At 70.9% G+C, this 55,664-nt stretch carries 55 protein-coding genes and 4 tRNA genes; 37 read left to right on the plus strand and 22 right to left on the minus strand.

Annotation, left to right across the window (positions count from 1 at the left end; translation table 11 throughout):
- Positions 1-77 precede the first annotated feature (77 nt).
- From ACFXPL_RS17310 to ACFXPL_RS17325, 4 genes are all read right to left on the minus strand, one after another.
- On the minus strand, positions 78-701 hold the full coding sequence (locus ACFXPL_RS17310) for a Uma2 family endonuclease (RefSeq protein WP_384919414.1): 624 nt from the start codon (positions 699-701) through the stop codon (positions 78-80).
- A 134-nt stretch (positions 702-835) separates the two neighbouring features.
- Entirely contained in the window at positions 836-2,062 is a 1,227-nt protein-coding gene (fahA, locus tag ACFXPL_RS17315; RefSeq protein ID WP_384919416.1) for a fumarylacetoacetase, read from the minus strand.
- A gap of 150 nt (positions 2,063-2,212) precedes the next feature.
- Positions 2,213-4,273 carry a CocE/NonD family hydrolase gene (locus ACFXPL_RS17320; RefSeq protein WP_384919419.1) on the minus strand — a complete coding sequence of 687 codons (2,061 nt, stop codon included), beginning with the start codon at positions 4,271-4,273 and terminating at the stop codon, positions 2,213-2,215.
- Positions 4,274-4,370: 97 nt separating this feature from the next.
- A complete protein-coding gene (locus ACFXPL_RS17325) occupies positions 4,371-5,861 on the minus strand; it encodes a peptide MFS transporter (RefSeq protein ID WP_384919422.1) in 1,491 nt (496 codons plus the stop codon).
- Positions 5,862-6,043: 182 nt separating this feature from the next.
- On the opposite strand from ACFXPL_RS17325, the gene ACFXPL_RS17330 reads away from it, so the two are divergent.
- The 4 genes from ACFXPL_RS17330 (at position 6,044) to ACFXPL_RS17345 (ending at position 10,869) form a co-directional block, all read left to right on the plus strand.
- Positions 6,044-7,054 (plus strand): polyprenyl synthetase family protein, encoded by a 1,011-nt coding sequence (locus tag ACFXPL_RS17330; RefSeq protein WP_384919425.1) that lies wholly within the window; start codon positions 6,044-6,046, stop codon positions 7,052-7,054.
- Between the two features lie 407 nt (positions 7,055-7,461).
- Positions 7,462-8,754, plus strand: a complete 1,293-nt coding sequence (locus ACFXPL_RS17335; protein WP_384919428.1) for an outer membrane lipoprotein carrier protein LolA — start codon at positions 7,462-7,464, stop codon at positions 8,752-8,754.
- A gap of 167 nt (positions 8,755-8,921) precedes the next feature.
- Positions 8,922-9,905, plus strand: coding sequence for an ATP-binding cassette domain-containing protein (locus tag ACFXPL_RS17340; RefSeq protein WP_384919431.1), 984 nt, complete (start codon positions 8,922-8,924; stop codon positions 9,903-9,905).
- Entirely contained in the window at positions 9,892-10,869 is a 978-nt protein-coding gene (locus ACFXPL_RS17345) for an ABC transporter permease (RefSeq protein ID WP_384919434.1), read from the plus strand. The genes ACFXPL_RS17340 and ACFXPL_RS17345 overlap by 14 nt, the downstream gene beginning before the upstream one ends.
- Positions 10,870-10,978: 109 nt before the next feature.
- On the opposite strand, the gene ACFXPL_RS17350 is transcribed toward ACFXPL_RS17345, so the two are convergent.
- Positions 10,979-12,010 carry a M28 family metallopeptidase gene (locus tag ACFXPL_RS17350; protein ID WP_384919437.1) on the minus strand — a complete coding sequence of 344 codons (1,032 nt, stop codon included), beginning with the start codon at positions 12,008-12,010 and terminating at the stop codon, positions 10,979-10,981.
- Between the two features lie 293 nt (positions 12,011-12,303).
- Complete coding sequence (locus ACFXPL_RS17355; protein WP_384919440.1) at positions 12,304-13,302, minus strand: helix-turn-helix transcriptional regulator; 999 nt, start codon at positions 13,300-13,302, stop codon at positions 12,304-12,306.
- A gap of 156 nt (positions 13,303-13,458) precedes the next feature.
- Between ACFXPL_RS17355 and ACFXPL_RS17360 the strand changes: the two genes are divergently transcribed.
- The 3 genes from ACFXPL_RS17360 (at position 13,459) to ACFXPL_RS17370 (ending at position 15,359) form a co-directional block, all read left to right on the plus strand.
- Positions 13,459-13,881 (plus strand): VOC family protein, encoded by a 423-nt coding sequence (locus ACFXPL_RS17360; protein ID WP_384919443.1) that lies wholly within the window; start codon positions 13,459-13,461, stop codon positions 13,879-13,881.
- A gap of 196 nt (positions 13,882-14,077) precedes the next feature.
- Complete coding sequence (locus ACFXPL_RS17365; RefSeq protein ID WP_384919445.1) at positions 14,078-14,251, plus strand: hypothetical protein; 174 nt, start codon at positions 14,078-14,080, stop codon at positions 14,249-14,251.
- A 7-nt stretch (positions 14,252-14,258) separates the two neighbouring features.
- Positions 14,259-15,359 (plus strand): winged helix DNA-binding domain-containing protein, encoded by a 1,101-nt coding sequence (locus ACFXPL_RS17370; protein WP_384919448.1) that lies wholly within the window; start codon positions 14,259-14,261, stop codon positions 15,357-15,359.
- 9 nt (positions 15,360-15,368) lie between these two features.
- Here the strand turns inward: ACFXPL_RS17370 and ACFXPL_RS17375 are convergent, their stop codons facing one another.
- A complete protein-coding gene (locus tag ACFXPL_RS17375) occupies positions 15,369-15,578 on the minus strand; it encodes a DUF397 domain-containing protein (protein ID WP_384919451.1) in 210 nt (69 codons plus the stop codon).
- Positions 15,575-16,405: a Scr1 family TA system antitoxin-like transcriptional regulator gene (locus ACFXPL_RS17380; RefSeq protein WP_384919454.1), complete on the minus strand. Its 831-nt coding sequence runs from the start codon at positions 16,403-16,405 to the stop codon at positions 15,575-15,577. Before ACFXPL_RS17380 ends, ACFXPL_RS17375 begins: the two co-directional genes overlap by 4 nt.
- Positions 16,406-17,020: 615 nt before the next feature.
- Here ACFXPL_RS17380 and ACFXPL_RS17385 point away from each other — a divergent pair.
- Complete coding sequence (locus tag ACFXPL_RS17385) at positions 17,021-17,479, plus strand: hypothetical protein (protein ID WP_384919457.1); 459 nt, start codon at positions 17,021-17,023, stop codon at positions 17,477-17,479.
- An 87-nt stretch (positions 17,480-17,566) separates the two neighbouring features.
- Here the strand turns inward: ACFXPL_RS17385 and rarD are convergent, their stop codons facing one another.
- Together rarD and ACFXPL_RS17395 are read right to left on the minus strand one after the other, a co-directional pair.
- Positions 17,567-18,589, minus strand: coding sequence for an EamA family transporter RarD (gene rarD / locus ACFXPL_RS17390; protein ID WP_384919460.1), 1,023 nt, complete (start codon positions 18,587-18,589; stop codon positions 17,567-17,569).
- Between the two features lie 145 nt (positions 18,590-18,734).
- A complete protein-coding gene (locus tag ACFXPL_RS17395; RefSeq protein WP_384919463.1) occupies positions 18,735-19,595 on the minus strand; it encodes an SDR family oxidoreductase in 861 nt (286 codons plus the stop codon).
- 144 nt (positions 19,596-19,739) lie between these two features.
- On the opposite strand from ACFXPL_RS17395, the gene ACFXPL_RS17400 reads away from it, so the two are divergent.
- Complete coding sequence (locus tag ACFXPL_RS17400) at positions 19,740-20,114, plus strand: winged helix-turn-helix transcriptional regulator (protein WP_384919466.1); 375 nt, start codon at positions 19,740-19,742, stop codon at positions 20,112-20,114.
- Between the two features lie 39 nt (positions 20,115-20,153).
- Here ACFXPL_RS17400 and ACFXPL_RS17405 read toward each other — a convergent pair whose 3' ends face one another.
- The 5 genes from ACFXPL_RS17405 to ACFXPL_RS17425 all read right to left on the minus strand — a co-directional run bounded on the left by ACFXPL_RS17405 (position 20,154) and on the right by ACFXPL_RS17425 (position 27,611).
- Entirely contained in the window at positions 20,154-21,155 is a 1,002-nt protein-coding gene (locus tag ACFXPL_RS17405; RefSeq protein ID WP_384919638.1) for a 2-oxoacid:ferredoxin oxidoreductase subunit beta, read from the minus strand.
- Between the two features lie 145 nt (positions 21,156-21,300).
- Positions 21,301-23,367 carry a 2-oxoacid:acceptor oxidoreductase subunit alpha gene (locus ACFXPL_RS17410; protein WP_384919469.1) on the minus strand — a complete coding sequence of 689 codons (2,067 nt, stop codon included), beginning with the start codon at positions 23,365-23,367 and terminating at the stop codon, positions 21,301-21,303.
- A gap of 363 nt (positions 23,368-23,730) precedes the next feature.
- Positions 23,731-24,390 (minus strand): response regulator, encoded by a 660-nt coding sequence (locus ACFXPL_RS17415; protein WP_384919641.1) that lies wholly within the window; start codon positions 24,388-24,390, stop codon positions 23,731-23,733.
- A 315-nt stretch (positions 24,391-24,705) separates the two neighbouring features.
- A complete protein-coding gene (locus tag ACFXPL_RS17420; protein WP_384919472.1) occupies positions 24,706-26,019 on the minus strand; it encodes a sensor histidine kinase in 1,314 nt (437 codons plus the stop codon).
- Between the two features lie 350 nt (positions 26,020-26,369).
- Entirely contained in the window at positions 26,370-27,611 is a 1,242-nt protein-coding gene (locus tag ACFXPL_RS17425; protein ID WP_384919475.1) for a sensor histidine kinase, read from the minus strand.
- 187 nt (positions 27,612-27,798) lie between these two features.
- Here ACFXPL_RS17425 and ACFXPL_RS17430 point away from each other — a divergent pair, with 187 nt between their 5' ends.
- The 13 genes from ACFXPL_RS17430 to ACFXPL_RS17490 all read left to right on the plus strand — a co-directional run bounded on the left by ACFXPL_RS17430 (position 27,799) and on the right by ACFXPL_RS17490 (position 39,849).
- Positions 27,799-28,191: an NADH-quinone oxidoreductase subunit A gene (locus ACFXPL_RS17430; protein ID WP_384919478.1), complete on the plus strand. Its 393-nt coding sequence runs from the start codon at positions 27,799-27,801 to the stop codon at positions 28,189-28,191.
- Positions 28,182-28,919, plus strand: coding sequence for an NADH-quinone oxidoreductase subunit B (locus tag ACFXPL_RS17435; RefSeq protein ID WP_384919480.1), 738 nt, complete (start codon positions 28,182-28,184; stop codon positions 28,917-28,919). The genes ACFXPL_RS17430 and ACFXPL_RS17435 overlap by 10 nt, the downstream gene beginning before the upstream one ends.
- Positions 28,916-30,004 carry an NADH-quinone oxidoreductase subunit C gene (locus ACFXPL_RS17440; protein WP_384919483.1) on the plus strand — a complete coding sequence of 363 codons (1,089 nt, stop codon included), beginning with the start codon at positions 28,916-28,918 and terminating at the stop codon, positions 30,002-30,004. Before ACFXPL_RS17435 ends, ACFXPL_RS17440 begins: the two co-directional genes overlap by 4 nt.
- Positions 30,001-30,969 carry an NADH-quinone oxidoreductase subunit H gene (locus ACFXPL_RS17445; protein WP_384919486.1) on the plus strand — a complete coding sequence of 323 codons (969 nt, stop codon included), beginning with the start codon at positions 30,001-30,003 and terminating at the stop codon, positions 30,967-30,969. The genes ACFXPL_RS17440 and ACFXPL_RS17445 overlap by 4 nt, the downstream gene beginning before the upstream one ends.
- Positions 30,970-30,971: 2 nt before the next feature.
- Complete coding sequence (locus ACFXPL_RS17450) at positions 30,972-31,523, plus strand: NuoI/complex I 23 kDa subunit family protein (protein ID WP_384919489.1); 552 nt, start codon at positions 30,972-30,974, stop codon at positions 31,521-31,523.
- Between the two features lie 29 nt (positions 31,524-31,552).
- A complete protein-coding gene (locus ACFXPL_RS17455; protein ID WP_384919643.1) occupies positions 31,553-32,176 on the plus strand; it encodes an NADH-quinone oxidoreductase subunit J in 624 nt (207 codons plus the stop codon).
- Complete coding sequence (nuoK, locus tag ACFXPL_RS17460; RefSeq protein ID WP_384919492.1) at positions 32,176-32,544, plus strand: NADH-quinone oxidoreductase subunit NuoK; 369 nt, start codon at positions 32,176-32,178, stop codon at positions 32,542-32,544. The genes ACFXPL_RS17455 and nuoK overlap by 1 nt, the downstream gene beginning before the upstream one ends.
- Complete coding sequence (locus ACFXPL_RS17465) at positions 32,541-34,544, plus strand: NADH-quinone oxidoreductase subunit L (RefSeq protein WP_384919493.1); 2,004 nt, start codon at positions 32,541-32,543, stop codon at positions 34,542-34,544. The genes nuoK and ACFXPL_RS17465 overlap by 4 nt, the downstream gene beginning before the upstream one ends.
- A gap of 27 nt (positions 34,545-34,571) precedes the next feature.
- Entirely contained in the window at positions 34,572-36,200 is a 1,629-nt protein-coding gene (locus tag ACFXPL_RS17470; protein WP_384919646.1) for a NuoM family protein, read from the plus strand.
- The gene (locus ACFXPL_RS17475; RefSeq protein WP_384919496.1) at positions 36,197-37,786 is read left to right on the plus strand and encodes an NADH-quinone oxidoreductase subunit N; all 1,590 of its coding nucleotides are present in this window, start codon (positions 36,197-36,199) and stop codon (positions 37,784-37,786) included. The genes ACFXPL_RS17470 and ACFXPL_RS17475 overlap by 4 nt, the downstream gene beginning before the upstream one ends.
- Before the next feature lie 253 nt (positions 37,787-38,039).
- Positions 38,040-38,903: a zinc metalloprotease HtpX gene (gene htpX / locus ACFXPL_RS17480; protein ID WP_384919499.1), complete on the plus strand. Its 864-nt coding sequence runs from the start codon at positions 38,040-38,042 to the stop codon at positions 38,901-38,903.
- Positions 38,900-39,292, plus strand: a complete 393-nt coding sequence (locus ACFXPL_RS17485) for a YccF domain-containing protein (RefSeq protein WP_384919502.1) — start codon at positions 38,900-38,902, stop codon at positions 39,290-39,292. The genes htpX and ACFXPL_RS17485 overlap by 4 nt, the downstream gene beginning before the upstream one ends.
- Positions 39,293-39,579: 287 nt before the next feature.
- Positions 39,580-39,849 (plus strand): GlsB/YeaQ/YmgE family stress response membrane protein, encoded by a 270-nt coding sequence (locus ACFXPL_RS17490; RefSeq protein WP_384919505.1) that lies wholly within the window; start codon positions 39,580-39,582, stop codon positions 39,847-39,849.
- A gap of 30 nt (positions 39,850-39,879) precedes the next feature.
- Here ACFXPL_RS17490 and ACFXPL_RS17495 read toward each other — a convergent pair whose 3' ends face one another.
- The 3 genes from ACFXPL_RS17495 to ACFXPL_RS17505 form a co-directional block, all read right to left on the minus strand.
- Positions 39,880-40,638 (minus strand): alpha-ketoglutarate-dependent dioxygenase AlkB family protein, encoded by a 759-nt coding sequence (locus ACFXPL_RS17495; protein WP_384919507.1) that lies wholly within the window; start codon positions 40,636-40,638, stop codon positions 39,880-39,882.
- Complete coding sequence (locus ACFXPL_RS17500; protein WP_384919510.1) at positions 40,635-41,204, minus strand: methylated-DNA--[protein]-cysteine S-methyltransferase; 570 nt, start codon at positions 41,202-41,204, stop codon at positions 40,635-40,637. Before ACFXPL_RS17500 ends, ACFXPL_RS17495 begins: the two co-directional genes overlap by 4 nt.
- A gap of 142 nt (positions 41,205-41,346) precedes the next feature.
- Entirely contained in the window at positions 41,347-41,835 is a 489-nt protein-coding gene (locus ACFXPL_RS17505; RefSeq protein WP_384919513.1) for a YajQ family cyclic di-GMP-binding protein, read from the minus strand.
- A gap of 243 nt (positions 41,836-42,078) precedes the next feature.
- Here ACFXPL_RS17505 and ACFXPL_RS17510 point away from each other — a divergent pair.
- A tRNA-Tyr gene (locus tag ACFXPL_RS17510) sits at positions 42,079-42,160 on the plus strand.
- A 67-nt stretch (positions 42,161-42,227) separates the two neighbouring features.
- Here the strand turns inward: ACFXPL_RS17510 and ACFXPL_RS17515 are convergent.
- Positions 42,228-42,887 carry an SDR family oxidoreductase gene (locus ACFXPL_RS17515; protein ID WP_384919516.1) on the minus strand — a complete coding sequence of 220 codons (660 nt, stop codon included), beginning with the start codon at positions 42,885-42,887 and terminating at the stop codon, positions 42,228-42,230.
- Positions 42,888-42,994: 107 nt separating this feature from the next.
- Positions 42,995-44,266 (minus strand): amidohydrolase family protein, encoded by a 1,272-nt coding sequence (locus ACFXPL_RS17520; RefSeq protein WP_384919519.1) that lies wholly within the window; start codon positions 44,264-44,266, stop codon positions 42,995-42,997.
- Positions 44,267-44,606: 340 nt separating this feature from the next.
- On the opposite strand from ACFXPL_RS17520, the gene ACFXPL_RS17525 reads away from it, so the two are divergent.
- From ACFXPL_RS17525 to ACFXPL_RS17550, 6 genes are all read left to right on the plus strand, one after another.
- A tRNA-Thr gene (locus tag ACFXPL_RS17525) sits at positions 44,607-44,679 on the plus strand.
- Positions 44,680-44,726: 47 nt separating this feature from the next.
- Positions 44,727-44,799, plus strand: a tRNA-Met gene (locus ACFXPL_RS17530).
- A 96-nt stretch (positions 44,800-44,895) separates the two neighbouring features.
- A complete protein-coding gene (rpmG, locus tag ACFXPL_RS17535; protein WP_003956487.1) occupies positions 44,896-45,060 on the plus strand; it encodes a 50S ribosomal protein L33 in 165 nt (54 codons plus the stop codon).
- A gap of 104 nt (positions 45,061-45,164) precedes the next feature.
- Positions 45,165-45,617 (plus strand): MaoC family dehydratase N-terminal domain-containing protein, encoded by a 453-nt coding sequence (locus tag ACFXPL_RS17540; protein ID WP_384919522.1) that lies wholly within the window; start codon positions 45,165-45,167, stop codon positions 45,615-45,617.
- Between the two features lie 5 nt (positions 45,618-45,622).
- Positions 45,623-46,051: a MaoC family dehydratase gene (locus tag ACFXPL_RS17545; RefSeq protein WP_384919525.1), complete on the plus strand. Its 429-nt coding sequence runs from the start codon at positions 45,623-45,625 to the stop codon at positions 46,049-46,051.
- Between the two features lie 105 nt (positions 46,052-46,156).
- Positions 46,157-47,212 carry a UDP-N-acetylmuramate dehydrogenase gene (locus tag ACFXPL_RS17550; RefSeq protein ID WP_384919528.1) on the plus strand — a complete coding sequence of 352 codons (1,056 nt, stop codon included), beginning with the start codon at positions 46,157-46,159 and terminating at the stop codon, positions 47,210-47,212.
- 30 nt (positions 47,213-47,242) lie between these two features.
- On the opposite strand, the gene ACFXPL_RS17555 is transcribed toward ACFXPL_RS17550, so the two are convergent.
- Entirely contained in the window at positions 47,243-48,262 is a 1,020-nt protein-coding gene (locus tag ACFXPL_RS17555; RefSeq protein WP_384919531.1) for an adenosine deaminase, read from the minus strand.
- Positions 48,263-48,503: 241 nt separating this feature from the next.
- On the minus strand, positions 48,504-49,730 hold the full coding sequence (locus ACFXPL_RS17560) for a pyridoxal phosphate-dependent aminotransferase (RefSeq protein ID WP_384919534.1): 1,227 nt from the start codon (positions 49,728-49,730) through the stop codon (positions 48,504-48,506).
- 205 nt (positions 49,731-49,935) lie between these two features.
- On the opposite strand from ACFXPL_RS17560, the gene ACFXPL_RS17565 reads away from it, so the two are divergent.
- The 8 genes from ACFXPL_RS17565 to rplL all read left to right on the plus strand — a co-directional run bounded on the left by ACFXPL_RS17565 (position 49,936) and on the right by rplL (position 55,171).
- Positions 49,936-50,008 (plus strand) — tRNA-Trp (locus tag ACFXPL_RS17565).
- 108 nt (positions 50,009-50,116) lie between these two features.
- Positions 50,117-50,401 carry a preprotein translocase subunit SecE gene (gene secE, locus ACFXPL_RS17570; RefSeq protein ID WP_384919537.1) on the plus strand — a complete coding sequence of 95 codons (285 nt, stop codon included), beginning with the start codon at positions 50,117-50,119 and terminating at the stop codon, positions 50,399-50,401.
- Positions 50,402-50,473: 72 nt separating this feature from the next.
- Entirely contained in the window at positions 50,474-51,349 is an 876-nt protein-coding gene (gene nusG, locus ACFXPL_RS17575; RefSeq protein WP_384919540.1) for a transcription termination/antitermination protein NusG, read from the plus strand.
- 166 nt (positions 51,350-51,515) lie between these two features.
- Positions 51,516-51,950: a 50S ribosomal protein L11 gene (rplK, locus tag ACFXPL_RS17580; protein ID WP_023539372.1), complete on the plus strand. Its 435-nt coding sequence runs from the start codon at positions 51,516-51,518 to the stop codon at positions 51,948-51,950.
- 82 nt (positions 51,951-52,032) lie between these two features.
- Positions 52,033-52,755, plus strand: a complete 723-nt coding sequence (gene rplA / locus ACFXPL_RS17585; protein WP_384919544.1) for a 50S ribosomal protein L1 — start codon at positions 52,033-52,035, stop codon at positions 52,753-52,755.
- A 225-nt stretch (positions 52,756-52,980) separates the two neighbouring features.
- On the plus strand, positions 52,981-53,865 hold the full coding sequence (locus ACFXPL_RS17590) for a DUF1396 domain-containing protein (protein ID WP_384919548.1): 885 nt from the start codon (positions 52,981-52,983) through the stop codon (positions 53,863-53,865).
- A 256-nt stretch (positions 53,866-54,121) separates the two neighbouring features.
- Positions 54,122-54,682: a 50S ribosomal protein L10 gene (gene rplJ, locus ACFXPL_RS17595; protein ID WP_384919551.1), complete on the plus strand. Its 561-nt coding sequence runs from the start codon at positions 54,122-54,124 to the stop codon at positions 54,680-54,682.
- Positions 54,683-54,787: 105 nt separating this feature from the next.
- Complete coding sequence (gene rplL / locus ACFXPL_RS17600; RefSeq protein WP_384919554.1) at positions 54,788-55,171, plus strand: 50S ribosomal protein L7/L12; 384 nt, start codon at positions 54,788-54,790, stop codon at positions 55,169-55,171.
- Positions 55,172-55,664 lie beyond the last annotated feature (493 nt).

The raw sequence follows: 55,664 nt of genomic DNA on the forward strand, positions 1-55,664 counted from the left end.
CCCCGCGGGGGGGCGCGGGCGGCTCGGGGTGGCTGGGCGCGCCCCGGCGGCCCCCCCCCCCCCCCCCGCGGCCGCGGCTACGGCTGGTTGAGCGTCCTGCGCCGCGGGGTGATCGCGGTGAGGTCGAGATCCAGAGGGAAGGGGACCGAGACCTTCATCCGGTCGTGGAAGATCCCCGTACAGATGTAGACCCCGGTGGCCGGCTCCAGCTCGAAGACGTAGACCACGGCCCGGCCGTCCTGATTCTCCACCCGCCAGAAATGCGGGATCTTGACCCGCGCGTACTTCACGGGCTTCGTCTCGCGGTCGCGTGAGGTCGACTCGGGGGAGACCACCTCGATGGCGAGCAGGACCGACTCGGCGGGAAAGCGGGTCTGCTTCTCGTCCTGGACGACCTCACCGTCCACGACGATGACATCGGGCTCAGGACGGTTGTACCGGTCGATGTCGATGGTGAACTCGCGGACGACCTCCAGATCGGCGGGGGTCACCGACTGAAGCTGCCAATTGAAGAAATCGACCGCTCGTGAATGGAACGGAGTCTGCGGACTCACGAAAACCAGGCTCCCGTCGATCAGCTCCGTATGCGGAGGCAGGTCCGGAAGCCGGTCCAGGTCGTCAGCAGTCCAGCCGCCCAAGGGCGGGACCGGCCACCTGGACGCGGAGGCATCGGGCTGGGGTGCCTCTGGTTCGACGCTCATTAGTGCTCCCATGGGACGGAGTCTCGCGGGTCCACTCAGCGTAACCGCCGGAAACAAGATCAAGCTCACCCGATTCGGCGGTTTCGTCACGTGGCGATGACGCGTGCGGCGCAGGAGTGGCCATCCGCGTGGGTTCATGCCCCGGGGACGACCCTTCCTGTCACCTCGCCCAGGCCGACCTTCGTGCCGTCCGGGCCCGGGGCCCAGGCGGTCAGCGTCACCTCGTCGCCGTCCTCCAGGAAGGTGCGTTTGCCGCCGGGAAGTTCGACCGGCTCCGTACCGTTCCACGTCAGCTCCAGCAGAGAGCCGCGCTGCTCGCGTGCGGGCCCGCTGACCGTGCCGGACGCGAAGACGTCGCCGGTGCGCAGGGAGGCGCCGTTGACCGTGAGGTGGGCGAGCTGCTGGGCGGCGGTCCAGTACATCGTGGAGAACGGCGGCTCGGAGATCACCTCTCCGTTGAGCGCCACCGAGATCCGCAGGTCGAAGCCGCCGGGCTCCTCGTCCTCCGCGTCATCCAGATAGGGGAGAACGGGGACCGCGCGCTCCGGGGGTGCGATCCGGGCCGCGTCCAGGGCCTCCAGCGGGGTCACCCACGCCGAGACCGACGTGGCGAAGGACTTGCCGAGGAAGGGGCCGAGCGGCACGTACTCCCACGCCTGGATGTCCCGCGCCGACCAGTCGTTGAGGAGCGACAGCCCGAAGACATGGTCGCGGAAGGACGCCAGCTCCACCGGCGCGCCCTGCCGGGACGGCGCCCCGACGACGAAGGCGACCTCCGCCTCGATGTCCAGCTTCGTGGAAGGACCGAAGACCGGCGCCGGGTCGGCGGGCGCCTTGCGCTGGCCCGCCGGGCGCGTCACCTCCGTACCGGAGACGACGACGGTGCCGGCCCGGCCGTGGTAACCGATGGGAATATGCTTCCAGTTGGGGGTCAGTGCCTCGCCGTCGGGGCGGAAGATGTGGCCCACGTTCGTGGCGTGGTGCTCGCTCGCGTAGAAGTCGACGTAATCCGCGACCTCGTACGGCAGGTGCAGGATGACCGAGCCCAGCGGGTGCAGCAGGGGCTCTATGTCGACGCGGTGCGCCGGGACCGTGACCCAGGCGGTGAGCGCCCGGCGGACATCGCGCCAGGTCGTGCGCCCCGCAGCCATCAGCGGGTTGAGGCTGGACCTGGCCAGCAGCGCCGCGTACGGGGAGCCCAGCGCCTGCGCCGCCGCTCCCGCGTCGAGGACGTGATCGCCGATGCGCACCCCGACCCGCCGTCGGTCGGGCTCGTCGGCGGTCGAGAAGACTCCGTACGGCAGGTTGTGCGGGCCGAAGGGGTCGCCCTCGGCAGTTTCGAGCGGGCTCTGCTCGGGCATCGGTGCTGCCTCGCTTTCCGGATCGATACGGGACACGTTACGTCGGTGTTGCCCAGCGGAGGCAGTAATAAAAGGCCCGCATGGAGGGAAAAAGCCGAGGTGGGCGTGGGGATGGGCGCGGGGAGGGGTGGCTCGGCCCGCCGTGCGGGGTCAGCCCGCCGTACGGGGGATTCGTTTCTCCCAGGTCCGGTGGTGGACGATCTCCTCGCCGACGCGGCAGATCACCTCGTCGGTGGCGATGAAGTCGTGCGCGTCGCAGCGGATCTCGGAGCGCGTCTCGACCCGGGTGTCCCAGGCGAGGTCGGGCCGGTGGAGCCGGATAGTCCACCGCGAGAGGGTGTGCGCCGACAGGGGGTCGTGTTCCTGGATGGTGTACGTCTCCCGGGCGTCCTCGGAGAACTCCAGCCCGTCCGGGTAGAAGCGCGAGCCGCCGTAGCGCGGGTCGACCTCCAGCCGCCAGACGCCCTGCGCGACGTCCCGTACCACCAGCCGCTCGGGCCGCTCCTCGTCGAGTGTCGCGGGGAAGGAGACGCCGAGCGGCTCGGCCTGCTCCGGCGGTTCGAAGGAGACGGCTTCCGCCTCCGTGGTCGTACGGACGGGGAGTTCGAGCGAGCTGCCCGCCGGGTCGAGGGTGAACCCCGCCGACCGGGCCTGCGGCCAGATCCACGGCCAGTACGCGGAGGAGACCGCGAGCCGGATGCGGTGGCCGGGCGGGAAGGCGTGGCCGATGCCGTTCAGCTCGAAGGTGACGTCCTCGGTCGCGCCTTCGGGCCACGGGTCGATCCGGTCGCGGCCGTGGCGGGCCGAGAGGTTGAGGACGCCGCGTGTGACCAGTGTGGAGGAGCCGTCCGGCGCGACGTCGCAGAGCCGGGCGATCACCTGGCCGGCCGGGGCGTCCATCCGGAGCCGCAGGCGGACGCGCGGGCGCCCGAGGATCTCGATGCCGGTGATGTCCCCGGTCGTCGGTCCAGCCGGTTCGCCCGCCACCCGGAAGTCGAAGCAGGCCGACTTGGCGTCCTCGTCGCGCTGGTCGGGCGGCAGGTCCGCGTCGTTGCCGAACGGGAAGAAGCGGCCCGCGTCCAGACCGGTGTGCTGGGGCGAGTCGACGACGACCGGTTCCCCCTGGAAGGCGTACGGGGCCGGCGTCACGTTCGGGGAGGGCCACGCGCGGTCGCCCACCCAGCGGCCCGGCAGCTCGGGGTAGACCGTCGCGGGCGGGTGCGAGCCGCTGATCCAGGAGCGCAGCAGCGGTTCTTCCATCACCCCCGTGTCCCGCCCCTTGAGATGCTGGTCCCACCAGCGCAGGGTCTCCTGGAGGAAGCCGATGGCCGGACCTGGCGGCAGCCCCCGGTCCGGGTACTGGTGCGACCAGGGCCCGATCAGCCCCCGTACCCGCCCGGGATCGAGGTGTTCGACCAGCCGCAGCACGGTGTCCCGGTACGGGTCGTGCCAGCCGCCCACGGCCAGGACGGCGGCCCGGATCGCGCCGTACTCCTCGCGGACGCTGCCGTGGATCCAGTACGCGTCGCGGGTCTGGTGGTCCAGCCAGGTGTGCAGGAACGGTTCGACGGCGTCGAGGCGCCGCAGCCACATCTCGCGCCACGCGCTCCCCACGTACGCCGGGTCCGGCGGCCGGGAGACGAAGGCGAGCATCGTCGCCGCCCAGGCGTGCATGTCGACGGCGAGGACCGAACCGCCCATGTAGTGGACGTCGTTGTCGTACCGGTCGTCGGAGGAGCAGACGGTGACGATCGCCGCCAGCGGTTCGGGGGCGAGGGCGGCGAGCTGGAGTGCGTTGAAGCCGCCCCAGGAGATGCCGAACATACCGACCTTCCCGGTGCACCAGGGCTGCGCGGCGAGCCAGTTGATCACCTCGACGCCGTCGGCCAGCTCGGTCGCGTCGTACTCGTCGCCCGGCAGCCCCTCGCTGTTGCCGTGGCCGCGCACGTCGACGCGTACGGAGGCGTAGCCGTGGCCCGCGTACCAGGGGTGGCGCTGGTGGTCGCGGGGCGCCGTCCAGTCGGTGAGCCGGTAGGGGAGGTATTCGAGCAGTGCGGGGACGGGCTCGTCGGTGACGGGGCGCCAGACGCGCGCGTACAGCAGGGTGCCGTCGGGGAGGGGGATCCGTACGTCCTCGTGGGTGGTGCCGTACGGGAACTCGGTGCGGACGGCGGGGGTGCGGACGGCGGGGGCGCGGACGGTGGGGGACATGCCGATCACCTCGCTGGGGTGGGGTGGAGTGGAGTGGAGCGCGGTGGGATGGAGCGGGGGAGTGGTGCGGCGTGGGGCGGGGCTCAGTGGACGGGGCTCAGTGGACGGGGTGCATCGTGCGGCGCAGCCACGGCGCCGCGGCGATCACGGCGAGGCCCGCCACGACCGCGACGGCCCCGTTGACGCCGAAGTACGCGGGCTGCGAGACCTGCCCGTAGAACTTCACGGTCTGGGCCTGGATGCCGTTGGCGAGCGCCAGGGAGAGGAACCAGAGGGCCATGGTCTGGCTGGAGAACGCCCGCGGCGCGAGCTTGGTGGAGGCGGAGAGGCCGGAGGTCTCCACGAGGATGTCGCCGAGGCCGAGCAGCAGGTAAGAGGCGACGATCCACCACGCGGCCATCCGGTAGTCGGCGTTCGCGTGCCCGGACGTCGGCAGGACCATCAGGAGGAAGGACAGCCCGCCGAGGACCACCCCGATCGCGATCTTGTTCGAGGCGTGCGGCTGGCGCGGGCCCATCCGTACCCAGACGGCGGCGACGACCGGCGCGAGCGCGACCTCGAAGGCGCCGAGCGCGGAGGCGTACCAGCTCGCCGGGAAGTGGAAGCCGAGGATCGAGGTGTCGGCGTTGGTCGAGGCCAGAAGGATCATGGTCGAGTACGCCTGGAAGAGGATGAAGTTGAAGAACACCGACGCCAGGAACAGCACCACGTACGGACGGAGCCGGCCGCGCTCCTCCGCCGTCACGCGCGGGCTGCGGAACATCACCACGAAGTAGACGACGGGCGCGATCACCGAGACCACGGTGAGGACGTCGGCGAAACGGGCGATGGTGAGCCGGCCGGCCAGTGCGAGCGCCACCGCCACGACGGCCGTCACCGCCGCGCCCGCGGCCATCAGCCGTACGGCACGGCGCATCGCGGCAGGGGCCAGGGCGAACTCGGCGGCGTGTTTGCGCCCGGCGAGATGGCGTCTGCCCGCCACGTACTGGATCAGCCCGAGGGTCATCCCGACGGCGGCGGCGGAGAACGCCCAGTGCCAGCTCGCGTGGTCGCCGAGCCACCCCGTGACCAGTGGGCCGAGGAAGGCGCCGATGTTGATGCCCATGTAGTAGAGGGCGAATCCGGCGTCCCTGCGCTCGTCCTCCGTACGGTAGAGCTTGCCGACCATGGCGGAGACGTTCGGCTTGAGCAGCCCCGTACCCGCGCTGATCAGGCCGAGCCCCACCCAGGTCATGGCGGCCGTGGGGACCGCCATGGCGTAGTGCCCGACCGCGATCAGGACGCCGCCCCAGAGGACGGCGCGGTACGAGCCCAGGATGCGGTCGGCGAGCCAGCCGCCGGCCACCGAGAGCAGGTAGACGAGGGTCCCGTACGCCGCGGAGACGGAGGCGGCGGTGCCGGGCGCCATGCCCAGACCGCCGTCGTGGACGTCGGCGACGAAGTACAGGACGAGGATGGCCTGCATGCCGAGGAACGAGAAGCGCTCCCAGACCTCCAGGCCCGAGAGGGTCGCCAGTCCCCGGGGGTGGCCGAGGAAGGCGCGGTCGTCGCGCGGCGGGGGTTGCCCGTCGGGTCGCTCGTCGTTCACGCCGGGGTCGGTCGTCGTTCCGGACAAAAGGGCCGCTCCAGGTCGAAAGGTCGATCCCGAACATACCGGCGGAGCCGGGAAGGCGCCCATGGTGATCGAAAGGCGACCGGATACGCTGACTTGAGTGATGACAGCGACACATCGGCATTCCGTGTGATCGTCAGCAGACAGGAGTACCCCTCGTGACCGTCGTCGGGCCGTTCGGGCTGAGCGTGCGGGACCAGGCTCTTGAGGCCGATGTCCAGACCGGATTGGCGGCCGTCGAGGCCGGGCTCCTCGATGCCACCAAGAGCGAGGTGCCCTTCATCACGGAGGCCGCTCAACACCTGGTGCGGGCCGGGGGCAAGCGATTCCGGCCGCTGCTGGTCATGCTCGCGTCGCAATTCGGTGACCCGTACGCGCCCGGGGTCGTCCCGGCCGCCGTCGTCGTCGAGTTGACGCACCTCGCGACGCTCTACCACGACGACGTCATGGACGAGGCCGAGGTACGCCGTGGGGTGGACAGCGCCAACGCCCGGTGGGACAACTCGGTGGCCGTCCTCACGGGTGATTTTCTCTTCTCCCGCGCGTCACACATCCTGGCGGATCTCGGCCCCGACGCCGTCCGCGTCCAGGCGGAGGCGTTCGAACGGCTCGTGACCGGCCAGATCCTGGAGACCGCGGGCCCGCGCGGCGGCATCGACCCCGTCAGTCACTACCTCGACGTCATCGGCGGCAAGACGGGCTCGCTGATCACGGTCGCGGGGCGCTTCGGCGCGATGATGTCCGGCGCCGACGAGACGGTCGTCGACATCCTCACCCAGTACGGGGAACGGCTCGGCGTCGCCTTCCAGCTCGCCGACGACGTCCTCGACATCGCCAGCGACTCCCACGAGTCCGGCAAGACGCCCGGCACGGACCTGCGCGAGGGCATCCCGACCCTGCCGGTACTGCTGCTGCGTGCCCAGGCGCAGCAGTACGGCAGACCGGACGATCTGGCCCTGGTCGAGCTGCTGGACGGCGACCTCGCGGACGACGGGCGGCTCGCCGAGGCCCTGCGGCTGCTCCGCGCCCACCCGGCGCTGGAGCAGGCGCGACGGGACACGGTGCGGTACGCGGAGGAGGCGCGCGCGACGCTCGCGCCGCTGCCGGAGTGCTACGCGAAGTCGGCGCTGGTGGAGCTGTGCGACGCGGTGGTCCACCGCGCGGGCTGACCGCTCCTGCGCACGGGCGGCGGTCGGAGTGACGGCGGGTCATGTCCCCGCGGTACCGTCGCGTCGCCGTCCCGTGCGGGTTCCGTACGGTCGCCGCGCCACCCACAGCTCGCTGCCCGCTGCCCGTCGCCGCGTTGCCCGCTGCCCGCCGCCGCGCCGCCCCGTTCTCACTCGACCGGCGCAGGCGTACCCCGTTCGGCGGCTCGTCCCCTACGGGACAGCGGAGTCATCTCATCCGTATGTCATCCCAGAGCAGTACGGGAAGTTGCACCCCGGGTCTGACGCTTCAGCAGCCCCGATTTGGTCAGATGGACAACACCACTCCTGACCAATTCGGGTGAGAATGGCGGCGAGGGGTGGACAAGTTCAACGGACGGAAGGCCGCCGACCACGGAGGTAGGGCACACATGGCACCGAACGACAGCGCACCGGCGACCGAGGAAGACAGGGAGCCCGGCGCCGTCCGCCGCAAGGCGGCACGTTACGCGCTTCCCATCGCGGTGGCGGGGGTGGCCGCGGCGACCATCGGACTCGTCCCGGCGCTCGCCGCGACCGGTGACCCCGAACTGCCGAAGATCAGCGCACAGCAGCTCATCGAGAAGATCGCCGCGTCCGACACCGAGCAGCTCTCCGGCACGGTGAAGATCAGTACGGATCTGGGGATCCCGGCGCTGGACAACCTGAGCGACCTGGCCGGTTCGTTCGCCCCGGAGGTCCAGGGCAAGGGCTCGGGCGGCGGCTCGGAGTCGGCCGACCCCGGCACCAGGCTGACGGAGCTGGCCACCGGCACGCACACCCTGCGGGTGGCGACGGACGGCCCCGACAAGCAGCGGCTGTCGGTCCTCGACAACACCTCCGAGTACAGCCTGATCCACAACGGCGACGAGGTCTGGGCGTACGACAGCGGCTCCAACGCGGCCTACCACGCGACCGCGCCGAAGGGCGCGAAGGGCGAGGGCGCCGGCGGTTCCGGGGACAAGGGCCGGGGCGCCCCGGAGGGCGCCCCCACCACCCCCAAGGACTTCGCCGAGCAGGCGCTGAAGGCCGCGGGCGACACGACCTCGGTGACCGTCGACGGGACGTCGAAGGTGGCCGGCCGGGACGCCTACCGGCTGCTGATCAAGCCCAAGGAGAGCGGTTCCACGGTCGGCTCCATCACGGTCGCGGTGGACGCCAAGACGGGGACGCCGCTCAAGTTCACGCTGGCGCCGAGCAGCGGCGGCAAGGCCGTGGTCGACGTCGGCTTCACGAAGGTCGACTTCGCCAAGCCCGCCGCGGGCACCTTCGACTTCACGCCCCCCAAGGGCGCGAAGGTGACGGAGGAGAGCGACGCCGGCAGGACGGCGGGGGCGCACGGGTCCGACAAGGCGGGCAAGGAACTGCCGCTGGGTCCCGGCGCGCTCGGTGGGCTGGGCGCGCTCGGCGGCGCGGGCGACGCCAAGGTCATCGGGAAGGGCTGGAGCACGGTGTACGTGCTGTCGTCACCCGACGGTGGCGCCGACGCGGCGAAGCCGGAGAACGCCCCGGCCGAGGCGCAGCAGTTCCTGGACGCGCTCGGCGACAAGGTCACCGGGAAGTTCGGTTCGGGGACGGTCTTCCAGACCCGTATCGTCAACGCGTTGATGACCGATGACGGCAAGGTCTACGTCGGCGCGGTCACCAAGGACGCGCTGGTCAAGGCGGCCGACCAGGCCAAGTGACGCCGTAGTGGACCGCCCCGTCGCGTGAACCGCGCGGCGGGGCGGAACGCTGACCGGGCCCGGTCCGTTCTCGGGAGGGCGCCACGGACCGGGCGCCACGGACCGGGCGCCACGGACGAGGCGTCACTGGGCAGGGCACCACCGGGCGGGGAGAAGGGGGGAGCCGGATGACAGCGGTACGGGCACCGGCACCGGCACCGGCACCGGCGACGGTCATCGAGACGCGCGGCCTGACCAAGCGGTACGGCGGCGGACAGCTCGCCGTCGACCACCTCGATCTGACGGTGCCCGCGGGCAGCGTCTTCGGCTTCCTGGGGCCCAACGGCTCGGGCAAGACCACCACCATCCGGATGCTGATGGGCCTGATCGAGCCCACCGCCGGCTCGGCCACCCTCCTCGGCCACCGCATGCCGCGCGCCTCCCGCACCGTTCTGCCGCAGGTGGGGGCGCTGATCGAGGGGCCCGCGCTGTACGGGCATCTGAGCGGCCGGGACAATCTCGTACGGTACGACTCCGCCGACCCCACGGCCGATCCCCGGACCCGTGCCGCCCGGGTGACCGGGGCGCTGGAGCGGGTCGGGCTGACGGCGGCGGCGGGCAAGAAGGCGAAGGCGTACTCCCTCGGGATGAAGCAGCGGCTCGGGCTGGCCTCCGCGCTGCTGCGCCCGCGCGCCCTGCTGGTGCTGGACGAACCGACGAACGGGCTCGACCCGCAGGGCATGCGGGAGATCAGGACGCTGGTGCGGGAGCTGGCCGCCGACGGCACGACGGTCTTCCTCTCCTCGCACCTCCTCGACGAGATCGAACAGGTCTGCAGCCATGTCGCCGTGATGAACCAGGGGAAGCTGATCACTCAGGGGACGGTCGCCGAGCTGGCGGCCGGCACCCGGGGCAGACTCGCCGTCACCACCCCCGATCCGGGCGAGGCGTCCCGGGTCCTGAAGGAGCACGGGGTCACGGACGTGACGGTGGCCGGAGACCGGGTCACCGGCGAGCTTCCGGCGGGCGAGGACGAGCCGGTGGACCCCGCCGACCTCAACGCCGCGCTGGTCGCGGCAGGGGTGCGGGTACGCGCCTTCGGCCAGGAGCGCGCCTCGCTGGAGGACGCCTTTGTCGCGCTGACGGGGGAGGGCTTCGATGTCGCGGGCTGACGCGGACACGGGTGCGGATACGAGCGCGGACACGGGCGCGGACATGGGCGCGGACATGGGGGCGGATACCGGCGCGGACACGGGCGCGGAACGGGCCCTCGCGCGGGAACCGGCCGCCGGGGTCCGGGGGACGCGGCTGCTCTGGACGTTCGGGCTGCTCCGCTCCGAGCTGTCGGTCACCTTCCGGCGCTGGCGGACCCTCGCCCTGCTGGGGGTGCTCGCCGCCGTCCCCGTCCTCATCGGCATCGCGGTGAAGATCGAGACGGGCGACGGAGGGGGCGCTGGCGGCCACGGCCCCGCCTTCGTCGGGCAGGTCACCAACAACGGGCTCTTCCTGGTCTTCGCCGCGCTCGCCGCGACGCTGCCGGTCTTCCTCCCGATGGCGGTCGGCGTCATAGCGGGCGACGCGATCGCGGGCGAGGCCAACGGCGGGACGTTGCGCTATCTGCTGGTCGCCCCGGCGGGCCGTACCCGGCTGCTGCTGGTCAAGTACGCGTCCACCCTGGCGTTCTGCCTGGTCGCGACGGTGGTCGTGGCCGTGTCGGCGCTCGCCGTCGGCGCGCTGCTCTTCCCGCTCGGTGACGTCACCACGATCTCCGGGGTCCGGATCTCCTTCGGCGAGGGGATGGCGAGGGCGGCGCTGATCGCCCTGGTCGTGGCCGCCTCGCTGGTCGGGTTCGCGGCGCTCGGGCTCTTCATATCGACCCTGACCAACAGCGGGATCGCGGCGATGGCGGCGACGGTCGGGCTGCTGGTCACGGTGCAGATCCTGGACGCGATCCCGCAGCTCCACGCCGTACAGCCGTATCTCTTCCCGCACCACTGGCTGTCCTTCGCCGACCTGCTGCGCGAGCCCGTCCTCTGGGACGGCATCGCCGAGAACCTGGGGCTCCAGGCGCTGTACGCGGCCGTGTTCGGCTCGGCGGCCTGGGCACGCATGACGACGCGCGACATCACGACCTGAGAGCGCCGGGCGGCCCGAAGCCCCTCCCGTACGCGTGGCGGCGTACGGGAGAGGCGCGACGCAGAGGAGAAGCGCGACGCCGAGGGCGACGCAGAGCGCGAGGCGGGGGCTACGCGGCGCCGGAGAGCGTCCAGACCGCGTAGGCGATGGCGTCGCTGTTGCGGTCGAGCGCCGTGTCGTTGATGTTCGTCAGGGAGTCGCACGAGCGGTGGTAGCAGGTGTCGAAGGCGCGCCCGGAGGTGCCGCCCCACTTCTGCGCCTGCGCGGCGGTCTTGATGTAGTCCGCGCCGCTGAAGAGTCCGCCGACCGGGATGCCCACGTTCTTGAACGGGGCGTGGTCGGAGCGGCCGTCGCCCTCGGTCTCGATCTCCGTGGCGATGCCGAGGCCCGCGTAGTAGTTCTTGAAGGTCTGCTCGATCGTCGGGTCGTCGTCGTAGACGAAGTAACCCGGGTTCGGGCTGCCGATCATGTCGAAGTTCAGATAGCCGCTGATCTTCGCCCGCTCGGCGGTCGGCAGGTTGTTCACGTAGTACCGCGAGCCGACGAGCCCCAGCTCCTCCGCGCCCCACCAGGCGAACCGGAGGTGCTTGGTCGGCTTGAGCTGGGCGCGGGAGACGGCGAGCGCGGTCTCCAGGATGGCGGCCGAGCCGGAGCCGTTGTCGTTCATCCCGGCGCCCGCGGTGACGGAGTCGAGGTGCGACCCGGCCATGACGACCTGGTTCGCGTTGCCGCCCGGCCAGTCGGCGATCAGGTTGTAGCCGGTGGCGCCGCTGGACGTGAACTGCTGGACGGAGGTGGTGAACCCGGCGGCGTCCAGCTTGCCCTTCACGTAGTTCAGCGAGGCGAGGTACCCGGCGCGGCCGTGGGCGCGGTTGCCGCCGTTGGCGGCGGCGATCGACGAGAGCTGGGTGAGGTGCGCCTTGACGTTGGCGAGGGGGATGTCGGGCGCGGCCAGCACGGCGGCCGAGGCGGACGCGTGGGCCGGGGCCTGCGCCGACTGGGCGGGGGCGGCTGCGCCGAGCAGTCCGACGAGGGCGAGCCCGGTGGCCGCGGCCGTCGCGGCGGCGGTGGTTCTGCGGGCGGGTATTCGACCGGCCGCGGAGCTGGTCGAGCGGCGCATTCCAGGAACGGAGAGCTTCATGGGGGGCTCCGGATTCCGAACGGGGACGGGAAGGGACGGAACGTGCGGGACGCCCCACGGCGTTGGTGGCGTGGGGCGCTGAAGCTGCTGGAGCGAGCTGGGCGTGCTGTGCTGGAGCTGTTGGTGCGCCGCGCGTGCTGAATGGTGCGCTTGCGCGTGCTGAATGGTGGGGGAGAGCTTGACTCCCCGTCAAGAGCGAAGACCGGTCAGAAGTGTTCGCTGAGCGGACGCGCCCACCGGACTCACCTCCGGGTGCCGCGCGGGCCCCTGGATGCCGCGCGGGAGGTCACGGATCACGGCGTCGGACCGGTCGCCTGTCCCGTGGTGCGTGCGGCGCGGCTGTAGCGGGCGGCGAGGTCCGCGAAGGCGGAGGCCAGTTGGGGTGGGCCGACGACATCGACATCGGCGTCGAAGCGGCCGACGGCGGTGGCCAGTCCGGTCCATGACCAGGAGCCGAGGGTGAGCCGGCAGTGGCGGGGGCCGAGTTCCTCGACGATCCCGTCCTGGGCGAAGGGCACGACGTCGGCGGCTGGCAGGTGGAGGATGACTTCGCCCTGGCAGGGCCAGTCGGTGGTGGTGCCGTCGTTGCCGCGGAATCGGCTGGTGATGAAGGTGGAGACGTTGCCGCCCGGCAGCTCGCGCGGGGTGAAGCGGGGGCCGGTGGGGGTACGGGGCCGGACGCGGTCGACGCGGAAGGTGCGCCAGTCCTCGCGGTGGAGGTCCCAGGCCACCAGGTACCAGCGATGACGCCAGGTGACCAGGTGGTGGGGGTGGACGCGGCGGGGGGCGTCGGCCGGGGTGCTCGGGCCGGGGGCGTAGTCGAAGCGCAGTTCCTCGCGGGCGTGGATGACGCGGCTCAGCTCCATCAGGACCTGAGCGTCGACCTGGGAGGTGCCGTCGGCCGCGGGCGGTTGAACGGCGGTGACGCGCAGCAGGTCGATGCGGTGGCGCAGGCGGGGCGGCATGACCTGACGGAGGGTGGCCAGGGCGCGGGAGGCGTCCTCGGCGACGGTGGTGCCGGTGGCCGCGGTCTGTAGCGCGACGGCCAGGGCGACGGCCTGCCCGTCGTCGAACAGCATGGGCGGCATGCGCGTGCCGGCGTCCAGGCGGTAGCCGCCGGCCGGTCCTTTGACGGTGGTGATCGGGTAGCCGAGATCGCGCAGGCGGTCGATGTCACGGCGCACGGTGCGCGAGGTGATGTCGAGGCGCCCGGCGAGATCCTCGCCGGACCAGTCACGGTGGGTCTGAAGCAGCGAGAGCAGCGCGAGCAGCCGGGAGGACGTCTTGTTCATGGCACCCATTCTTCCCGCAGTAGAGGACACAACCTGTCCTCTACCCCTGGCATCGTGGCATACGAGCCGTTCGGGAGGCATCGCTCCTGGTCACGGCAGCCGCCACCGCGTGGACGGGCGGCGGCGTATTCGGCACATCGAGGCAAGGAGCGGGCCATGTCCGTCACGACCACCACTCACCTGAACTTCCGGGGCGCCGCGCGTGAGGCACTGGACTTCTACCGGTCCGTCTTCGGCGGGCGTACCGTCGCCGTCACCTACAAGGACGCGGGCGCCGTCCAGGACGAGAGCGAGGCGGACCGGGTGATGTGGGGCGAGGTGGCCGGCGACAACGGCTTCCACGTCATGGCCTACGACGTACCCTCCTCGCTGCCCTGGAACCAGGGCCAGAACCCGTTCTTCGTCTCCGTACGGGGCGACGAGACCGAGGAGATCAGCGCCCTGTGGGGCAAGCTCGCCGAGGGCTCGACGATCGTGCGCCCGCTGGAGCCCGCACCGTGGGCACCGCTGTACGGCATGCTCACCGACCGCTTCGGCATCACCTGGGTCCTGGACGTCACCGCCCCGTACAACGGCTGAACCGGCCGGCCCCCACATCGGCCGTCCCCCCACACCGGCCCGCCGCCCGTCAGGGCCGCGCCGTCCGGGCCGCCGCACGCCATCCCGGTGGCGGCCCGGTCCGGCGCGGGCCCCGGACACGTAGCGAAGCCGACACGTACAGAAGCGGACACGTACAGAAGCGGACACGTACAGAAGCGGAAGGAAGCGGGTCACCGTGCGGATGCGGAAACTGGGACGGACCGGCATCGAGGTCAGCGCCTACGGCCTGGGCACCATGGTGCTGGGCAAGGTGGGCAATCCGGATCACGAGGACTGCGTACGCATGATCCACCGGGCGCTCGACGCGGAGCTCCGCCGACGGAGCCCCCACACGCGAGCGGCGGCCTGAGAACGCCATGACCGTCCTCGACGCCCGCGCACTCAACCGCGCCACCCTCGCCCGCCAGCACCTGCTCACCCGCGCCGACACCACCGTGACGGAGGCGGTGGCCCACCTGTGCGGAGCCCAGGCGCAGGAACCCCAGGAACCCTTCACCGGGCTGTGGTCCCGCCTGTCCGGCTTCAAGCCCGAGCACCTGGACGACGCGCTGACCGGCCGTACGGTGGTACGCACCCACCTGATGCGCCGCACCGTCCACCTCGTCACCGCCGACGACGCGCTCGCCTGGCGAGCCCGCCACGACGCCATGCTGCGCCAGCGGGTCCTGGGCACCTACCGGAGCGAACTGGCCGGCATCGACCTGGACGAGGTCGCCGCCGCCGGCCGCGCGGTCCTGGCCGACCGGCGGCCCCGCACCATGCGCGAGCTGGTGAGCGCCCTCGAAGACCGCTGGCCCGGCCCACCACGCCGGGTCCTGGGCGAACTGCTCGTCGCGGCCCTCATCCCGATGGCCCAACTCCCGCCCCGCGGCCTGTGGCAGCAGACCGCGGGCGTACGCAACCTGCCGATGGCCACCTGGCTGGAACGGGACATCGACCCCCTGCCCGCCGACGACAGCGACCCGGTCGGGCAGCAGTTGCTGCGCCGCTACCTCGCCGCCTACGGGCCCGCGGCCGGCGCCGACCTACGTGGCTGGTGCGGCCTCGCCGGTCTTCCCGCCGCCATCAAAGCCGCGCGGGCCCGGGACGAACTCGTCGTCTTCCGCGACGAACGAGGCCGTGAACTGCTCGACCTGCCCGACGCGCCCCGCCCCCACCCGGACACCCCGGCCCCGGTCCGCTTCCTCCCGGCCTTCGACAACGCGATCCTCGGCTACCACGACCGCGGCCGCATCATCGACACCCCCCACCTCGGCCTGTCCGTGGCGGGCCACCGCACGGTCCTCGTCGACGGACGCGTCACGGCAACCTGGACCGTGCGCGACCACCAACTCCGGATCAGCCCCCTGCGCCGCCTTACCTCCACGGAACAGGAAGCCGTACGCGCCGAGGCCCAGGACCTGACCGTCTTCCTGGACGAGGACATCGAGCAGGTCCGACTCGACACCGCGAACTGAGCGGGGCGTTCAGGCGGTGGGGAAGGCGCCTTGCTGAACGCCACCGACGAACGCTGCCCAGGTGTCCGGGGTGAGGGTGAGGGTGGGGCCGTGAGGGTTCTTGGAGTCCCGTACGGGGATGACGCCGTGCGAGGCGGTGAGGTTGGCGGCGACCTCGACGCACTGGCCGCCGTTGCCGCTGTAGGAGGACGTGAACCAACGGGGGGATTCGGTCGTCACAGAATGCCCTTTCGCAACTGTTCGATCATGGCTACGGATGCCGCCTGGGAGAGCGCTTCAGCCTGCAACTGATGGTAGGCCGCCAACATGGGCAGTACGGAAGTGCTTTCCCGTTCAAGATGCCCCCGGCTCGCGGACTCCGCGTACGCCATGAGCGAGCGGTCCGGCAGCGTAAGCACGATTACGGGCAGGCTGAACGGTCGCCGTGCTCCCATGCTGAACGGTGCGACCTGCAACACGGTGTTGGGTAGCTCAGCGAACTCCAGCAAGCGCTCGAACTGGGCAGTCATGATCTTGATGTCGCCCATTGGCCGACGGACGCATCCCTCGTCGAGCACCGCGAGGATCAACGGGGACGGACTGCGGACAAGTGCGGCTTGCCGCCGTGCCACCAACTCGACCCGTTCATCGGCTTGCTCAGGAGTGATGGCTTCCCTCCGCACCGCGTCCGCTTCCAGTGCGGCTGCGTACTCCTGCGTCTGGAGCAGGCCGGGTATCACTCCCACCTCGTACAGCCGAATTTCTGCCGCGCGCGCCTCATGGGTGACGTACTCCGGGAACCCCTCCAGCAGCGCCGTGTACCGAACGGCCCGGCTCTGACGCTCCAGCCGGTCTCCCGTGCCGAACACGCGGTCGGCAGTTGCCGCAAAGCGGGGAGTTGAAGGGCGGCGACCAGTTTCTACAGCTGAAATATGCGTCCCGGAGCACTTCATTCGCTCTGCCAACTCGTCCTGAGTCCAACCGCGTTCGTCGCGTAATGCTCGAATGCGCTGCCCGAACGCTGCTGCTGGCGACCTTTCGGGCTCCAGCTCCTTGCGGTTCACCATCTCTGCACCCAACTATCCGGTCAATTCGTGCAAGTTGAAGACATTCCGACTCTACGTCACGCTGACCGCCCTGAGTAGTGGAACCACTACGGAGAGGAGCGGTCGTGTCCGGTGAGAGTGTTTCAGCCGAGCCGCAGGAACCCCCACGCGCCCCCACCCCCAACGGGTCCGTCCCGCTTACGAATCGGCGCCGGTCGGGGAGCTCGTCCACCGCCCCGTACCCCCCGGTCGACCTCGCCCCTGTGCCTGGCTGCGAGCTCTGTGACTGGTGGGCCAGGCGTCGGGACAACGCCCAGCGCGGGATCGGCGCGGTCACCGCGATGGACTGCGCCCGGCAGATCGCGGCGCACCCGCACCGCCTGGCGGGGAGTGCGACGTGAGGCAGGGGGCTGAACTCCGCGTGGGGATGGCGGTGTTCGACCGGAGAACGGATATGCCGGGTGTCATTCGCTCCTTCGCCGGGCCGGTGGTCCGCCTGGTCCGGCCTTCTGGTCTCGCCTGGCAGGCCGCGCTGATCTCGGTGCGTCCGGCGACCCCGTGGGAACGGGCCCAGCTCCGTGCTCTCGCGAAGCTGCGCCGGAAGCAGCAGCCGCATCCTCCCGTCCGGAGGCGGGCATGAGCGCGTCGCGCCTCTACAACGTGACCGTGGTCTGTGAGGGGCCGGTCAACGGTACGTGGGTGCGCGTCGTTCTCGCCGCCCGGCAGGCGACGTGCCTGGATCACGCCCTGAGCTTTCTCCGCAGTCAGGCCCGGCGTATCGCCGACGGCCTCGACCCCGACCCGCGTTCCGTGTGGATCCCCACCGGCACGCTCGTACTGGCGGGGACCCGGGCTCCGGACGTACCCGCTGATCTCCGGTCATGGTGCCGTGACCCCGAGGCACAGCGCGCGGCGCGCGACCAGCTCGTCGTGGGCGGGGAGTTCGCGCTCAGCGCCGCTGATCACAGCGGGCTCTACCTCTTCAGGGTGCTGCCCGTGCCCGCGTACGTACCGCTCCCGGAGCCGCGCCCTGACCGCCGGAGGCATCGGAAGCCCCGATGGCTCGACCGGCTCCGGCTCCGGTGCCGGTGGTGAGTGCGGGTCAGTACCTAGGGGTGACGGGCCCACCCGGTGGTGCATGGGGCGCCGGAGGGCCGCCCCTCCCTGATCCGATGGTCGCGGTCAGCGCTCCGGGTCCCCGGCCGCCGGTTCGGGGGTGAGGGGCGGGGTGGTGAGGGGAATGACCGGCGCGGTGACCGACGGCGCGGGCGCCTGCCCCTTCGCACGGGCGAGCGCGGCCAGTCGTACCGCCTCCGCCCGCGTCCTGCGTGCCGTCCGCAGCGCGTCCCAGGTCAGGATGGTCAGCGCCAGCCACACCAGCGAGAAGCCCGCCCAGCGTTCGGCCGGCATCGCCTCGTGGAAGTAGAGGACGCCCAGCAGGAACTGGAAGACCGGCGCCAGGTACTGGAGCAGTCCCAGTGTCGACAGCGGTACGCGGATCGCCGCCGCGCCGAAGCAGATCAGCGGGACGGCGGTGACGAGCCCGGTCGACGCCAGCAGCGCGAGGTGGCCGGGGCCCGCCGAGCCGACGGTGGCCGAGCCGGTCGCGCTCAGCCAGACCAGGAAGCCGAGGGCGGGCAGGAACAGCACCGCGGTCTCCGCGGACAGCGACTCCAGGCCGCCGAGGTTGACCTTCTTCTTGGCCAGGCCGTACGTCGCGAACGAGAAGGCCAGTGTCAGTGAGACCCACGGGGGCCGCCCGGCCCCCACGGCGAGCACCACCACCGCCGAGAACCCGATGAAGACCGCCGCCCACTGGGCGGGGCGCAGCCGCTCCTTGAGCAGCAGCACGCCCATGGCGATGGTCACCAGCGGGTTGATGAAGTACCCCAGGGACGCCTCGACCACATGGCCGGCGTTGACCGACCAGATGTAGACGCCCCAGTTGACGGTGATCGTGCCGGCGGCCACCGTGATGAGCGCCAGTCTGCGGGGCTGCCGCAGCAGTTCGGGTATCCAGGCCCAGCGGCGCAGTGCCAGCAGCGCGACGGCCACGAAGGCCAGCGACCACACCATCCGGTGGGCGAGGATCTCCATCGCCCCGGCCGGCTTGAGGAGCGGCCAGAACATCGGGACCAGCCCCCACATCCCGTAGGCGCCGATCCCGTACAGCAGTCCCGCCCGCTGTTCGTTCTCCGACTTCACTGGCCCTCCCCGCCCCGCGCGCCGCGCCCTGCCCGTCCCCGATGAAGGTAGCGGGGCAGGGGGTGCGGTGTCATGTCCGTATCGTCATACGGTCATGACGCGGGCGAGGCGGAGAGAGGGCGAGCCGCAGGCTCCTGAGCGTGCCTCAGCTCTTCAGCGCCTCGGCGATCGTGTCCGCGAGAGGCGTGGTCGGCCGGCCCGCCAGTCGCGCCAGGTCGCCCGACGTACCGGCCAGGCGCCCGCGCTCGATGGCCGTGTCCACGTCGGCGAGGATGGCCGGCATCGGCTCGGGCACCCCGGCGCCGGCCAGGATGCCCCGCAGGGTCTCGGCCGGCACGTTGGTGTACGCGATGGTCCTGCCGGTCTGGCGCGACAGCTCGGCCGCGTACTCGGCGAAGGACCAGGCGGTGTCGCCGCTCAGCTCGTACGCCTTGTTCAGGTGGCCCTCGCCGGTCAGTACGGCGGCGTCCGCGGCGGCGTAGTCCGCGCGGGTCGCGGAGGAGACCCGGCCCTCGCCCGCGGCGGCGAGGACGGCGTCGTTCGCCAGGACGGGCGCCAGGTTGTCGGTGTAGTTCTCGGTGTACCAGCCGTGACGCAGGAAGGTGTACGGCAGCCCCGATTCGAGGATGAGCCGCTCGGTCACCCGGTGCTCGTCGGCCAGGTCGAAGTCGGCGTCGGGGCCGCCGAGGACGCCGGTGTACGCGAGCTGGGCCACGCCCGCGGCCTTCGCGGCGTCGATGACGGCGCCGTGCTGGGCCGCGCGCTTGCCGGGCTCGTTGCCGGAGATCAGCAGTACCCGGTCACCGGCCCGGAAGACGCCCTTCAGTGACGCGGGGTCGTCGTAGTCGGCGACCCGCAGTTCGACCCCGCTCGCCACCAGGTTCGCGGCCTTCTCCTTGTTCCGTACGACGGCGGCGATCCCGTCGGCCGGGACGTCCGCGGCCAGCAGGGCCTCGATGACCAGACGGCCGAGGTGTCCGGTGGCTCCGGTGACGACGATGCTCATGGGGGTCTCTCCAGTTCGCGCGGGGGGTGAGGGTGAGAGTGAGGGCGGGGGTGGTGTGGTGCGTGGTACCTGTTCGCGTTCTTCGCTCAGCCTACGGAGACCACTAACTCAGGGAAAGTACCCACTTCAAAGTAAGGTACTGGCATGGACGTAAGCGTGAAGCCCGACGTGAACCGGCAGATGTGCCCCTCCCGGCTGATCCTTGAGCACGTCACCAGCCGCTGGGGCGTGCTCGTCCTCGCCGCCCTGCTGGAGCGCTCGTACCGCTTCAGTGAGCTGCGGCGCGAGATCGGCGGCGTCAGCGAGAAGATGCTCGCGCAGACCCTCCAAACGCTGGAGCGCGACGGCTTCGTCCATCGTGACGCCAAGCCCGTCATCCCGCCACGCGTCGACTACACGCTGACCGTGCTGGGGCAGGAGGCCGCCGAGCAGGTGTGGGCGCTGGCGCGCTGGACGGAGCGGCGCGCGGACGAGGTGCTCAAGGCCCGCCAGGTGTACGACGAGGCCCGGACCTCCTGATCCGTACCAGGAGATCCGGGCCTCGTGAGGGACGTGGCGTCAGCCGACGACCGTCCAGGTGTCGCCGCCCGCGAGCATCGTCGCCAGGTCACCCTTGCCGCGCTGCTCGACGGCCGCGTCGAGCTGGTCCGACATCAGCGTGTCGTACACCGGCCGCCGCACGCTGCGCAGCACACCGATCGGTGTGTGGTGCAGCGTGTCCGCGTCCGCGAGCCGCGAGAGCGCGAACGCGGTGGTCGGGCTCGCCGCGTGCGCGTCGTGGACGAGGATCCGCGACTCGTTCTCCGGGGTGACGGCCACGACCTCCAGATCGCCGGTGGCCTGGTTCCTGAACACGCCCTTCGCGCCGTCCACGCCGAAGCGGATCGGCTGCCCGTGCTCCAGCCGGATCACGGCTTCCTCGGCCTTCTCCTTGTCCTTGAGGACCTCGAAGGCGCCGTCGTTGAAGATGTTGCAGTTCTGGTAGATCTCCACCAGCGCCGTGCCGGGGTGTTCGGCGGCCTGTCTCAGCACCTCCGTGAGGTGCTTGCGGTCCGAGTCGACCGTACGGGCCACGAACGAGGCCTCCGCGCCGATCGCCAGCGACACCGGGTTGAAGGGCGCGTCGAGCGAGCCCATCGGGGTCGACTTGGTGATCTTCCCGACCTCGGAGGTGGGGGAGTACTGGCCCTTGGTCAGTCCGTAGATCCGGTTGTTGAACAGAAGGATCTTCAGATTGACGTTCCGGCGCAGCGCGTGGATGAGGTGGTTGCCGCCGATGGAGAGCGCGTCGCCGTCGCCCGTGACCACCCAGACCGAGAGATCGCGGCGCGAGGTCGCGAGCCCGGTGGCGATGGCGGGGGCGCGGCCGTGGATGGAGTGCATCCCGTACGTGTTCATGTAGTACGGGAAGCGGGAGGAGCAGCCGATGCCGGAGACGAAGACGATGTTCTCCTTGGCCAGGCCCAGCTCGGGCATGAAGCCCTGGACGGCGGCCAGCACCGCGTAGTCGCCACAGCCGGGGCACCAGCGCACTTCCTGGTCCGACTTGAAGTCCTTCATGGACTGCTTGGCCGTGGCCTTGGGGACCAGGTTCAGCAGTTCACCCGCGAGGGACGAGGAGCCCGGTGTGCCCGGCGCGCGCGCCGCGGCCGCCGCCGTGCCGGACGTCGGTGCGCCGGACGTCGGCGTGCCGGACATGGTCGTCTCAGACATCAATGGCCTCCTTGAGGGCCGTGGCGAGCTGTTCCGCCTTGAACGGCATGCCGTTGACCTGGTTGTACGAGTGGGCGTCGACCAGGTACTTCGCCCTCAGCAGCGTCGCGAGCTGACCGAGGTTCATCTCCGGGACCACGACCTTGTCGTACCGCGCGAGGATCTCGCCCAGGTTGCGCGGGAACGGGTTGAGGTGGCGCAGATGGGCCTGCGCGATCGGCTCGCCGGCCTTGCGGAGCCGGCGGACGGCCGCGGTGATCGGACCGTACGTGGAGCCCCACCCGAGGACGAGCGTGCGCGCGCCGTCCGGGTCGTCCACCTCCAGGTCCGGGACCTGGATGCCGTCGATCTTGGCCTGGCGGGTGCGGACCATGAAGTCGTGGTTGGCCGGGTCGTACGAGATGTTGCCCGTGCCGTCCTGCTTCTCGATGCCGCCGATCCGGTGCTCCAGACCCGGGGTGCCGGGCACCGCCCAGGGGCGGGCCAGGGTCCCCGGGTCGCGCTTGTACGGCCAGAACACCTCGGTGCCGTCGGCCAGCTCGTGGTTGGGGCCGGTCGCGAACCGGACCCGCAGGTCGGGGAGCTCGTCCGGCTCCGGGACGCGCCAGGGCTCGGAGCCGTTGGCGAGGTAGCCGTCCGAGAGCAGGAACACCGGGGTGCGGTAGACCAGCGCGATCCGCGCCGCCTCCAGCGCCGCGTCGAAGCAGTCGGCCGGGGTGCGCGGCGCGACCACCGGGACGGGGGCCTCGCCGTTGCGCCCGTACATCGCCTGAAGCAGGTCCGCCTGCTCCGTCTTGGTGGGCAGCCCGGTGGAGGGGCCGCCGCGCTGGATGGCGACGACCAGCAGCGGCAGCTCCAGGGAGACCGCGAGCCCGATGGTCTCCGACTTGAGCGCCACGCCGGGGCCCGAGGTGGTGGTCACGGCGAGCGAGCCGCCGAAGGCCGCGCCGAGCGCCGCGCCGATGGCCGCGATCTCGTCCTCGGCCTGGAAGGTCCGTACACCGAAGTTCTTGTGCTTGGACAGCTCGTGCAGGATGTCGGAGGCCGGGGTGATCGGGTACGAGCCGAGGTAGAGCGGCAGCTCCGCCTGGTGGCCGGCGGCGACCAGGCCGTACGACAGGGCGAGGTTCCCGGAGATGTTGCGGTACGTGCCGGCCGGGAAGGCGGCGTCCGCCGGGGCGACCTCGTAACTGACCGCGAAGTCCTCGGTCGTCTCGCCGAAGTTCCAGCCCGCCCGGAACGCGGCCACGTTCGCCTCGGCGATCTGCGGCTTCTTCGCGAACTTGGCCCGAAGGAAGCGTTCCGTACCCTCGGTCGGCCGGTGGTACATCCAGGACAGGAGACCGAGCGCGAACATGTTCTTCGAACGCTCCGCCTCCTTGCGGGAGAGCCCGAACTCCTTCAGCGCCTCGATCGTCAGCGTCGTCAGCGGCACCGGGTGGACCTGGTAGCCGTCGAGCGAACCGTCCTCCAGCGGCGAGACCGCGTAACCGACCTTGGCCATGGGGCGCTTGGTGAACTCGTCGGTGTTGACGATGATGTCCGCGCCGCGCGGCACGTCGCCGATGTTGGCCTTCAGCGCCGCCGGGTTCATCGCGACCAGCACGTTGGGCGCGTCGCCCGGGGTGAGGATGTCGTGGTCGGCGAAGTGGAGCTGGAACGAGGAGACGCCCGGCAGGGTCCCGGCGGGGGCCCGGATCTCGGCGGGGAAGTTCGGCAGGGTCGACAGGTCGTTCCCGAACGAAGCGGTCTCGGAGGTGAACCGGTCACCCGTGAGCTGCATCCCGTCACCGGAGTCACCCGCGAAGCGGATGATCACCCGCTCCAGCCGGCGGACCTCCTTCGCGACGGTGACGGTGCCGGCGCCGTCGCTGGTGTCGGTGTCGGCGGTGTCGCCTTCGGTGCCGGCGCTGTTGCCCTCGGTCCCGTCGGTCTTGCCATCGGTCTTCCCGTCGGCCGGGCTGCTGCCCGGCAGGACCGAATCGCCGGAATCGTTCGGATCGCTCGCGTCGTTGGCCTCATCGGCCTGCTCGGCTGGGCTACTGACCTGGCTGGTCACTGAACTGGACCTCCCTACGAGGCGGCGGCTCGGGACCGACCGGCCGCCCGGCAGTCCGGATACCACCCTACGTGGGTAAGGGTCGCCTTCCCTGGGACAGCCGGATGGCGGACGCTCTTTTGAGACGCCGTGGCGTACCAATTTGTCGAGTTTGGTGCGTTTTGTGCGACCCTCGGCCTCTCCGGAGCCGAGCGCTCCGCTCTCATTCTTTGGGTGTAGGGCTTCCGACCTACGGCGTGCGGGCCCGGGTGGGCCGCAGGGTGCGGGGGAGCCGTGTACGCGGGCGAGCCGCCGGGCCCGGGGAGCCACCGGGCCCCGAGTGGAACGGTCAGTTCCGAGGCCACCGGACCCGGGGCGGACCGCTCAGTTCCGCAGATACGTCAGCACGGCCAGGACCCTGCGGTGATCCCCGTCACTCGGCGAGAGACCGAGCTTCAGGAAGATGTTGCTCACATGCTTCTCGACCGCCCCGTCGCTCACGACGAGCTGCTTGGCGACCGCCGAGTTCGTCCGCCCCTCCGCCATCAGCCCGAGCACCTCGCGCTCACGCGGCGTCAGCCCGGCCAGCACGTCCTGCTTCCGGCTCCGGCCCAGGAGCTGCGCCACCACCTCGGGGTCCAGCGCCGTACCGCCCCTGGCCACCCGGACCACCGCGTCCACGAACTCCCTGACCTCGGCCACCCGGTCCTTGAGCAGGTAGCCGACGCCCGAGCTGCTGCCGGCCAGCAGCTCGGTGGCGTACCGCTCCTCGACGTACTGCGACAGCACCAGCACGCCTATCCCCGGATGGTCCTTGCGCAGCCGCACGGCCGCCCGTACCCCCTCGTCGGTGTGGGTCGGCGGCATCCGTACGTCCGCCACCACCACGTCCGGCAAGGTGTTCCGGTCCGCCAGCTCACCGACGGTCCTGATCAGCGCTTCCCCGTCACCGACACCCGCGACCACGTCGTGCCCGCGGTCGGTCAGCAGCCGGGTCAGACCCTCCCTGAGCAGCACCGAGTCCTCGGCGATGACCACCCGCACCCTGTCTTCCACGACCTTCGGCCCCCATGTCCCCGTGTGTCCGCCCCTGTGTCCTCCAGCATCCCAGTATTCGGATGACCGCGTGGCCACCGCACCGAATTCCGCCCGGCCGGGGTGCGGCGCGCGGGAGCCCCCGGAGGCCGGAGCCTTCGGGGGCGCGGCGCGCTCGTGCCGCTCGTGGTGGTTCCGCCGCGTCCGGTTCGCCGCGGCGTACGTCGGGTCCTCTTGCCGGGTCCTCCTGCCGGGTCCTCCTGCCGGGCCCTCCAGCAGGGCCCTCTCGCCGGGGCCTCCCGCCGGGTCGTCCGCCGCGTCCGGTCAGCCGCGCCAGGGCAGTTCCGCCGTGACCGTCGTCGGGCCGCCGGCCGGGGAGCCGACGACCAGGACGCCGTCCACCGCGTCCAGCCGCTCCGTCAGCCCGGCGAGCCCGCTGCCCGCCGCCGCGTCCGCCCCGCCCACGCCGTCGTCCGAGACCTGGAGCATCAGCCGGTCCCGCGTCCGCCAGACGTCCACCGCGGCCCGCCGGGCCCGGGAGTGCTTGCTGACGTTCTGGAGGAGTTCGGAGACGGTGAAGTACGCGATGCCCTCGATCGCCGGCGCGGGCCTGGCCGGCAGGTCGGCCTCCACCGTCACCGGGACCGTGCAGCGGGAGGCGACCGCGGAGAGCGCCGCGTCGAGCCCCCGGTCGGTGAGGACGGCCGGATGGATGCCGCGCGCCAGGTCCCGCAGCTCCTGAAGGGCCGTCTTCACCTCGCCGTGCGCCTCGTCCACCATGACGGCGGCGCCCCTCGGGTCCTCGGCCAGCTTCTCCTTGGCCAGTCCCAGATCCATCGCGAGGGCGACGAGGCGGGCCTGGGCGCCGTCGTGCAGGTCGCGTTCGATACGGCGCAGATCCGCGGCGGCGGTGTCCACGACCACCCCGCGGTCCGACTCCAGTTCGGAGACCCGGTTGGCCAGCGGCGACGGGCCGAGCAGCCCGAGCACCAGCAGCCCGCCCACGCCCGCCAGCCCGCGGATCAGCCAGGGGGAGACCAGCACGAGGAGGAACCCGAGCACGCTGACGACGGCCACCTCGAAGGGGGTGTCGGCGTAGAAGCCGTTGCCGTTGCCGTCCATGCTGATCCCGATGCCCGGCTGCTCCAGGTGGGCGGGGAACACCCACTGCCACAGCGGGTAGAGGAACAGCGACCAGCTCACGGACCAGAACGTCACGGAAGCCACGAACGCGAACACCGCCCACGGCAGGTGCACCACCGCGTACAGCAGATGGCGCCAGGACGCCCCGCTCTTCAGGATCGCGCCCACCCAGGACATCAGCCCGCTCTTCCTGCCCCTGACCTGCGCGGGCTCCGCCACGTCGAGGCCCAGCAGCGCCCGCGCGCGGGCCCGCTCCAGCATGCCGAAGGCGCGGCAGCCGGCCAGCGAGGCGGCCAGCAGGGGGATGCCGAGGAAGGTGACGAGCAGCCCGGTACCGGCGGCGGTCATGGCCACCGCGTAGCAGAACAGCGCCACGCCGATCGGCAGACTCAGCAGCAGATAACCGAACTCGCGCCACATGCGGCCCTCGACGGGGGCGCGCAGGGCGAGGGGGAGAACGTGGGGGCGTGACCGCGATCCGTAGTCGATGGCCATCTGAGGTGTCCGTTCTGCGAGTCGTGCGAGCGAGTGCGGAGGAGGGAGAGGAGGGAGGGGAGGAAGGGACGGAGGGGAAGGGAGAGGAGGGACGGAGGGGAAGGAGGAAGGGACGGGAGGGGGAGCGGGCCGTGGGGACTCTGCCGTTCTTCATGCTCCCGGCGCCCCGGGTGCCGCACCATGAGGCCGGTCTCCCTCTTCGCCCTGGGGTTTTCCCCACCCCCGAGGGGTTGGCGGGCCCGTAGGACGCGCCGGGCGCGCCTGTGGGGCCCCTGCCACCGGCAGGGGCCCCACAGGACAGGAGGGGAGAGGGAAAGGGGGACGGGGGGAAGAGGGGGCGCGGCGGTGGCTCAGGCCTTGCCGCGCTCCCGCCAGGGCAGTTCGGCGGTGACGACCGTGGGGCCGCCCTCCGGTGAGTCGAGTACGAAGAGCCCGTCGACCGCGCCGAGCCGCTCGGCCAGCCCGGACATCCCCGTACCGCCGTCCAGCCGCGCGCCGCCGCGCCCGTCGTCCCGTACCTGGAGCATCAGCCGGTCGTCCGTGCGCCACACGTCGACGGTCGCCGAGCGCGCCGCGCTGTGCTTGCTGACGTTCTGGAGGAGTTCGGAGACGGTGAAGTACGCGATGCCCTCGATCGCCTCGGCGGGCCGCTCCTCCAGATCGACGGTCACCTTCACCGGGGCCGTACAGCGGGACGCGATGGACGACAGCGCCGCGTCGAGCCCCCGGTCGGTCAGAACGGCGGGATGGATGCCGCGCGCGAGGTCCCGCAGCTCCCGGAGGGCGAGCTTCACCTCGCCGTGCGCCTCGTCCACCATGTCGGCCGCCGCCTGCGGGTCTTCCAGCAGCTTCTCCTTGGCGAGCCCGAGCCCCATCGCGAGGGCGACGAGGCGGGCCTGGGCGCCGTCGTGCAGGTCGCGTTCGATACGGCGCAGATCCGCGGCGGCGGTGTCCACGACCACCCCGCGGTCCGACTCCAGCTCCGCGATCCGCCGCTCCAACTCGTCGGAGGGCGAGAGCAGCCCGCGCACCATGGCCCGGTCGGCGTTGGAGAGCCCGCGCACGACATGGGGCAGGACCGGCCAGAGCACCAGGAGCCCCACCAGCGTGACGGAGAACGTCAGCACCCCCCAGGGCAGCCGGACGAACTCGTACAGCACCGTCCGCCACGCCACCGGATCCTTCAGCCCGGCCCACACCCAGCCGAAGAAGCCCTCGGAGAAGCCCTCGGAATCGCCGCGCTTCCCGGCCCGGCCCTTCCGGCGGCGCCTGCGGCCTCTGGAGCCGTGCAGGGGGCTCGGCTCGTCGATCCGTACGCCCAGGAGCGCGCGCGCCCGCGCGCGCTCCGCCCGGCCGAGCAGCCGCGCGCCGGTCAGCCCGGCGACCAGCCAGGGCAGCCCGATGACGGTCACCGAGAGGCCCACTCCGGTGAACACCGTGAACACCGCGTAGAGGAAACCGGCCACGGCCACCGGCAGATTGCTCAGGAGATGGGCGATCTCCTTCCAGGTGTGCCGGTCGTACGCGAAACGCGCCGGTGGCGGCCGGCCGTCGTCGGGGAGGCCCTGGTGGGCGGTCAGGCTCGCGGTCATAGGAGCCAAGGGTGCCCGGCCCGCAAGCCGGGCGCCATGGGGTAGCTGGGTGAGCTGACGGTAGGGATAACCCCACTATGCGAGACGGGCTGCTTACCGTTTCTTTAGCAGGGCCTAGACTCCCGTGCGTACAGATCGTCGAAGAAGTCGATGAAGTCGCTATGAGGTCAGGGAGCGAGGGGCGGACGTGTCGCAACCGACCGTTCTCGCGTCGGACTACTTCCAGAGCTATGCGGTCGTCGGGCTGCTCGCGGTCGTCGGTGTGCTGTTCGTCGCCGTCGCCTTCGGAGCGGGCCGGCTGCTGCGGCCGGTGGTGCCGACGCCGGAGAAACTGCTCACGTACGAGTGCGGCGTGGACCCGGTGGGCGAGGGGTGGGCCCACACACAGGTCCGCTACTACGTCTACGCGTTCCTCTACGTGATCTTCGCGGTCGACTCGATCTTCCTGTTCCCGTGGGCGACCGTGTTCGCCGCGCCCGGGTACGGGGCCACGACGCTCGTCGAGATGTTCATCTTCCTCGGCTTCCTGGCCGTGGGACTGCTCTACGCATGGAAGAAGGGCGTCCTGGAATGGACGTGACCCCCACCGACCCGGCCGCCGGCTCCGCCCCGTCCCCGGGATCCGCAGCGGCCGGCGGATCCGCCCCGGCCGGTGGCGCGGCCCCGGTCTCCGTGCCCGTACCGCTGCCGGATCCGCAACGCCTCGGGGTGCTCTCCCGGCTGGCGCCAGAGCCGATGAAGGTCGTCCTCAACTGGGGCCGCCGCTACAGCCTCTGGGTCTTCAACTTCGGGCTCGCCTGCTGCGCGATCGAGTTCATCGCCGCCTCCATGGCCCGGCACGACTTCATCCGGCTCGGCGTGATCCCCTTCGCGCCGGGACCGCGCCAGGCGGACCTGATGGTGGTCTCCGGCACGGTCACGGACAAGATGGCCCCCGCCGTCAAGCGGCTGTACGAGCAGATGCCCGAGCCGAAGTACGTGATCTCCTTCGGCGCCTGCTCCAACTGCGGCGGCCCGTACTGGGACTCCTACTCGGTGACGAAGGGCGTCGACCAGATCATCCCCGTCGACGTGTACGTACCGGGCTGCCCGCCGCGCCCCGAGGCGCTGCTCCAGGGCATCCTGAAGCTCCAGGAGAAGATCGCCCGCGAATCGCTCAAGGAGCGGTACGCGACGGGCGGCCGGCCCTCCACCGCCGCACTGCGCAGCGGCCTGGTGCCGGCCCCGCCGACACCAGGCACGGGTACGGGTACGGGTAGGGGCGACGGTCCGGGGCCGGCAGGTACGGCGGGGGAGTCCGCGTCGTGAACTCTTCCGACAACTCTTCCGGCCAGGCCTCCGCGGCTTCCGCGGCTTCCTACGACCGGCTGCCCGACGCCGCCGCCGAGATCTTCGGCGAGGGCGCCACGGCCGAGCTGACATACGACCTGCTCACCGTCGACGTGCCCGCCGCGTCCTGGATCAGCGCCCTCGAAACCGCCCGGTCCACCCTGGGCTGCACCTACTTCGACTGGCTGAGCGCCGTCGACGAACCCGGCACGGGATTCCGGGTCTGCGCACACGTCGCCGCCGTCGGACCGGGTAAGGTCCGCCGCCTGCTCGTCCGTACGACCGTCCCGCACGACGCGGCCGTCCTGCCCACCGCCATCGGCGTCTACGCGGGCGCCGGCTGGCACGAGCGGGAGACGTACGAGATGTTCGGCGTCGCCTTCACCGATCACCCGAACCTCGTGCCGCTCCTGCTCCCCGAGGCGTTCGAAGGTCACCCGCTGCGCAAGGACTTCGTCCTCGCGGCCCGCGTCGCGAAGGCGTGGCCCGGCGCCAAGGAGCCGGGCGAGTCCGAGCACGGCGGCCCCAAGCGCCGCCAGATGCTCCCGCCGGGCGTCCCCGACCCGAACGAATGGGGCCCTCTCAAGGGCCAGCTCCCTCCTGCCCCGGCCCGCCCCGCGCGCGGCGCCCGCGCGGCCGGTGCCGCCGGTGCCGCTGCGGGTGACCGCCCGGCCCGCCGGACGCGCGCCGCGACGGACGAGGGCGGTACGACGCCGGGCGCGGCCCCGTCGCCCGCCCCGGCCCGCCGGGCCCGCAGCGTCTCCGAGGGCTCGACCTCGCAGCGCCCGGAACCGCCCACCGCGGACGCGCCCTGGCGCCGCCAGACCCCGGCCCCGACCCCTTCCACGGACGGAACGGAACCGGCGGAACGGACCGACACCACACCGCCCCCGGAAGCCGCCCCCGGTGCCCCGGAAGCCAAGCCTGAGCCGCGAGTCGAACCTGAGCCGCGAGCCGAACCCGAGCCGGACACGAAGCCCGACCCCAGCCCTGAGCCCCGCCCCCAGCCTCACCCCGGGCCCCGCCCCGAGGCCGACCGCCCGGAATCGGAAGGAGACGCGTGAACGACGTACTCGACGTCGCCCTCCGGCTGGTCATCGTCTTCGCCGTGTTCATGGTGGTCCCTCTTGTGGTCGGACAGGCCGAACACAAGGTGATGGCCCATATGCAGGGCCGCCTCGGCCCCATGCACGCGGGCGGCTTCCACGGCTGGGCCCAGCTCGTCGCGGACGGCGTGAAGTTCGTGCAGAAGGAGGACGTCGTCCCGGCCGACGCCGACCGGCGGATCTTCCAGCTCGCCCCGGCCGTCTCCCTCCTCCCGTACCTCCTCGTCGTCCTCGTGATCCCGATCGGTCCCGGCGAGGGCGCGGTCGGCCAGGTCATCGACGCGGGCATCTTCTTCGTGCTCGCCGTGATGGGCGTCGGCGTGCTCGGCTCGCTCATGGCGGGCTGGGCCTCGGCCAACAAGTTCTCCCTGCTGGGCGGGTTGCGCACCGCCGCGCAACTCCTCGCGTACGAACTGCCGATGCTGCTCGCCGCCGCTTCCGTCGCGATGGCCGCGGGCACCGTCTCCCTGATCGGCATCCTCGATGCCTTCCAGTGGTGGTGGCTGCCCTGGCAGATCGTCGGCGCGCTGGTCTTCTTCGTCGCGGGCCTCGCGGAACTCCAGCGTCCGCCCTTCGACATGCCCGTCGCCGACTCCGAGATCATCTTCGGCGCCTACACCGAGTACACCGGTCTGCGCTTCGCCCTGTTCCTGCTCGCCGAGTACGCGGGCATCGTCGTCCTGTGCGGGCTGACCACCGTCCTCTTCCTCGGCGGCTGGCACGGTCCGTTCGGCGGCGACGGTCTCGGCTGGGTCTGGACCCTCCTCAAGACCGCCGTCCTGGCCTTCGTGGTGATCTGGCTGCGGGTCAGCTATCCGCGGCTGCGCGAGGACCAGCTCCAGAAACTCGCCTGGACCGTACTCATCCCCCTCGCTCTCGCGCAGATCGCGCTCACCGGCATCGTGAAGGTGGCGATCAGCTAACCATGTCCCCGATCCCCGGATCCGGCCTGGCCAAGGGCCTCGCCGTCACCCTGCGGACGATGACGAAGAAGACCGTCACCGCGCAGTACCCCGAAGCGCAGCCCGAACTCCCGCCCCGTTCCCGGGGCGTGATCGGCCTGTTCGAGGAGAACTGCACGGTCTGCATGCTCTGCGCCCGTGAGTGCCCCGACTGGTGCATCTACATCGACTCCCACAAGGAGACGGTGCCGGCGGCGGCCCCCGGTGGCCGTGAGCGCAGCCGTAACGTCCTCGACCGGTTCGCCATCGACTTCTCGCTCTGCATGTACTGCGGTATCTGTATCGAGGTCTGTCCTTTCGACGCGCTGTTCTGGTCACCGGAGTTCGAGTACGCGGAGACGGACATCCGTGAACTCACCCACGAGCGGGACAAGCTCCGCGAGTGGATGTGGACGGTCCCGGCGCCGCCCGCGCTCGACCCCGCCGCCGAGGAGCCGAAGGAGATCGGCGCGGCCCGCAAGGCCGTGGAGAAGCTCGCCGCGGCGGCCGAGCGGGAGCGGGAGGCGGGGGAGTGAGCCTCGCAGTGACCACGGCGGCCTCCGCGATGTCGGCGGCACCAGCGGCTTCGGCGGCCTCCGCCGCCACCGGGCACGCCTTCCTCTCACCGTCCGGCGTCGAGATCGCCTTCGTCCTCGTCGGCCTGCTCACCCTGGGCGCGTCCCTGATCACCGTCACCACCAAGCAGCTGGTGCACGCGGCCCTCTGGCTGGTCGTCACGCTCGGCGGTCTGGCCGTCGAATACCTCCTGCTGACGGCGGAGTTCATCGCCTGGGTGCAGGTCCTGATCTACCTCGGTTCCGTGGTGGTCCTCCTCCTCTTCGGTCTGATGCTCACCAAGGCGCCCATCGGCCGCTCCCCGGACGCCGATTCGGGCAACCGCCCGCTCGCGCTCGCGGTGGCCGCCGTCGCCGCCGTCTGCCTGGTCTGGGTCGTCGTCGACGCGTTCCGCACGACCTGGATCGACCTGCGCGGCGCGGCTCAGGGCTCCACCGAGGTCACCGGAGCGTTCCTGTTCCGGAACTGGGTGCTGCCCTTCGAAGCGCTCTCCGTGCTCCTGCTGGCCGCCCTCGTCGGCGCGATCGTCCTGTCCCGCAGGAACGGCGACACCCCGCGGAAGAGCGGCAACGGCAGCGGTAACGGCAACGGCAGCGGTAAGGAGCAGCGCTGATGCATCTCGCCTATCCCGCCGTACTCGCGGCCCTCCTGTTCTGCGTCGGTCTGTACGGGGTCCTCGCGCGCCGCAACGCGATCCTCGTCCTGATGTCCGTCGAGCTGATGCTCAACGCCGTCAACCTCAACCTCGTCGCCTTCGACGTCTGGCTCCGCGACACCCTCCACACCGGCCAGGCGCTCACCCTCTTCGTCATCGCCATCGCCGCCGCGGAGATCGGCATCGGCCTGGCCATCGTGCTGATGGTGTACCGCAACCGCGGCACTTCGGACATCGACCGGCTCCGCGACACCGCCGAGGGCCCCGACGGGACCGCCACCCCGGCGCAGCAGGCTCCGACGCAGAAGACTGAGGCCACCGCGTGACCACCACGACCCTCGCCGTCCTCGTCCCCGTCCTGCCGTTCCTGGGCGCCGTCGCCGGGCTGCTGCTCGGCCGTACCGCCCCCGGGTTCGTCCGCCCCCTGGCCATCCTGCCGACCCTGGCCGCCGCCGCGCTCGCCGTGACCGTGGCCGTACGCCAGGGCGGTGGCGCGGGCGGCGGGAAGGCCCCGCTGGACGCCGCGACCCAGCTCACCCCCACCGGCTCGGTCCCCATCGACCTCGCCCTGCACATCGACGGCTTCGCGGCCGTGGTCGCCGTCCTCGTCGGCGTTGTCGCGTCGTGCGTGCAGATCTACTCGACGGGCTATCTGCGCGGTGACGCGCGCTACCCCTCGTACGCCGCTCTGGTCTCGCTCTTCACCTCCGCGATGCTGCTCGTCGTCTACTCCGGCGACCTGATGGTGCTGCTGGTCGGCTGGGAGATCATGGGCATCTGCTCGTACTTCCTCGTCGGCCACTACTGGGAGACGCCCGAGGCGCGCGCCGCCTCCCTCAAGGCGTTCCTGGTCACCAAACTCGGCGACGTCCCCTTCCTGATCGGCCTGTTCGCGCTCGCCACCGACGCCGGTACGTTCCGCATCACGGGCATTCTGAAGACCACCGCGGAGGGCGGCCTCGACCACCCCACCCTCGTCGCGCTGCTGCTGCTCGCCGGAGTGGCGGGCAAGTCCGCGCAGTTCCCCCTGCACACCTGGCTGCCCGACGCGATGGCGGGCCCCACGCCCGTCTCCGCGCTGATCCATGCCGCCACCATGGTCGCGGCCGGCATCTACTTCATCGCCCGGCTCCTCCCCGTCTTCGCCGCCTCGGAGGCGGCGCTGGTCGTCCTGGCCGTGATGGCCGCGGTCACCATGGTCGGCTCGGCGCTCGCCGCCCTCGCCCAGGACGACATCAAGCGGGTCCTCGCCTACTCGACCATCGGTCAGCTCGGCTACATGTCCGGCGCCCTGGCCGTGGGCGACCGGAGCGCGGCCGTCTTCCACCTCGTCTCGCACGGCGCGTTCAAGGCCCTCCTCTTCCTCGGCGCCGGTGTCGTCATCCACGCCGCCGGCACCAACTCGCTGGCCACCATGTCCCGGATGCGCGGACTGCCCCGGCGCATCCCCGACGCGTACTGGACGATGACCGTCGCCCTGCTCGCGCTCGCCGCCATTCCTCCCTTCGCCGGGTTCTTCTCCAAGGAATCCGTCCTGGTCGCCGCCGAGCACGCCGCCCTCGACGAGTCCGCCGCCCCCGGGGCCGCGGGCTGGACGGTGCTGGCCGCCGGACTCCTCACCGCCCTCCTCACCGCCGCGTACGCCACCCGCCTGTGGCTGCTGGCCTTCCGCGGTCACGGCGCCGAGGCGCCCGACCACGGCAGGCAGCCCGTCTCCATGAGCGCCGTCCTGTGGGTGCTCGCCCTCCCCTCGCTCGGTTTCGGTCTGACCGTCGGATATCTCGCCCAGTGGTTCGACGGCCACAGCCTCGCCCCGAACCTCACCACCTCCGTCCTGGGCACCGGCGCGGGTCTCGTCGGCGGCCTGGTCACCTACGGCTGCTGGCGCCACACCACGGCGCTCGCCGCCCGTACGCCGATGGGCGCCGTCACCGCACACCCGCACACCGAGCCCGCGCTCACCGAGGCGGAAGCCATCGAGACCCACACCGCCACCTACGGCTCGATCTCGGCGGCCGACGACCCGGCGGACCCCGGACGGCTGCTGCTGGGCCCGCTCCACCGCCACGCGGCCTCCGGCTTCCACCTCGACGCCGTCTACCACCGCCTCTTCGTACGCCCCGTGCTGGCCGCCGCCGAACTCGTCCGCTTCCTGGACCGCGAGGTGGTCGACACCTACGTACGCGGCGCGGGCACCGGCACCCGCTGGCTGGGCGCCGCCGTACGCCGTTGCCAGACCGGCAATGTGCAGACCTACCTCAGCGCCCTGCTGGCCGGCTCCGTCGTCCTGGCGATCGCCGCCGTACTCGTCGCCGCCGGAGCGTGAGCCGTGATCGATATCAGTGAGTCCGTGATGCAGTTCCTTCTCGCGTTGATCATCGTCGGACCGCTCGTCGGCGCCGTCGCGGCCCTGCTCCCCGCCCCGCCCGGGCTGCGCGGCAGAAGCCCCGACCAGGCCGTCCTGCGCCACGGCGTGGTCGTGACCGGCGCGGTCCTCATCGCCGCGATCGTCCTCGCGCTCGGCTTCGACCACGACCAGCCGTCGAGGATGCAGGCGACCACGGACATCAGATGGATCCCGGCACTGGACGTGCGGATCCACCTCGGTGTCGACGGCATCTCACTCCCCCTTCTGGTCCTGACCGCGCTGCTGACCTTCCTCTGCGCGCTCTACAGCTACTTCAAGATGCCCCAGGGCCCCTCGCCCAAGGCATTCGTCGCCCTGCTGCTCGTGCTCGAATCCGGCACGCTCGCGACCTTCGCCGTCCTCGATCTGATCCTGTTCTTCCTGGCCTTCGAGATGGTGCTGATCCCGATGTACTTCCTGATCGCCCGCTGGGGCGGCTCGGAAGGCGTCACCGGCGGCCGGCAGGGCGCCGCCTGGAAATTCATCCTCTACACACTGCTCGGGTCCGTCGTCATGCTGCTCGGCCTGCTCCTCATCGGGGTCGAGGCCGGCACATTCGACATGATGGCACTCGCCACTGACAACGGCTCAGGTCTCAGTACATCCGTGCAGGTCACCGCCGTTCTGGCGATCGGTCTCGGCCTCGCCGTGAAGACCCCGATGTGGCCCCTGCACAGTTGGCTGCCGGACGCCCACACCGCCGCGCCGACCGTCGGCTCCGTACTCCTCGCCGGCGTCCTGCTGAAAATGGGTACGTACGGATTCGTCCGGATCGTCCTGCCGATCGCCCCCGACGGGATGCGGGTCTTCGCCCCGTACCTCGCCGCCTTCGCGGTCGTCGGCATCATCTACGGTTCCCTCGCCTGCCTCGCCCTCGCCCGGCGCGGCGCCGGCGGCGACCTCAAACGGCTGATCGCCTACTCCTCCGTCGGCCACATGGGCTTCGTCCTGCTCGGCATCGCGACGATGACCCCCACCGGCGTGAACGGCGCGCTCTTCGCCAACATCGCCCACGGCCTCATCACCGGCCTGCTGTTCTTCCTGGTCGGAGCCCTCAAGGACCGGTACGGCACCGCCGACCTGGACACCCTCGCCGGAGCGACCGGCGCCGCGCTGTACGGCCGGGCCCCCCGCCTCGGCGGCCTGCTCGCCTTCGCCGCGGTCGCCTCGCTCGGGCTGCCCGGACTCGCCGGGTTCTGGGGCGAGATGCTCGCCCTGTTCGGCGCGTTCGACCCGGCGGAGGGGCTGAGCCGCCCCGCCTTCCTCACCTTCATGGCCGTCGCCGCGTTCGGCACCCTGCTCACCGCCGCGTACCTGCTCGTCGTCGTACGCCGCGTCTGCATGGGCGTCCCGCCCCACGAGCCGGAGGGCGCCCCCGAACCCGGGGAGACAGGGGGAGCGAAGACCGCGCCCGGAACCACGAGCGCGCCCCACTTCGCCGACGTACAGACCTACGAGATCGCCGCCTGGACCCCGCTCGTCGCGCTGACCGTCCTCGCCGGTCTCTGGCCCGCGGTCCTCCTCGGCCTCACCGACCCCGCCGTGCAGAAGCTCCTCGCAGGAGGCAAGTCGTGACCGTGGCCGCCGAGAGTGCCGGCGCCGCCGCCGGCCTCGTCCAGTCCGTCGACTGGCTCGCGATCGCGCCCCCCACCCTCGTGGCGGTGGTCGCCCTGATCATTCTGGTCGCGGATCTCTTCGTACCGGAACACCGCAAGCCGCTCCTCGGCGGCCTCGCGATCGCCGGACTCGTCGCCGCGCTCGCCACCCTCCTGCCGCTGCGCCACGGCGACCGCGCCACGTTCTGCCTCACCACCGCCCCGGACGTGTGCAGCTACACCGCGGACCACTTCGCGCTGGTCATCCAGCTCCTGGTGCTCGTCGGGGCGCTGCTCACCGCGCTGCTCTCGTACCACGACACGCACAAGCTGCCCGCGGGCGAGTTCTGGTTCCTGCTGCTCGCCTCGGCGGCCGGCGCGGCGCTGCTGCCCGCCGCGCGCGACCTGGCCACCCTCGTCGTCGCCCTCGAAGTGGCCTCCCTGCCCGCGTTCGCCCTGGTCGGGCTCCGGCGCGGCGACCGGCTCTCCTCCGAGGCCGCGCTGAAGTTCTTCCTCTCCTCGGTCACCGCGACCGCCGTCATGCTGCTCGGCGTCAGCTTCGTGTACGCGGCCACCGGCACCATGCACCTCACCGAGATCGCCACCGAGCTGGACGACGTCCCCGGCCAGCTCTCCACCCTCGCCGAGGCGGGCGTCGCCCTCACCCTCGTCGGCTTCGCCTTCAAGACGGCCGCCGCGCCCTTCCACTTCTGGGTGCCCGACACCTATGTGGGCGCGCCGCTGCCCATCGCCGCCTATCTGTCCGTGGTCGGCAAGGCCGTCGGCTTCTCCGGCCTCATCCTGGTGACCGTCGTCGCGTTCCCCTCGTACCACGCCGTATGGGGGCCGGTCCTCGCCGTCCTCGCCGCGTTGACGATGACGGTCGGCAATGTGGCCGCGCTCCGGCAGTCCGCCACGCGCGCGTGGAGCGCCGTACGGCTGCTCGCCTGGTCGTCCGTGGCCCAGGCCGGATACCTCCTGGTGCCCATCGCCGCCGCCGCGTACGGCGGGGGAGGGGACGGGAGCGGCGGCAAGGGCGGCGGAACGGACCGGATCGGGTCCACCGTCGCGTACGCCCTCATGTACGCCGTCGTGAACCTCGGCGCGTTCGCCGTCGTCGCCCTCGTGGCCCGTACGAAGCCGCTGAACCGCATCTCCGACTTCCAGGGCCTCTACGCCCGCCGGCCGCTCGCCGCGCTCGCGTTGGGCTTCTTCCTGCTCTGCCTGGCCGGGCTGCCGCCGGGCATCATCGGCCTGTTCGCCAAGGTCACCGTCTTCTCCGCGGCGGTCGACGCGGGACTCGGCTGGCTGGCGGTCGTCATGGCCCTCAACGTGGTCGTGGCGCTCTACTACTACCTCAAGTGGACGGCGGTCCTCTTCCGTTCCCCGGAGGGGCAGCGGGAAAGCGCCGACGCCCCCACGGCGGCGACCACCGACGCCGGCACGGCGGCCCTCACCCCGGCGCCCGCCCTCACGGTCGCCATCGCGCTGACCGCCGTCGCGGGCATCGCCTTCTCGGGCGCACCCCAACTGGTGCTGCGCTTCGCCGGCGTCAGCCTCTTCTGAGAGCCCCCGCGTCCCCTCCTGACATCCGCCCCGAATCTGCCCTGTACCCGCCGCACATCCGCCCCGGCGTCCGAGAGACCCGGGGCGGTCCTCCCCTGCGCCGACGATCACCCGGACGGCGTACGCCCCCGTCCGGGCGCACCGGGGAACCCGGACCGCCCGCCTCGCGTTGACCAGTACGGAAGGGTCCACTGGAGAGTGGAGCAGCACCAGGCAAAAGGGTTCCCCTGCCACATGACTTGGAGGGCGTACCGTGCACCGCCGGCACAACGGGCTCAGGACCGCCGTACTCCTCGGGGGACTGTCCGCACTCATCATCGCCATCGGCAGTTTCTTCGGCAGTACGGGTCTGATCATCGCGCTCGTCGTGGCGGTCGGCACCAACGCGTACGCATACTGGAACAGCGACAAGCTGGCTCTACGCGCGATGCGCGCCCGCCCCGTCAGCGAATTCGAGGCGCCGGAGCTCTACCGCATCGTCCGTGAGCTGTCGACGGCCGCGCGCCAGCCCATGCCGCGCCTGTACATCTCACCCACCCTGGCGCCCAACGCGTTCGCCACCGGCCGCAACCCGCGCAACGCCGCGGTCTGCTGCACGGACGGGATCCTCCAGATCCTGGACGAGCGGGAGCTGCGCGGCGTCCTCGGACATGAGCTGAGCCATGTCTACAACCGCGACATCCTGATCTCGTCCGTCGCCGGGGCCCTCGCCTCCGTGGTGATGTTCCTGGTGAACTTCGCCTGGCTCATCCCCGTGGGCCGCTCGGACGACGACGACAGCCCCGGCCTCTTCGGCATGCTCCTGATCATGATCCTGGGGCCGCTCGCGGCCTCGGTCATCCAGCTCGCGGTGAGCCGTTCACGCGAGTACGAGGCCGACGCGTCCGGCGCCCAGCTCACGGGCGATCCGCTCGCCCTGGCGAGCGCGTTGCGTAAGCTGGAAGCCGGAACGAAACAGCTTCCGCTGCCGGCCGAACCGCGGATCGAGACAGCCAGCCACATGATGATCGCGAACCCCTTCCGTCCAGGTCAGGGATTCTCGAAACTGTTCTCCACGCATCCGCCGATGGCGGAACGCATCGCCCGACTAGAACAGATGGCAGGTCCGCGAGCATGAAGACCATTCTGAACATTATCTGGCTCGTCCTGAGCGGTTTCTGGCTCTTCCTCGGTTACATGCTGGCGGGCGTTCTGCTGTGCATCACGATCATCGGAATCCCCTTCGGCGTGGCAGCCTTCCGTATCGGCGTCTACGCCCTGTGGCCCTTCGGCTACACGGCGGTCGACCGTCACGACGCGGGCGCGCCCTCGTGTGTCGGCAACGTCCTGTGGCTGGTCCTCGCGGGCTGGTGGCTCGCCCTCGGCCACATCGTCACCGGCATCGCCCAGTGCGTGACGATCATCGGCATCCCCCTGGGTCTCGCCAACTTCAAGCTGATCCCGCTCTCCCTGATGCCCCTGGGCAAGGAGATCGTCTCCACGGACCAGCCCTTCACCGCCCGCTGACGGAGCGCCCCCCCGCTGACGGAGCGCCCCCCCGCTGACGGAGCGCCGCCCGCTGACGGGCGGCGGCGGAGCCGACGGTCCGACGGACCAAGCGCGCCCTATCGGGGCTGTTACCGAATGCGGACGTATGCCTCAGGGGATGCGGGGTAGTTGATCACTCAGCATCAGGAGTCCGTCCGGCCGTGCCCCGCACCCGGCCCGGCTGCTGAGCACCGTCACCATCGCAACCACGGCCCGCCTCTGCGGCGTCATTGAGGGCGATACCGCAAGAAAGGCAGGTTCAGGGCATGGGTGTCATCAGCTGGATCATTCTCGGACTGCTCGCCGGCGCCGCCGCCAAGATTCTGCTGCCCGGCAGGGACCCCGGCGGGCTGATCGGGACGACCCTCATCGGGATCGCGGGGGCCTTCACCGGGGGCTGGATATCGGCCACCTGGCTCGACCGGCCGATCAGCAACGACTTCTACGACGGGGCCACCTGGGTCGCCGCCATCGGGGGCGCGCTCGTCCTGCTCATCGCGTACCGGCTCCTCTTCGGCCACTCACGGTCCCGCTGACCCGGCGCGAGCAGGGGGCGGCGGGCGGTCTCAGCCGCCGGAGCGCGGGGAAGGGTCCGTCAGGCCCGTCTCGCGCAGGGTGATGTTGAGCCGGCCGCCGCTCATCCCCGTCGCGGGGCCGGCCGTCCCCGGATACACCTTCGGCACCCCGTGGTACGCGAAACGCGACTCCCCTCCGAAGACGAAGAGGTCACCGGAGGTGAGTCGCACATCCGTGTACGGACGGCCCCGGCGCTCCGGGTTGCCGAAGCGGAAGACACAACTGTCGCCGATGCTCAGGGAGACCACCGGCGCAGTGGACCGCTCTTCCTTGTCCTGGTGCATCCCCATCCTGGCGTCGCCGTCGTAGAAGTTGATCAGCGCCGTGTCCGGGGCGTACGCGGTGGCGGCGGCCGGATACCCGTACGTGTCCCCGTACGCGTCGGCGAGCGCCGCACGCCCCAACTCGGCCAGCCAGGACGGGAACTCCGCGACCCGCGCGCCGTTCACATCACCCGCGCTCCGCGTGTACCGGTAGGGCTGCCAGTGCCAGCCGACACACACCGTCTGTACGGACATCACGCCACCGTTGGGCAGCACCGTGTGCCTGATCGGCACCGGCCCGCGCGCCCATCCCCGGCAGATCGCCACCAACTCCCGCTGCCGTTCGGCCGGCAGCCAGCCCGGGACGTGCACGGCCCCGGGCGCGAGGACGGTCCGCGTCCGGTCCGCCGCGGACGGTTCCGGGAACAGCCCGTCCCCGCCCGTTCCGTCGCCCGTGACGCCTTCTCCCGCCGCACCGGCACTCATGCCGTCAGCGCGCCCTCCAGGCCGAGGAGCCGCTCCTTGGCCTCCAGCCCGGCCGCGTACCCCCGCAGCGCCCCGTCCGCGCCGATCACGCGGTGACACGGCCGCACGACGAGCAGCGGGTTGCGGCCGATCGCCGTCCCCACGGCCCGTACCCCCGCGCCGGACGCGCCGACCCGCGCCGCGATCTGCCCGTACGTCACCGTCACGCCGTACGGAACGCCGTCCACCGCGGCCCAGACCCGGCGCTGGAACTCCGTACCGCCGACCGCGTACTCGATGTCGAAGCCCGTCGAGGCGCCGCTGAAGTACGCCCCGAGCTGCCCCGCGACCCCGGCGAACGCCTCGGGTGCGCGGACCCAGCCGTCCTGGACGACCGCGGCGCCCTTCTGGCCCGGCAGGGAGAGCGAGGCGAGCGCCACACCGTCCCGCGCCGTGGCGGACTCCACGCCGGCCAGGAGCACTTCGCCCAGCGGACTGTCGACCGTGGTGTACAGGACGGTCGCGCTCACGGTCGCGGTGTTCAAGGCCGCGGTCTTCGCGGGCGCCGCTCTCAAGGTGACTGTCATCACTGTTCCTCTCCTCGCGGTGCGTTCGACGACCGCTCGGCAACGACCGCTCAGTGACGAGTCTGCGCCCCCGGAACCCGCCGAGCTGGCGGAATTCGGACACCGCACCCATTCTCCGGGCGCGGTCCCCGAACCGCCGTCCTCAGCGGTAGTTGACGAACTGGAGCGCGAAGTCGAAGTCGTGCCCCTTCAGCAGGGAGATCACGGTCTGGAGGTCGTCACGGCTCTTCGAGCTGACCCGCAGCTCGTCGCCCTGCACCTGCGCCTTGATGCCCTTGGGGCCCTCATCGCGGATGATCTTCGCGACCTTCTTGGCGTTGTCCTGGGAGATGCCCTCCTCGATCGACGCGAAGATCTTGTACTCCTTGCCGGACAACTGCGGCTCGCCGGCGTCCAGCGCCTTCAGCGAGATGCCGCGCTTGATCAGCTTGGACTGGAAGACGTCGAGGATCGCGCTGACCCGCTCCTCGGAGTTCGCCTGCATCAGGATCTTCTCGCCGGACCAGTCGATCGAGGCCCCCACGTTCTTGAAGTCGTAGCGCTGCGAGATCTCCTTCGCGGCCTGGTTGAGGGCGTTGTCGATCTCCTGCCGCTCGACCTTCGAGACGATGTCGAAACTGGAGTCGGCCATGTCCTGTGGCTCCTTGTATCGGTCGGTCTGCCTGTATGGGTGCTGCCGTGCTGCCGGTGGTCGCCGGGCGCGGTTGAGGCGCTGCCGACGCCGTCACCGCCGCCGTAAAGCCTAGTCACCCGGGACCGCCCCGGGCGCGGAAGAATCCGGTGGCGGAGCACCCCCGGGCATCGGGTATCGTTTACGTCGTTGCCAAGGAGCACCGCCCCGAAAAGGGCGGCTCGGACGGTAGCGACATCCCATGGCGGTGTGCCCGAGTGGCCAATGGGAGCGGACTGTAAATCCGCCGGCTTAGCCTTCCCAGGTTCGAATCCTGGCGCCGCCACGCGAGCGAGATGGCCCCTTCTTCACGGAAACGTGCGGAAGGGGCCATTCCCGTATGCCGGCCGCCGTCAGCCGCCGTTGGCCGCAGCCTTCGCCGCGTCCGCCACCGGGACCGCGCCCCCGATCAGCTCCAGCGTCAGGCCCGCCGTGCCCGGTGTCTCCAGCAGGGCCGCCAGCACCGCCGCCACGTCGTCACGCGGCACCGCGCCCCGCCCCGTCGACTCCGCCAGCGTGACCAGGCCCGTCCCCGCGTCGTCCGTCAGCGCGCCCGGCCGCAGGACCGTCCAGTCCAGCGCGGACCTCGACCGTACGGAGGCGTCCGCCTTGCCCTTGGCGCGCTGGTACGCGTCGAAGACCTCGTCACCCTGGTGGTCCGCGTCCGCGCCCATCGACGAGACGACCACGTGGCGGCGTACGCCCGCGCGCTCCGCCGCGTCCGCGAAGAGCACCGCCGCGCCGAGATCCACCGTCTCCTTGCGGGCCGCGCCGCTGCCGCCGCCCGCACCCGCCGCGAACACCGCCGCGTCCGCGCCGGCCAGCACCTCCGCCACCTCCTCGACCGAGGCCGACTCCAGGTCCAGGACGACCGGTTCGGCGCCCGCGGCCCGCAGTTCCTCCGCCTGACCCGGGTTGCGGATGATGCCCGCCACCCCGTGTCCGCGCGCGGCGAGCAGACGCTCCAGCCGCAGCGCGATCTGACCATGTCCTCCGGCAATCACGATTCGCATGGTCACGACCGTACGTCGCGATGCCGCCCCCCGCCGCACGGGCGCGCCTCGGAGCCTGTCGGGTGACCTCTGACCGGGCGGCGACGCCCTGGACGCACGCCTCCGGTTCACGGACCCGTGCCCGGCCGGCCCTGGCGCGGCAGCTCCGGCGCGCCCGACTCGGCCGAGTCGCAGTACTCCCGTACCGCGCTCGTCCGCGCCACCACCCGCCCCCGGTGGATCACGATCCTGCTGTACGCGAGCGACAGCACCCCCTCGATCCGCTCCCCGCGCACCGCCAGCAGCTCCGCGGGGAAGCCCGGCTCCACCCGCACCTCCGGCAGTCCCATCGCCGCCCGCGCCGCCCCGCTCACCGCGCCGTACGCGTCCGCCGCCCGTACCCCGCCCTGCGAGGCCAGCAGATAGGCGGCCTCCAGCGGATCCCCGCGCCCCACCGGGTTCGACACGTCCCGCAGCGCCCCGCCGCCCGCGGCGAGCCGTACGCCCGCCGCCCGCAGCAGCCGTACGGGGGCCACGCCGCGCGCCCCGGCCGGCCGCTCCGTGCCGCGCCGCTCCACGCCCCCGCAGCCGCCCTGCGGCAGGCAGACCACCGTCACCCCGGCCGCCGCCAACTGGTCCGCCGCCCGCGCCGCCACCTCGGCGGGCAGCGCGGCCAGCCCCGCGCACGGACCGAGCGTCACCCCGGCAGGCACCGCGCCCGCCAGCGCCGCGAGCCGGGCGAGCCGGGCCGGCTCGGCGCCCTCCGTGTGCAGGTCGACGGGGCAGCCGTGCTCCGCGGCGATCTCCAGCACCGCCTCCACGTACCCCGTCGGATCGGGATCGAGGTCCGGGCAGCCGCCCACCACGCCCGCGCCCATCGTCACCGCGTCGCGCAGCATCGCGAGCCCGTCGGCGCCCGCGAGCCCGGTCAGCAGCCGGGGCACGGCCACGGCGGTCAGATCGGCCAGCCCGCGCAGCGAGCGCCGCGCCTGGAGGACCGCGGCGAGCCGGCCCAGCTCCTGGGCGTCGCCGATCCGTACGTGGGAACGCAGCGCGGTCGCGCCGTGGCCGAGCTGGAGGAGCGCGGCCTCGGTGGCGCGCCGCTGCACGTCCTCGGAGGTGTACGGGACGGGGCTGCGAGCGGCGCGGTCGGCGGTGAGAGCGGTGTCGCTGTGGGCGTGCGGCTCGGCGGGGGCGGGCAGCAGCAGATAGCCGCCGAGGTCCACGCGCGCGGCGCCGGCGCCCGGCGGGAGGCTGCCCGGCGTGCCCACGGCCTCGATCCGGCCCCCGCCGATCCGTACGTCGACGGTGCGGCCGTCGGCGAGCCGGGCGCCGCAGAGCACGAGCGAGGGGGTGTCGGCCATGGCTCCGTCGGGCGGCCGCGGCTGGCTGTCGGGCATCGGGCTCCTGGGGGAGGTGGTCCGCGCGGCGTGCAAGATCACGGAGCGCGGAGCCGAGCCTAGGGGCGCCCCGGCCGGGCTTCGCGGAGGAGCGGAATAGTCGTACCGGTGAGCCCACGGGTGGCCGGTACGCCCCCTGTCGGAACCGTGCCGGAAGAGCGCCGCATCCGGCTTCGGACCCTTGCCGGAAGCGTGCCGCATCTCACTCCGGACCCGTACCGGATCCGGCTCCCTGGCCGGGCAGGAAGTGGCGTGCGACACGGGGCGGGACACCTGGGGCGACGGGCCAGGAAACGGATTTGGGCGATCGGCGGGCGACCGTGTAATGTCTTCATCGCTCGCCCCAATAGCTCAGTCGGTAGAGCGTCTCCATGGTAAGGAGAAGGTCTACGGTTCGATTCCGTATTGGGGCTCAGATGTTCGGTGATCCTCGCCTTCGGGCGAGGAGATCCAGCATCGAAGCGGTGTAGCTCAGTCGGTAGAGCAAGCGGCTCATAATCGCTGTGTCACCGGTTCAAGTCCGGTCACCGCTACACGAAAGTAGCCGATTGTGGGGTCGGTCCTTCGATCGGCTACTCTTTTATGCGTTCATCTGTTCATCATCCGTTGTCCGTCCAAGGAGCACTCACGTGGCTGCCACCGACGTCCGCCCGAAGATCACGCTGGCCTGCGTGGAGTGCAAGGAGCGGAACTACATCACCAAGAAGAACCGGCGTAACAACCCGGACCGTCTTGAGATGAAGAAGCATTGCCCGCGCTGCAACTCGCACACCGCGCACCGCGAAACGCGCTGAATCAGGCTCGTATGCGAGGCCGTCCCCGGTTGGGGACGGCCTCGCGTCGTTTGTTGTGGTCACCTACATCTGTTGTGGTCCTACATCAGGGAGGGAGCGAGTCAGTGGCGCTCGATCAGTCCTTCGTGGGGCGGAGCTATCCGCCCACCGCGCCGTACGAGGTCGGCCGGGAGAAGATCCGTGAGTTCGCCGAGGCGGTGGGCGACCCCAATCCGGCGTACACCGACCCGGAGGCCGCCAAGGCGCTCGGGCACACCGATCTGATCGCCCCGCCGACCTTCGTGTTCGCGATCACGTTCAAGGCGGCCGGTGAGGTCGTCGCCGACCCGCAGCTCGGTCTGGACTACAGCCGGGTCGTCCACGGCGACCAGAAGTTCGCGTACTCCCGTCCCGTGCGCGCGGGGGACCGGCTGAGCGTCACCTCCACCATCGAGGCGATCAAGTCCCTCGCCGGGAACGACATCATCGACGTACGCGGCGAGGTGCACGACGAGGCCGGCGAGCACGTGGTGACCGCGTGGACCAAGCTGGTGGCGCGCGCCGCCGAAGGGGCGTGAGAGCGATGACCGCGAAGATCGGTTACGACGACGTCGAGGTCGGTACGGAGCTGCCGGCACGGAGTTTCCCCGTGACGCGGGCCACGCTGGTGCGGTACGCGGGCGCCTCCGGGGACTTCAACCCGATCCACTGGAACGAGAAGTTCGCCAAGGAGGTCGGCCTCCCCGACGTCATCGCCCACGGCATGTTCACCATGGCCGAGGCGATCCGCGTGGTGACCGACTGGGCCGGCGACCCGGGGGCCGTCGTCGAGTACGGCGTCCGCTTCACCAAGCCGGTCGTCGTGCCCGACGACGGGACCGGCGCGCTGGTCGAGGTCAGCGCGAAGGTCGCGGCCAAGCTGGAGGAGGGCCGGGTCCGCGTGGACCTGACCGCCATGAGCGCGGGGCAGAAGGTGCTGGGCATGGCCCGCGCCGTTGTCCGGCTCGCCTGACGCACGCACCACCGGTCTTCAGGCCGCCGGTCTTCGAACCACCGGCCTTCAAGCCCGCAGGTAAGGGGCGCCCGCAATGGACGGGCGCCCCTTACGCTTGTGCCCGTGCACGCACTCCACGACGCCCCTCTCGCCCCCCTGACCACCTTCCGCCTCGGTGGCCCCGCCGCCCGGCTCCTCACGGCCGTCACCGACGACGAGGTGATCGCCGCCGTACGGGAGGCGGACGACGCGGGCACCCCGCTCCTGATCATCGGCGGCGGCAGCAACCTGGTCATCGGCGACCGGGGCTTCGACGGCACCGTCCTGCGCATCGCGACCAAGGGCTTCACGCTCGACGGTACGGCGCTTGAGCTGGCCGCCGGTGAGGTCTGGAGCGACGCCGTCGCCCGGACCGTCGAAGCGGGCCTCGCGGGCGTCGAGTGCCTGGCCGGCATCCCGGGCTCGGCCGGCGCCACCCCGATCCAGAACGTCGGCGCGTACGGCCAGGAGGTCTCCACCACCATCACCGAGGTCGTCGCGTACGACCGTGACGCCCGCGAGACCGTGACGCTCACCGGCGCCGAGTGCGGCTTCTCGTACCGCCACAGCCGCTTCAAGCAGCACCCCGGGCGCTGGGTGGTGCTGCGGGTCCGCTTCGGCCTGGAGGACGCCGGCGGGCTCTCCGCCCCCCTCAAGTACGCCGAGACCGCCCGCGCCCTCGGTGTCGGGCCCGGCGACCGGGTCCCCGCCGCCACGGCCCGGGACACCGTCCTCAAGCTGCGGGCCGGCAAGGGCATGGTGCTCGACCCGGAGGACCACGACACCTGGTCGGCGGGGTCGTTCTTCACCAACCCGATCCTCACCGACCTCCAGTACGCGGAGTTCGTCGCGCGCGTCAGGGCCCGCCTCGGCGACGACGTGACACCCCCCGGCTTCCCGGAGGGGGAGGGACGCACGAAGACCTCGGCGGCCTGGCTGATCGACCGCGCCGGCTTCACCAAGGGGTACGGCACGGGCCCGGCCCGGATCTCCACCAAGCACACCCTCGCCCTCACCAACCGGGGCGCCGCGCGTACGGAGGACCTGCTCGACCTCGCGCGCGAGGTCGTCGCCGGGGTGCACGACGCCTTCGGGATCACCCTCGTCAACGAACCGGTGACGGTGGGCGTCAGCCTCTGACGGAGGCACGGGGTTACGGGGATACGGAGCTCAGGCGGCCAGCCAGGCGTCGATCCCGGACAGCAGCTTCTCCCGCACCCCGCCCGGCGCCGCCGACCCCCGTACCGACTGGCGGGCCAGCTCGGCCAGTTCCGCGTCGCTGAAGTTCTGGTGGATCCGCGCCAGTTCGTACTGCGCCGCCAGCCGGGAGCCGAAGAGCAGCGGGTCGTCCGCGCCCAGCGCCATCGGGACCCCGGCGTCGAACAACGTGCGCAGGGGGACGTCCTCGGGCTTCTCGTAGACGCCCAGCGCGACGTTCGACGCCGGGCAGACCTCGCAGGTCACCCCGCGCTCCGCGAGCCTGCGCAGCAGCCGGGGATCCTCCGCGGCGCGGACGCCGTGCCCGATCCGGGAGGCGCTCAGGTCGTCCAGGCAGTCCCGTACGGACGCCGGCCCCGTCAGCTCGCCGCCGTGCGGCGCGGCCAGCAGCCCGCCCTCCCTGGCGATCGAGAAGGCCCGGTCGAAGTCCCTGGCCATGCCGCGGCGCTCGTCGTTGGAGAGCCCGAAGCCGACCACGCCCCGGTCCGCGTACCGCACCGCGAGCCGGGCCAGGGTCCTGGCCTCCAACGGGTGCTTCATCCGGTTCGCCGCGACCAGCACCCGCATCCCGAGCCCGGTCTCCCTGGAGGCGGTGTCCACGGCGTCCAGGATGACCTCCAGCGCCGGGATCAGGCCGCCGAGGTGCGGGGCGTACGAGGTGGGGTCGACCTGGATCTCCAGCCAGCCGGAGCCGTCCCGTACGTCCTCCTCGGCGGCCTCGCGCACCAGCCGCTGGATGTCCTCGGGCGCCCGCAGGCAGGACCGGGCGATGTCGTACAGCCGCTGGAAGCGGAACCAGCCGCGTTCGTCGGTGGCGCGCAGCTTCGGGGGTTCGCCGCCGGTCAGCGCGTCGGGGAGATGGACGCCGTATTTGTCGGCGAGCTCCAGCAGCGTCGAGGGCCGCATCGAACCGGTGAAGTGGAGATGCAGATGAGCCTTGGGCAGCAGGCTGATGTCACGAACCGCAACCATGCACCCTCCGTAACTGTTACGCTCCGCTCTGTGCTGTGAGGCACCGGGCAGGGCTTGTCCGTCATGAGGCCGTGGAATGCGGCCGAGTGAGAAGCCCCCTGTGGCAGGGGGAGGAGTCACCCATAGATCCTGCCGTAAAGATCTATGCACAGGCAGCCGGATTCACCGAACGAGCGCTTGCCTGAACACGTAAGCGGGTCCCCGGCTCGGCCGGAGACCCGCTTACGCGCCGATCCGAAGGTCAGTCCCTCGCCTCGGCCAGCAGCTTCTGGAGGCGGCCGACGCCCTCGGCGAGATCCTCGTCACCGAGCGCGTAGGAGAGCCGCAGATACCCGGGCGTGCCGAACGCCTCGCCCGGGACGACCGCGACCTCGGCCTCGTCCAGGATCAGCGCGGCCAGCTCGACGGAGGTCGCCGGGCGGGTGCCGCGGATCTCCTTGCCCAGCAGGGCCTTCACCGACGGGTAGACGTAGAAGGCGCCCTCGGGCTCCGGGCAGAGCACGCCGTCGATCTCGTTGAGCATCCGGACGATCGTCCTGCGGCGCCGGTCGAAGGCGGTCCGCATCTCGGCGACCGCCTCCAGGTCGCCGGAGACGGCGGCGAGGGCGGCGGCCTGTGCGACGTTGGAGACGTTGGACGTGGCGTGCGACTGGAGGTTGGTCGCGGCCTTGACGACGTCCTTGGGGCCGACGACCCAGCCGACCCGCCAGCCGGTCATGGCGTACGTCTTGGCCACGCCGTTGACGACGATGCACTTGTCGCGCAGCTCGGGGACGACGGCGGGCAGCGAGGTGAAGACGGCGTCGCCGTAGACGAGGTGCTCGTAGATCTCGTCCGTCAGCACCCACAGACCGTGCTCGACGGCCCAGTGGCCGATGGCCTCGGTGTCGGCCTTGCTGTAGACGGCGCCCGTCGGGTTGGACGGGGAGACGAAGAGCACGACCTTCGTACGCTCCGTACGGGCGGCCTCCAACTGCTCGACGGAGACGCGGTAGCCCGTGGTCTCGTCGGCCACGACCTCTACCGGGACACCGCCGGCCAGCCGGATCGACTCGGGGTACGTCGTCCAGTACGGAGCCGGGACGATGACCTCGTCGCCCGGGTCCAGGATGGCGGCGAACGCCTCGTAGATGGCCTGCTTGCCGCCGTTGGTCACGAGGACCTGGGACGCGTCGATCTCGTAACCGGAGTCACGCAGCGTCTTCGCGGCGATGGCGGCCTTCAGCTCGGGGAGTCCGCCGGCCGGCGTGTAGCGGTGGAACCTGGGGTTACGGCAAGCCTCGACCGCGGCGTCCACGATGTAGCCGGGGGTCGGGAAGTCGGGCTCGCCCGCGCCGAAGCCGATCACCGGACGTCCGGCGGCCTTCAGGGCCTTGGCCTTGGCGTCCACGGCGAGGGTCGCGGACTCGGAGATCGCGCCGATGCGGGCGGAGACCCGGCGCTCGGTGGGAGGGGTTGCAGGGCTCATGGGGCCCATGGTCCCAGACCGGAAACCTCCGCGGCACACAGGTTTCGCCCAGCGGTTCCCCGGACGTCCCGTGAGGCTCCAGGGGAAGCTGTTCGACGCGCGGCCCATGAGCACGTACACTCACTGGTCGTTGGCCTTCAGCTCCGAAGCCGCACCGGGCACTCCGTGCATCCGGTCGGATGCGGTAGGTTGAGGGAGAACACAAAGGGTCGTAGCTCAATTGGTAGAGCACTGGTCTCCAAAACCAGCGGTTGGGGGTTCAAGTCCCTCCGGCCCTGCTACACACACCTTCGCCAGGATGTGTGCGCATGTACGTACATTCAATGCATCGCCGTGCGGCTCCCCCGGGCGCGGCACGGTCACGACCCGGAATCAGGTGAGAGAGAGTGGCGGATGCCGTGGGCTCCATCGACAAGCCTGATGCCGACGATGAGTCCGCCGAGTCGAAGAAGCCCCGCAAGGGCGGAAAGCGCGGCAAGAAGGGCCCCCTGGGCCGTCTCGCGCTCTTCTACCGACAGATCGTCGCCGAGCTGCGCAAGGTCGTCTGGCCGACTCGCAGCCAGCTGACGACGTACACCACCGTGGTGATTGTCTTCGTGGTCGTCATGATCGGTCTGGTGACCGTGATTGACTATGGCTTCCAGCAAGCAATCAAGTACGTCTTCGGCTGATCCCGCGAAGGGCGCCCGGTGCGGCGCCCCTTTCGCGTGTTCCACCCATTGAGCCAGGAAGAAGCAGCCACCGTGTCTGACCCGAAACTGAACGACGCCAGCGAGTCGGTGGAGTCCCGAGAGGACCAGACCGACATCGTCGAGGCGGCGGACGCTGTCGAGCCAGACCAGGCCGAAGCCGCTGACGTGGCCGCGGGCGAGCCGGCCGAAGAGGCCGCGCTGCACGTCGAGGACGAGACCGAAGAGGCTGCCGAGGACTCCGCGGAAGCGGACGACGAGGCCGCTGACGACGAGGCCGAGGACGAGGCGGAAGCTGTCGCCGAGGCCCCGGTCGACCCGGTCGCCGCCCTCCGTGAGGAACTCCGGGGGCTGCCCGGTGAGTGGTACGTGATCCACACCTACGCGGGCTACGAGAAGCGCGTGAAGGCCAACCTGGAGCAGCGCGCCGTCTCGCTCAACGTCGAGGAATTCGTCTATCAGGCTGAAGTCCCCGAGGAAGAGATCGTCCAGATCAAGAACGGCGAGCGTAAGAACGTCCGCCAGAACAAGCTTCCCGGGTACGTCCTGGTCCGCATGGACCTGACGAACGAGTCCTGGGGCGTCGTCCGCAACACCCCCGGCGTCACCGGCTTCGTGGGCAACGCGTACGACCCGTACCCGCTGACCCTGGACGAGATCGTCAAGATGCTCGCCCCGGAGGCCGAGGAGAAGGCCGCCCGAGAGGCCGCGGAGGCCGAGGGCAAGCCCGCGCCGTCGCGCAAGGTCGAGGTCCAGGTGCTGGACTTCGAGGTCGGCGACTCCGTGACCGTCACCGACGGCCCCTTCGCCACCCTCCAGGCGACCATCAACGAGATCAACGCGGACTCGAAGAAGGTCAAGGGCCTCGTGGAGATCTTCGGTCGCGAGACCCCGGTCGAGCTGAGCTTCGACCAGATCCAGAAGAACTGATCCTTCTTCCGGAACATCTACTTCCGACAGGTCAGACAGGGGTTCGCACCTGTCTGACCTGTCGGTTTTTGGCCGTACGGCTATACCCGTTATCGTTGTGCGGTATGCCTCCATCCGGATGACCGGACGGCGGGCTGAAAACTCTCAAATGGACCCGGAGAGAGCAATGCCTCCCAAGAAGAAGAAGGTCACGGGGCTTATCAAGCTCCAGATCAGTGCCGGCGCGGCCAACCCGGCTCCGCCGGTCGGCCCCGCGCTGGGCCAGCACGGCGTCAACATCATGGAGTTCTGCAAGGCCTACAACGCCGCGACCGAGTCGCAGCGTGGCATGGTCGTGCCGGTGGAGATCACGGTCTACGAGGACCGTTCCTTCACCTTCATCACCAAGACTCCGCCGGCCGCCAAGCTGATCCTCAAGGCCGCTGGTGTGGACAAGGGCTCCGGCGAGCCGCACGTCAAGAAGGTCGCGAAGCTCACCCGCGACCAGGTGCGCGACATCGCCACGACCAAGATGCCCGACCTGAACGCCAACGACCTGGACGCCGCCGAGAAGATCATCGCCGGCACCGCCCGTTCCATGGGCATCACGGTCGAGGGCTGACCCAGCAGGGCACACCCCAGTGGGAGGGCCGAGCGCGGCCCGCACCACGAACTCCACACCTGAAGAAACACCAGGAGAAGAAGTGAAGCGCAGCAAGGCTCTCCGCGGCGCGGACGCGAAGATCGACCGGGAGCGTACGTACGCCCCGCTCGAAGCCGTCCGTATCGCCAAGGACACCACCTCCACCAAGTTCGACGGCACCGTCGAGGTGGCCATGCGTCTGGGCGTCGACCCGCGCAAGGCCGACCAGATGGTCCGTGGCACCGTGAACCTCCCGCACGGCACCGGCAAGACCGCCCGGGTCCTGGTCTTCGCGACCGGTGACCGCGCCGAGGCCGCGCGTGCCGCGGGCGCCGACATCGTCGGCGCCGACGAACTGATCGACGAGGTCTCGAAGGGCCGTCTGGACTTCGACGCCGTCGTCGCCACCCCGGACCTCATGGGCAAGGTCGGCCGCCTCGGCCGCGTCCTCGGCCCGCGTGGTCTGATGCCGAACCCGAAGACCGGCACGGTCACCCCCGATGTCACCAAGGCTGTCAACGACATCAAGGGCGGAAAGATCGAGTTCCGCGTCGACAAGCACTCGAACCTGCACTTCATCATCGGCAAGGTCTCCTTCGACGAGACGAAGCTGGTCGAGAACTACGCCGCGGCGCTGGAGGAGATCCTCCGTCTCAAGCCGTCCGCCGCGAAGGGCCGCTACATCAAGAAGGCCACCCTGGCCACCACGATGGGCCCCGGCGTGCCGCTGGACGCCAACCGCACCCGTAACCTCCTCGTCGAGGAGGACCCGGCCGCCGTCTGATTCCGACGGCAGCCGCGGGTCGCACCGCACGTCTGAAAGCCGGGCCCCGCACCTCTCCGGAGGTGCGGGGCCCGGCTTTCGCGCTGACGGCTCCAGTCGGTTCCCAGGGCTTCCACCAGGGCCTCTGCCTGCTGTGCCCGCGGATATTCCGGGCGGCACTGTCAGAGGCAGGCTGTAGAGTCGCGGAACATCTGAAACACCTGTGTCATTCCTGTGGGGGGAATCATGAACTCGATGTACCGGACCGCCGCGGCGACCGCGCTCGGCGGTGTGCTGCTGTGCTCCACCGTGGCCTGTTCGTCCACGCAGTCCACCGACTCGGCCGCGTCGCCTTCCGCCTCCTCGTCGTCGGTCGGGATGAGCCCGGTGGCCGCGATCAAGCGGGCCTCCGACAAGAACGAGAAGATCACCTCGCTCTCCTACACGATGGAGGGGAAGGTCCCGGGGGAGGGGACCGTCAAGGGCGACGTGGCGATGAGCATGAAGCCGCCGGCCATGCGGATGAAGATGGCGGGCGAGCTGGAGGGTGAGCAGCAGGAGATCGAGATCCTGCTCACCTCCGACGGCATGTACATGGGTGGTGACAGCGCCGCGGCGGACCCTGAGATGGACGGCAAGCGCTGGCTCAAGTTCCCCATGGGCTCGCTCGAAGAGATGTCCGCCCAGGGCGGGGAGAACCCGCTCGGCGCGATGTCCAGCCAGGTGGACCGCAACCCGGCGGACGAATCCGCTTCGCTCGCCCTCGCCGAGGACCTGAAGAAGGTGGGCGAGGAGAGCGTCGACGGGGTGAAGACCACGCACTACACGGGCTCGCTCCCGCTCAGCGCCATGCAGGAGGAGCTGAAGGGCCTGGACGCGGAGACGAAGAAGAAGCGCGAGAAGAGCCTCAAGGCGTACGAGGACATGGGCATCGACAAGCTGACGATGGACATGTGGATCGACGGCAGCGACCGCACCAAGCAGTTCCGTACCCGGGCGACCACGAAGGCGGGGCCGCTCGACATGACGATCAAGTTCGTGGACTACAACAAGCCGGTCGAGATCAAGGCGCCGCCGGCCTCCGAGGTGGCCGACCTCGGCGAGATGATGAACGGGTCCGAAGCGAGCTGACCGGCTCGATTTGGCGTACCCGCACGTACTCACGTACTCTTCCCCAGAAGCCAAAGACCGCTGGTCGTTGCCGTGGACTCGTAAGAGGGTGCGGTGGCCGAAGGATCCGCTAGCTGCGGACGACCCGCGCAGGTGACTGTGGAAAGCTCCCGGATCCCATTCGGTCGAGCTACGCCCCGTGCGCCTGCGCCGGGGCGTTTCGTTTTGCCCAGCCCCTTCTGAGCGGTCCTCATCACCCGGAAGGAGGCCGACGCTCATGGCAAGGCCCGACAAGGCTGCCGCGGTAGCCGAGCTGGCGGATCAGTTCCGTAGCTCGAACGCCGCCGTGCTGACCGAGTACCGGGGTCTCACCGTGGCGCAGCTCAAGGAGCTGCGTCGTTCTCTCGGTGAGAACGCCCAGTACGCCGTGGTGAAGAACACGCTGACCAAGATCGCGGCCAACGAGGCCGGGATCAACACGCTGGACGACCTGTTCGCGGGTCCGACGGCGGTTGCCTTCGTCACCGGTGACCCGGTGGTGTCGGCGAAGGGTCTTCGTGACTTCGCCAAGGACAACCCCAATCTCGTCATCAAGGGCGGTGTCCTTGACGGCAAGGCGCTCAGCGCCGACGAGATCAAGAAGCTCGCGGACCTCGAGTCCCGTGAGGTTCTGCTTTCCAAGCTGGCCGGTGCCATGAAGGGCAAGCAGTCGCAGGCTGCCGCTCTCTTCCAGGCGCTTCCGTCGAAGTTCGTCCGTACCGCGGAAGCTCTTCGTGCCCAGAAGGAAGAGCAGGACGGTGCCGGTACGCCGGCCCCCGTCGAGGCCGACTCCGAGTAATCACGCTCGGTCCCGGGTGATCACACCCGGTCGGTCACAGCGGGCCGGTTACGCCCGCGGAACTGTACATACGGCACCAGCCGAATTAGTGGAAGGACCGCCATCATGGCGAAGCTCACCCAGGACGAGCTGCTCGCGCAGTTCGAGGACATGACCCTTCTCGAGCTCTCCGGCTTCGTGAAGGCCTTCGAGGAGAAGTTCGACGTCACGGCCGCCGCCCCGGTCGCCGCTGCCGCCGCCGGTGGCGCCGCTGTCGCCGCCGAGGCCGAAGAGGTCCAGGACGAGTTCGACGTCATCCTCACGGGTGCCGGCGAGAAGAAGATCCAGGTCATCAAGGTCGTGCGCGAGCTCACCTCCCTGGGCCTCAAGGAGGCCAAGGACCTCGTGGACGGCGCCCCCAAGCCCGTCGTCGAGAAGGTCGCCAAGGAGGCCGCCGAGAAGGCTGCCGAGTCCCTCAAGGCCGCCGGCGCCTCCGTCGAGGTCAAGTGACCCCTCACGGGCCCGTCACCGGCCGCTGAGAGCCCCGCGAGGGGTTCTGGGCAGGCCGGGACAGTCCCGGCGTCGTAGGGCACGGCACGTGTGGTGCCCTACGGCGCGGCGTTGACATGAAGGGCGATCACCCAGTCGGGTGGTCGCCCTTCCGCGTTCCCGCACGGGCTGCCTTGCTCTTCGGCCGTCGGCGAGTATCGTGATCATCGCCGTGCCGCCGTACGCCCCGTGACCTTCCGCATGGGGTGGGGGGCCTTGACGAACCGCACGGAGCGCGCAATTCTCAGGACGCGTCGTCACAATCGATCCGTATCCGAGGCATGGATCGGTGACGCAGAGGGCAGTAATGGTGTGCGCCTGCGGCGCGAGGCTCGCAGCGGTTGAGACAAGGGTGTTGAGAACAACGAGGGTGTCGGAAAACCCGCTCTGGACATCAGTGTGCCAAGTGGCTACACTGACCCTTTGCGCTGCCTGTTAGCTGCTCCCTGCCCGT

Source organism: Streptomyces sp. NPDC059092 (genome assembly GCF_042756365.1).
Lineage (GTDB): Bacteria > Actinomycetota > Actinomycetes > Streptomycetales > Streptomycetaceae > Streptomyces.

Coding starts and splice junctions, on each gene's coding strand:
- ACFXPL_RS17360 (WP_384919443.1), top strand. CDS start 13,459: ATGTCCGTCACGACCACCACTCACCTGAACTTCCGGGGCGCCGCGCGT.
- ACFXPL_RS17350 (WP_384919437.1), bottom strand. CDS start 12,010: ATGAAGCTCTCCGTTCCTGGAATGCGCCGCTCGACCAGCTCCGCGGCC.
- ACFXPL_RS17560 (WP_384919534.1), bottom strand. CDS start 49,730: ATGAGCCCTGCAACCCCTCCCACCGAGCGCCGGGTCTCCGCCCGCATC.
- ACFXPL_RS17495 (WP_384919507.1), bottom strand. CDS start 40,638: ATGAGTGCCGGTGCGGCGGGAGAAGGCGTCACGGGCGACGGAACGGGC.
- ACFXPL_RS17485 (WP_384919502.1), top strand. CDS start 38,900: ATGAAGACCATTCTGAACATTATCTGGCTCGTCCTGAGCGGTTTCTGG.
- ACFXPL_RS17450 (WP_384919489.1), top strand. CDS start 30,972: ATGTCCCCGATCCCCGGATCCGGCCTGGCCAAGGGCCTCGCCGTCACC.
- ACFXPL_RS17405 (WP_384919638.1), bottom strand. CDS start 21,155: ATGAAGGACTTCAAGTCGGACCAGGAAGTGCGCTGGTGCCCCGGCTGT.
- ACFXPL_RS17320 (WP_384919419.1), bottom strand. CDS start 4,273: ATGTCCCCCACCGTCCGCGCCCCCGCCGTCCGCACCCCCGCCGTCCGC.
- ACFXPL_RS17355 (WP_384919440.1), bottom strand. CDS start 13,302: ATGAACAAGACGTCCTCCCGGCTGCTCGCGCTGCTCTCGCTGCTTCAG.
- ACFXPL_RS17310 (WP_384919414.1), bottom strand. CDS start 701: ATGAGCGTCGAACCAGAGGCACCCCAGCCCGATGCCTCCGCGTCCAGG.
- ACFXPL_RS17515 (WP_384919516.1), bottom strand. CDS start 42,887: ATGCGAATCGTGATTGCCGGAGGACATGGTCAGATCGCGCTGCGGCTG.
- rplJ (WP_384919551.1), top strand. CDS start 54,122: ATGGCAAGGCCCGACAAGGCTGCCGCGGTAGCCGAGCTGGCGGATCAG.
- ACFXPL_RS17520 (WP_384919519.1), bottom strand. CDS start 44,266: ATGCCCGACAGCCAGCCGCGGCCGCCCGACGGAGCCATGGCCGACACC.
- ACFXPL_RS17470 (WP_384919646.1), top strand. CDS start 34,572: ATGCAGTTCCTTCTCGCGTTGATCATCGTCGGACCGCTCGTCGGCGCC.
- ACFXPL_RS17490 (WP_384919505.1), top strand. CDS start 39,580: ATGGGTGTCATCAGCTGGATCATTCTCGGACTGCTCGCCGGCGCCGCC.
- ACFXPL_RS17435 (WP_384919480.1), top strand. CDS start 28,182: ATGGACGTGACCCCCACCGACCCGGCCGCCGGCTCCGCCCCGTCCCCG.
- ACFXPL_RS17505 (WP_384919513.1), bottom strand. CDS start 41,835: ATGGCCGACTCCAGTTTCGACATCGTCTCGAAGGTCGAGCGGCAGGAG.
- rplK (WP_023539372.1), top strand. CDS start 51,516: ATGCCTCCCAAGAAGAAGAAGGTCACGGGGCTTATCAAGCTCCAGATC.
- ACFXPL_RS17340 (WP_384919431.1), top strand. CDS start 8,922: ATGACAGCGGTACGGGCACCGGCACCGGCACCGGCACCGGCGACGGTC.
- ACFXPL_RS17370 (WP_384919448.1), top strand. CDS start 14,259: ATGACCGTCCTCGACGCCCGCGCACTCAACCGCGCCACCCTCGCCCGC.
- ACFXPL_RS17545 (WP_384919525.1), top strand. CDS start 45,623: ATGACCGCGAAGATCGGTTACGACGACGTCGAGGTCGGTACGGAGCTG.
- rplL (WP_384919554.1), top strand. CDS start 54,788: ATGGCGAAGCTCACCCAGGACGAGCTGCTCGCGCAGTTCGAGGACATG.
- ACFXPL_RS17425 (WP_384919475.1), bottom strand. CDS start 27,611: ATGACCGCGAGCCTGACCGCCCACCAGGGCCTCCCCGACGACGGCCGG.
- ACFXPL_RS17500 (WP_384919510.1), bottom strand. CDS start 41,204: ATGACAGTCACCTTGAGAGCGGCGCCCGCGAAGACCGCGGCCTTGAAC.
- fahA (WP_384919416.1), bottom strand. CDS start 2,062: ATGCCCGAGCAGAGCCCGCTCGAAACTGCCGAGGGCGACCCCTTCGGC.
- nuoK (WP_384919492.1), top strand. CDS start 32,176: ATGCATCTCGCCTATCCCGCCGTACTCGCGGCCCTCCTGTTCTGCGTC.
- ACFXPL_RS17420 (WP_384919472.1), bottom strand. CDS start 26,019: ATGGCCATCGACTACGGATCGCGGTCACGCCCCCACGTTCTCCCCCTC.
- ACFXPL_RS17555 (WP_384919531.1), bottom strand. CDS start 48,262: ATGGTTGCGGTTCGTGACATCAGCCTGCTGCCCAAGGCTCATCTGCAT.
- ACFXPL_RS17335 (WP_384919428.1), top strand. CDS start 7,462: ATGGCACCGAACGACAGCGCACCGGCGACCGAGGAAGACAGGGAGCCC.
- ACFXPL_RS17385 (WP_384919457.1), top strand. CDS start 17,021: ATGAGCGCGTCGCGCCTCTACAACGTGACCGTGGTCTGTGAGGGGCCG.
- ACFXPL_RS17590 (WP_384919548.1), top strand. CDS start 52,981: ATGAACTCGATGTACCGGACCGCCGCGGCGACCGCGCTCGGCGGTGTG.
- ACFXPL_RS17345 (WP_384919434.1), top strand. CDS start 9,892: ATGTCGCGGGCTGACGCGGACACGGGTGCGGATACGAGCGCGGACACG.
- ACFXPL_RS17380 (WP_384919454.1), bottom strand. CDS start 16,405: ATGGTGAACCGCAAGGAGCTGGAGCCCGAAAGGTCGCCAGCAGCAGCG.
- ACFXPL_RS17395 (WP_384919463.1), bottom strand. CDS start 19,595: ATGAGCATCGTCGTCACCGGAGCCACCGGACACCTCGGCCGTCTGGTC.
- ACFXPL_RS17455 (WP_384919643.1), top strand. CDS start 31,553: ATGTCGGCGGCACCAGCGGCTTCGGCGGCCTCCGCCGCCACCGGGCAC.
- ACFXPL_RS17400 (WP_384919466.1), top strand. CDS start 19,740: ATGGACGTAAGCGTGAAGCCCGACGTGAACCGGCAGATGTGCCCCTCC.